We start from the raw sequence: 41945 nt of genomic DNA, 5'->3' as shown, positions 1-41945 counted from the left end.
TCGACTCGAATTACATGGAGAATCTCTGAGAAAAAAAGAGGGATAAACAAAGGGTAATATTTAGGTATATTTGAATACTAATTAACAGATGAAAAAGAGTAGTTTTTAATGAAAAATGGGGTGGTTATTTTGCTCCGGAATTGGGTGGTCATTTTGAATTGGAATCAGGTGCTCACTTTAAATTGGAATAGGGTGGTCAATATCACTGGAATTTGCAGTGGGGTTAACGGAAACCTGAATATAAAAAAAAACCATCAACGACTGTTGATGGTTTTGAAAATAAAAAAAAAATTTGTAACTCAACCTAGCTAAAACAATACTACTCGCCAGGACTATACGTACGTTCTGCATTTTTTTCCACATCCTCTTTGTAAAACAACACGTCTTTGAATTGCCCTTTTTGATATATTTCAACTTGATCCTTAAAATGCTTGGACTGTACATTCCCACTATTTCCCCCTGCTAGTAAAGATTTAGCTTTTACTTTTTTTCCAAATTCAACTACACATACAAAGCTATTTCCACTGGTTCCGTATCTTTTATTAGTGTCTTTTTGATACGTACTTTTAAAAGAAGGTAAACAACCCCACAAAGAAGATGCGTAATTTATAGGGTAACTTTTCATTTTGTCATTGTAAGCTAGATCTATATCGCCAGACAATCTTTGAAAACGATTTATTTCGCCCCATGGAATTTGCCATTTGCCAAATTTACTCTTTAATTCATTAATTACCAGTTGCAATTGGGGAAGCATTTGATCCGCTGTAGCATTTGAAGCAAAGAATTTTGCGTTCTCTACTTGGTCTCTTCCCTCATCTATGTATACTTTTTGCATAATAACATCCAGCTTCGAAGCCCATTCAACAGCAAGTGTCGTTGCAACCGAATTAGTGTTTGAATAATAATCCCACTTTTTCAACACAGCTACAGGCTCCGCCAAATCTGAATACGCAGAGTTATCTTGTTTAACATTTTTCTCAAATGATACAATCAAAGCTGGAATTAACACTTCAAAGAAAGATAAATAGGTATTATACCCATCACCAATAACCTTGTCTAAAGTATATTTCTCTCCTGTAGATAATAGTCTTACCGCATTTATAGCCCTGAAATTTTCTCCATCTGGAGCCATATATTTTGGGTAATCTTCTTCCTTTGGACTATTAGCGCCCGCAACTGTGTAAGGGGTTGAATTACAATTTTGTAACCAACCGTTTTTAGGATTATATGAATGAACACTTTCCGAAACAGGATGCAGTCCTTTCCATTGAGTTGTAGAAGTAGTCCCGTCAACGGCTTTAGCCCAGTTAAAATTCGTATCCCTCACCGGAATAAAATTTCCGTGCCAATAAGCGATATTACCTTCACTATCCGCATAAACAGTATTGTTTGACGTGTTAGCAGTTATATCCATTGCCTTTTTATAATCGTCAAATCCTTTGGACTTAGTTCTTACCCAACTTTGTTCTAAACTGTTCATCGAACGATTATTTGACTTTAAGCTAATCCATTTTCCATCTCTCTTAGCCATAATAGGACCGTGAATTGTAAAATAGGTATTAAATTTTTTAGCAATTAACTTTCCGTTGTCCAAATATTTTATTTCAATGACTTTTTCCTTTACAGGGAGCAATTTTTTATCGTATTCATAAAATAGTTTGTCGTTTTTCGTTACTATTTTCTCTGTATAAACATCAGCTACATCCACATTTGACGAGGTATGCATCCAGCCACAATGTTCATTAAAACCTTGATAAATAAAAAATTGTCCCCAAGTTACGGCTCCGTAAGCAGACAATCCTTCTTCGCTAGTGATTTGAATTTCGGGCCTGAAATAAAACGAAGTATGCGGATTAATATAAAGTATCGCATTTCCAGATGCTGTTTTTGAAGGAGCAAAAGCAAAACCATTGGAGCCAGTTTGCATATCTTTTACTTTGTTTATATAAGTGTATTTGTCCTTCCCTCCATAAAAAGCCTTAAGTTCCCCAACAGTGATATCAGCAGTACTAATAGCGCCAATACTTCCATCTGTCCAAAGCAAAGGATACCAAGGCTCAAAATGCTTTAACATTATTGGCTTTACTTCTGGGTGTTTGTAAAGATAATAGTTGATCCCATCTGCATAACTATCTAATAATTTTTTCAACCATGGTTTTGCCCTTTTATAATCGTATTTTGCCTCATTTTCATCTATCAAAAGCCGTATTTCAAGGTCATTATATAAAACAGACTGCCCTTTAACCTCTGACATACGACCTAGTTTTTCAATATAATTCATTTCAACACGCTTAAAGTCATCTTCACATTGAGCGTACAGCATTCCAAAAACGGCATCGGCATCGGTTTTTCCATAAACATGGGCGATCCCCCAATTGTCCCGTATGATGGTTACTTCTGCAGCTAATTTTTTGAGTCTGTTAATTTCTTTATTACCAGTGTTTTGAGACATAACATGGGAACTAACACAGAAAAAAAGCAGTGTAAATTTTAAGTAATGGGTATAATTCTTCATCTCTATTAAATTTAAAGATTAAATGTATAAATGTAACTGTAGAAAACTATCAACTCTAATCGATGGTTTTGATACCATAGAACAATAATTTAGAATTTATAACTTAATCTAGCATAGACTAAACGACCGCCAAACCCAAATTGAGATACTCGATCGGGATAAGCAAATTGATTTCCACTGGTTAGATCTATGGTAGTCGGAGTAGCATTATAATCAAGAGCTCCATTAACTAATCGTGGTCTAATTGCTGTTATTGGTCCAAGATTATCTTCTGGATAAGTGTCAAAAATATTGTTTGATCCAATTACCAATTTCATAGCTTCCGTAATTTTATACCCAATAGAGAAATCGGTTACGATTTTTGCTCCCCAAACAGGATGTTCAATTTCAACAGCTTTTCCGTTTATTACAGCACCCTCTATTCTTCCATCTCTATTTGCATCAACAGTATTTGGACTGGTAACTTCGCCAAAATAAACGTTCATTAAGAAGAAATCAAATTTGTTTATGATAAGACTATTGGTCAAGTTAGCTTTCACTCTCGGGATAGCTTCCTCCAAATAAACTCTACTGTTTTCAGCAAAATAACTGTTTAATTGACCATTAGCTTCCAATATTGGAGAAGCGTGAATCTCTCCGACTCTCTTAGTACCAGAAAACGTAACTGAAAAATCATTTTTTAATGTAGCAACACTTCCTAAATTAGCTTTTTGACTAATTACTATGTCAATCCCCTTTGATTGAGTATCAATGGCATTTGCGAAAAATGTAGCGGATGTTGCTCCCGCTGCATCAAATAATCTATTCAAAACGTCGGCTGGTGATCCTGATGCTGGTGATCCCCCAGGTCTTAAAAACGAACTTGTAAGAACAACTCTGTCCCTTACGTTTACAACATAAGCATCGGCAGTGAAGGTAAGATTGGCATCCGGAATTTTAGCGGTAAAACCAATACTACCACTTTTAGATACCTCTTGCTTTAATTGAGGAATTCCTAATAACTTTGCCATTTGCGAATCATTGCTGAATGTTCCTACTTCCGACGGTACGCCATTTGAAAATAATGTAGCAGTTGTACTAAAATAAATTTGATGTAAGGAGGGAGCTCTAAAACCATTGGATAATGCTCCACGTAAATTAATATTGTTAGTGAGTTTATAACGAGATGCCACTTTGAAATTCGTTGTATTTCCAAAATCGGAATAGTTTTCAAAACGGACAGCACCATTTACAAGCCATTTTTCGGTAATATCTAATTCCATATCCGTATAAAGAGCTACACTGTTGCGTCCTTTACTAACTACGTTTGCAGGTCTGAAACCCGAAAAGACTTGAGAACCACCAGGTCGAAGATTTCCGAAAAAATCAGTAACTCTAGTGTTACTTGCTACAGTTCCTGTTATTGTATTGCCATTGATGTCGTAAAGACTATACGACTCTGGCTGACCTCCACCAATGTTGTAATTTTCAATTCTGTATTCCGTACCAAAGGCAACGTTTAATCCCTTTAATACATCATATTTTTTATTCATGTCAAAGTTGGTAGTGTTTTGGTAAAAACCAAATCCACCTGCTTCAAATTCTTTTGGTGAATTCTCCCTCATTGAGGCGTTCAGTGTGTTCTGAATATGAAAACCAAATGTGTTCTTTCCATAAGTATTGCTTAAATCAAAATTCCAATTTTCAAATATTTTTCCTCTAATACCTGTAGCTATCGAAACGTCAGTTACCGTAGAACTAATTTCGGGTAAAAACCCATTTGAATACATTGTTGGGTAAGATGCAAAAGTATTAGGTAATCTATAAAATCCTGAAGACAATCCTTCTCTATAACTGGTTCCTCCAAAAGCATAGGCCTCTAGTTTGTCATTGATAGGATAGGCGGCATTCATAAAGAATTGGATACTTTGCAAAGCCGATTGTCCAATTCTCATGTTAAAATCTTTTCTCTCAAGTCCTCTATAGGCTAATTCTCCTGCAGTTGCATCAAAATTTAATGCCGTTTGCATTTGGGAAATTGTATTTGCGCTACTGATTGCTGTTTGTTGTGTTGGAGTAAAATAAAGTACCTGAGGAGCATATGTTTTTATTTCCGAAAGTATTTGAGCTGTATTGGGCGTGTTTGTAATGTTACCATACAGAGCGTTAATATTTGTTCCTGCAGCTGTTGCTCTTTGATCCACCGCATTATAGGCATTGAATATGTTACCCGTTCGATCATTCGCTCTACTATTGGCATCTCTAATTTGTAAGCTACCTGTTAAATTAATGAAACTTTTTTCTTTACCTAATCCCGTCCCATAATTCATATCTAACTGATAACGATTACCGTCATTTCCTCCGGTATTATTGTTTGACCCTTTAGAAAAATTACCTCCCCCAAAAAGCATTACGTCCAACTGTTTGTTTGTGTTTTTCTTCAAACCTAAATTGATCACCCCTGCAATGGCATCAGAACCATATTGTGCCGAGGCACCATCTCTTAGAACTTCTATTTTTTCGAGTGCAAACGCGGGAATGGCATTCAAATCAGTCCCTACGGACCCGCGCCCAACGGTTCCATTATTATTTACCAATGAAGACGTATGTCTTCTTTTTCCGTTTACCAAAACTAAAACTTGGTCGGGTCCCAAGCCCCTTAACTGAGCAGGATCAATATGGTCTGTTCCGTCTGCGGCCGTTTGTGTATTTGAGGTAAACGACGGTGCGACCATATTTAAAATTTGGTTCAAGTTGGTTTGTGATCCTTTAGAAACAATTTCTCTCATGCTGATCACATCGATAGGAACAGCAGATTCAGTTACTGTTCTAGTAGGGTTACGGGAACCGATGACGACTTCTTGCAGTGCTTCACCACTTTCGTTTAAAGTAATATTTAAAGTAGATTCAGAAACAGTTGCTTTTTTGGTTTCATACCCGATATACGAAAACTGTAAAATAGCACCTTTTTTTATTGTAATAATGTAAGTTCCATCAACGGCTGTCTGTGTTCCTGTTTTTGTTCCTGGTATTAAAATTGACACCCCCGCTAAAGGTGCTTTAGATTGATCGGTCACGGTTCCGGATATCTTGATTTCTTGTGCTGCGAGACTTATTGTAAAAAGAAAAGCAAAAAAAAGTAGTGTTTTTTTCATAGTGAATTTGTTTTGAGGCTGTTAATGTTTTTAAATTTTAAATATCTAAAAGCTAATGTAAAAAACTAAAATAATAAAAATCGATGAAAATCACTTTATAGGGACGAAATACACATATTGATTAAATTATTGTGGAAAAACGGTTTTATAGTTTGATCTTCTGTTCCAATAATCCTGAAAAATTTTAAAATGAGATCCTGAGTTTGAATTCTAGCCAACAGCAAAACAAAGGTTTTAAATTCGATTTTAAACAACATTACAGCTTTTACAGCTAAAAGTGGATTGGCTTCGGTGGTCAGTATAGTGTATGTGTTTTTTATTTCTCCGGTTTCTTAATCTACCCAATTGAAATACAATCCTGCAAGGCAAATAGTTCTTCGTTTGACAAGCCCAATTCGTATTTTTGTTTTGCAATCAAACATCTTTTATCGACTTAATTTTTGAAGGATCGTTTTTCGTTGACTATTTCTATATTCTTGCTAAAGGTATATTTTTGAATTTCTTAATTTTTGGCCCATGGATGGTACTGATCCCCAATTGTAATGGGTTATGATGTGCGGCAAATGCAATATCTTTTCGGCCCCATTTCTCTGACAATTCGATGATACGCATTAAAAATGTTTTTGGCTTGTAATCGTTTAACTATTTAAAAAAAAAGGGTTTAACTTTAATTAAGAAGTTAAACCCCTCAATTTTAAACTTACGCACCTTACGGGATAGTATCTTTTGAAAATATTGTTAGTATTATCTCCATCCACTACCCAAATCGAATTCTGCATTTATTTATACTGTCATTTAATAATTAACTTTATAATCTGCTTTATGTCATAATCCTCTTTTTGAATGATTTTGGAATTGATTTTTATTTAGAAAATTCTAAACCTTTCAATTTTTGCCAACCCCCACGAGTGAAATCAGGAATCTTAACTGGTGCAGAATTGTTATCCAAAGAAATTTCTGTCAGAGGAGCAAGACATGACCATTCAGCCAAGTCATACACGTCCATATCCAATGGAAGACCATTTTGTAAACAATAAATTAAACGGTAATCCATTATAAAATCCATTCCTCCGTGACCGCCTACTTTTTTAGCTTGCTCTTCAATCCCTTTTACGATAGGATGTTTGTATTTCTCCATTAAAGCCTTTTTAACTTCAGCAGAAACATAACTATGGGCATTCAATTTTTCATGATTTGGAGCAATATCAGCACCAATTGCTTTAGAATCTAGGGCATAACCTTCTAAAGGATATTTATTAGCAAAACCCTTTGTTCCACTAAGTTGATACATACGACTATAAGGACGTGGTGAAGTCACATCATGTTGAATTTGGATTGTTTTTCCTTTTTCGGTGCGAATCATAGTCATGGTGTGATCTCCATTCCTAAAGTCTGTTACTTCTATTCCTGATTTTTCTTTAATATAAGCAGGATTACCAACGGCTTTAGTATCCATAGAAACCAAATAATTCATTTTATCTCCACGGTGAATATTCAATGCTTGACACGCTGGTCCCATCCCGTGGGTTGCATAAATATCGCCACGGTGTTTTCTATTATAATCCATACGCCAGTTATTCCAATATTCTCCCCAATAAGGTTGTAAACCGTGAATATAAGCGCCTTCGGCATGAAGAATTTCTCCAAACAATCCTTGTTGAGCCATATTTAATGTCGTCAATTCGAAGAAATCGTACACGCAATTTTCAAGCTGCATGCAATGTTTACGTGTTTTTTCGGAAGTATTGATCAAGTCCCAAATTTCTTCCATTGTCATTGCCCCAGGAACTTCAATAGCCACATTTTTACCATCTTTCATGGCTTGAACGCCAATTTTCGCATGGTTTTTCCAATCTGTTGCTACATATACAAGATCTACATTAGGAAGAGCGGTTACTTTTCTCCAAGCATTTTCATCTCCGAAAAATTCTTTTGCTTTTGGAAGTCCTGCTTTAGTTAGAATTTCATTTGCCGATTTAGTGTTGGTTTCCAACATATCACACAGCGCAACAATTTCAACTCCAGCAATATGCGTCATTCGTTCTACTGCACCCGGACCACGCATCCCTAAACCGATGAATGCAATACGAACATTAGGTATGGGAGCTGTAGCAAGACGCAAAACATCAGTTTGTCCTTTAGCTCGTTTTGGAGTGGGAGTCTTTATCATTTGGGCGGATAAATTGGCCCATCCTAAAAAAAGAAAGGAGATAAGTAGCAATTTAAAAATACTAGTTTTCATAATTTAATTTATTTATTTATTTAAAAAAAGAAGATAATCAAGCTGTAGATTACCCATTCTGCAATATTTTACTATTTGTAGTGTTAGCTTAAACCGTGAGTAATCTTTAGGGTAATTTACTAAAATCAATGTCAGGTTTCTTCTGATTTAACGGTCTTGTAAAAACACTTTGAGCTTTAATGGAATTATTGAAAAAGCCCCCGTTTTTCAAATAGAATGATTCATTATTTAGCAAACCACCTGAATAATCCATACGGTACCCTTTAGTGCCAGTGTTGTCTGTTGTAAATTTTGCGGAGTTTATCTCTGTCCAATTTCCCTTATCGTCACAATACCATTGATTATTGAATAATACTTCGCGAGATTTATTCCCTTGTTCTGGAAAAAAATTTTCTAAAAATGAATGAAATCGTTTTAAATAAGTACTGGTTTCCGGACGGTTAAAGCTAGCGATTAATTGCCATTTATTTAATTCGGGTGTAAAAAAGTAAGCGGTATAAGTTGTTGAATTATCATTTTGAGGAACTCCACGAAGTAAAAATTTATACGTGTTTCCAGCAATCCAATTGTACTTTAAATAACTTTGCCCACCGGAACCTTCATTGCCAAATTCTCCTGTTGTCACACCTTCTCCTTTTTTAAGGAGTTTAATTTTTTTAGAATCTGGAATAGTTGCTGGATCATCAGTTACAAATGGACTCCAAACAGAGAATAATACTCTACGTTCTTTATCAGAATTCACTTGTATACCAAAATATCCTTCTGCAAAACCATTTGCCATATAATAAGAACCTATAATATCCTGACCAGCTGGCACTGTAACTTCATTGTAATACCATTCGATATTTTTATCTACTGGTATTTGATAATTTAAGTGTACAGATGGACCTCTTCTTCCCCAATGATAAAAATTACCTTCGTCATTTTGAACAAATGCAATTTTGTCTTTAGCAATCGAACTGTTAATTGTTAATCTTGAAATAGAAGGAAAATTGCTTTTATTCTTGCTGATTCCTTTTATTTTTAAAGCAACGTAACCAGGTTCAGTAATTTCCCAATGCCCTATTAGGTAAGAATCTTTTTTTGTATCGTTGAATTCAACTCTCTTGGATTCATTATTAATGATGAATTCTAAAGTTGATTTCCCAAGAACAACCAATGACTCCTTATCTAGTGAGAATTGGAATATTCCCGGTTCAGAAATTCGAAAGTAAGCAGTAAAATATTCATCAGAATTGGTCCAATACTCAATTCCATTTTTTGTAATGGTTTCAACTTCTCCTAGGGGAGTTGAACTATAAGCATTTCCACCAAGAGGTATAGAAAATTCAGTTATCATTTTAGAATCATCCCCACCAACATCACTACTTCTTTCTCTACCGCTACAAGAAGTTAGTGGAATCAATAATATGATTGCTAATAGTTTCGTACAGAATCTTTTTTTTATCTCTAATTTTTTCATCCAAATTTCTGTTCAGGAATTGACCTTTTATTCTTAACCAAATGGACGTTTTTATAACATCATTCTAATCTTTTTATTATTGATTTTGGGTTAGGGTTCCTGGATAAGCATTTATTTCTGATTGAGGAATGTACTGTATTACACGTAAACTTGATGCCGGAATATCTTCCATCGCACGGTGTGGTCCTGGATAATGACGCGTCATTGTTTGACCGTTTCTATATACATCGTAGCCTCTATGCGCTTCGAACGCTAATTCTAATTGACGTTCTTCATCGATAAGTTGAATAGCATTGGCACTAGTTAATGCCGTATATCCTCCACCTACAATGGCTCTTTCTCTAATTACATTTAAGTTGAGACGAGCAATTTGATAATCTCCTTTTTTAGCATAAGCTTCTGCCATATTCAAATACATTTCTGCTAATCTTGAAATGGTAGGAGAATGAAGATGTGAATCATTATCCTGTAAAGAACATTTAGTAATATAGTACATTGGATATACACGATTTAACAACATCATATAATCTTTTTCACCTACATACGTTTTACCTTTATAAACAATTGAATAACTATTCTCAGCAGCATTAACTTCTGTTAAATCATATTTATCAGTTCCAATATTAATATAAAATGTATCGTCAGCATTACGTTTCAGAGGTTGTTGCAGATAGTTATAACCCGTTTGTAAACCGCCTGTATTATAAGAATCATGTATAAAACGGAATGCTTCTGTTTTATTATTTGACGCATCCACTGAATATTGAGGATCAATAAATGCCCAACGAGCATCATTTTTCTTTCCTGACTTATGTAGTAAATCTAAATATTTAGCACTGGCATACATTTCGCCCCAACCTTGTCCTTGTATATTAGCATACATACCGCCAATACCACCATAATGATCGAATCCGGAAAACTCTGAAGCCACACGTTTAACAGCAAAAATTGTTTCAGTTTGTCCGGCAGCATCAGGAGCAAACGTGTTGTATTTCATAAAATCAGCTCTGCTAAGCAAACTGTAATTCCCGCTTGCAATTACTTTATTAGCATATTCTATAGCAAGAGAAGCGTATTCTTGATTTGGATTTTGGTATGTTCCACTCATATATAAGTATACTCTTGACAGCATTGCTTGTGCAGCTTCTCTTGTAGCATAAGTCGCACTACGTTTTACCGTCATAAGTGTTTCTGCTTTTTTCAAATCATTTATTGCTTGTTGGTAGCTTTCTTTTATTGTGGATCTGTCTGGAAGACGTAAATTATCTATATCTGCAGGCATTCCGTTTACAATTGGCACTCCTAAATTAGATTCCGGTGATTGTCCATAGGGTCTACCGTAAGTTTGTGATAAATAAAAGTAAATCATTCCTCTTAAATAATACGCTTCTCCCAGTTGTTGATCAATTTGCGCATTTTCGCCTTCTGAAATAATTTTTATTAAGTCACTTGATTGTGAAATAATTTTATAACTGTTGTTCCAAAAAACTGATAATCTTCCATTATTCGGGATGTGCTGGTACGAAATAAAGGAATAGAAAGAATCCGTAGAAGTTCCACGTATCATAATATTATCGCCTGGATATTCCCCTACCCTGTGCATAACGTCAGACCATCCTTTGAGTTGTGCATAACATCCATTTAAAAGTACTTCGACAGCCGCTTCCTTATCTGCAAGGATTTTATCCTCGGTGTACGAATTAAAAGGTTCTCTCTCTAGCTCACAAGAGTATAAGAAACTAATTGTAATAAATAATATAAATATCTTTTTCATGATTTGTTTTTTTAAAGAGTAAGATTAAGACCTAATACAAATTTGCGTGTCTGAGGATATACTGAATTTGCAACTCCTGTAATTTGACCATTACTAGGCGGTATTTCAGGATCAACTCCAGAGAAGTGTGAAATGGTAAATAAGTTTTCTGCAGATACAAATAATCTAAGATTAGAAATATTAAAACGCTCAACATTTAGATTATATCCTAAAGAAAGACTTCTCATTTTTAGATATGTTCCAGTTTCTAAAAAACGAGACGAAGCTTTGTTTGAGTTACTTTGATTATTATAACTCGCTTGAGGATGAGTAGCAATATCTCCCGGTTTTTCCCACCGGCTCCATCCACTGTGAAGATTCATTTGATTGCGATCAGTATACGCTCCATCTGAATCAAATTCTGCTCTGGCATAATTATAAATTTCACCTCCAACAGAATAGGTAAATATGGCCGATAAATCAAAATTCTTATAATTTAAATTTGTTGAAAATCCACCAAAAAACGAAGGAGTGTATGCTCCCATAGCAATCGGTGTTTTTGAAGCGGCACTATAACTAAATGTTTTTACGCGTTCCCCGTTTGCATTTGTTTCAAACCATTGTGGTTTTCCAGTTTCCGGATCTATACCTGCCCACTCCGTAAGATACCACGTATCTACATCTTTTCCTGGAGTCAATAATTTAGAAGCCGAACCAGCAATACCAGATCCATCTCCAACAATGATTTGTGTTCTTTCACCATAAAGACTGGTTACTTTGTTTTTATTCACGCCAATATTAGCATCTACAGCCCATCTCCAATCTTCGTTTTTAACGATTTCAACATTAAGTGCAGCTTCGAAACCTTTGTTGCTTACAGCTCCTACGTTTTTCCAGATGCTAGTCACTCCAATAACTCCAGGCAAAGGAACTTGGTACAATAAACCCGAAGTATCTTTGTCATAATAATCTAAAGTAAGGTTGAATCGTCTTAAAAAACTAATGTCTAATCCAACTCCGGCTGTATATGTTTTTTCCCAACTTAAATCAGGATTTGCAATTTGAGAAATTATGGCTCCTGGATTTTCATTGTACCCTGTCGTTAAAGAATATAAGGCATAATGTGGATAAAGACTGTTTGGTCTGTTTCCTACTGATCCATAACTGGCTCTAAGTTTTAAGTTCGTGATGTAATCTGCTTTAAAAAAGTCTTCTTTATGAATATTCCATCCACCGCTTACAGAGTAGAAATTTCCGTATCGTGAATTAACTCCAAAATTTGAAGCTCCATCACGTCTTAATGAAACTTGTGCTAAGTACTTATTATCATAGGTATAATTCACATTCGATAATAAAGATTGTACGGCCCATTGCTCTCTGCTTCCCCTCACTTTTTCAGGAATCGATGCCACATCACTTACTATAAATCCTGGAGCAAATCCAGTAGCAATTCCTACTGTGTTTTTTGAGTTAAACTCATTCCACTCATATCCTGCAATGGCATTAAAGTTATGCTTTCCGTATGATTTATTGAATTTGAATAATTGATTGGTGTACGTCCTATTATAAGAACTCATATAATCCTCAATTCTACCTTTTACGGCTAATCCGTTGGAAGAACGTGGATCTGAATAGGCCATCAAATTTGAATTTGAAAAGATATAACTGTTTACAGAGGCAAAAGTCAACCAATCCGTAAGTTTTATGTCAAAATCAAAATTACTTCTAACATCATAGGCTTCAGATTCACTGTAGTCCCATTGTAAATCATACAAATAGTTAGATCCAGTTGTATTTACCCAAGTAGGATTTGGTTGATTTCCTACCAAAGTTCCGTCTGCTAAATAAGGATTATCCCAAGGTATATTACGATACATCGCGTTTACAGAATGTTGTCTGTCTAATACATCTCTGCGTGTAGCATTAATTTGTGGGCGTATTGTTAACCAATTATTTACTTTATAACTAAATTTCAAAAGGGCATTATAACGCGTATAATCATATCCTCCTATTGCAGCAGTTTCATCATACACACCCAGAGAAACGTAGCTTTTGAAATCCTCGTTACCACCACTTATAGAGAGATTATGATCTGTTGCTAAACCTGTTCTTGTGGCATTTTCCCACCAATCAAAGTTTTTATTTCTCAGTTCCGGAGTCCACCACCACGCATTTGAAAAATCCTGTTTATTCGAAAAAGAATCATACAAGTCATATAATTCGGCTCCATTCATCAGATTGAAATTACCTGTATTCAAAGTGGTAGCAGCCATTTTAGTAGAGAAATTGATGGTTGCTTTACCCGATTTTCCACTTTTTGTTGTAACAACAATAACTCCGTTAGCACCTTGCGAACCATATACAGCAGTAGAAGCTGCGTCTTTAAGTATCGTCATGGTTTCAATATCCGAAGGATTAATGCTACCAGCACTACTTCCTACAATAACTCCATCAACTACCCATAAAGGATCTGTACTTCCGTTTACAGTTGTTTTTCCTCTAATAATGATTTTTCCGGCTTCACCTGGTTGACCAGATCCAGAATTCACATAAACTCCAGTCACTTTTCCTGCTAATAAATTTTCAACAGAAGGAGTTGTAGCATCTGTAAGCTTCTTATTATTAATTGTTTGTAATGAACCTGTAAGACTCTCTTTTTTAATCGTACTATACCCTACAATAACTACTTCATTTAATTTTTGACCTGTTTCTTTTAAAACAATTTTTAATGGCCCAACTCCAATAGCAACTTCTTGTTCTTCCATTCCAATAAACGAAACAACTAAAGTGTTGCTATTTCCCAATACTTCAATAGAAAAATTACCGTCAGCATCTGTCTGAACTCCTATCGTAGTTCCTTTGATAAGTACGTTAGCCCCAGGCAAAGGAGTGCCACTTTCATCTGTTACTTTTCCTTTTACAACTTTCTGCACTATTGATACGCTAGTATTGTATAATGTAATCGCTCTTATTGTCGAAGCAGTGGAAACTTGAAAAGTTAATGCTAACAAAGAAAGAATTGTTAGTTTGATTTCTTTGTGGGGCAGATTGTTAATCCCTAATTCCCTTGGTTTTTTTTGGTTTACTAATTTCATACTCTTGAATTGGTTTTAGTTAATAATTATTTGTTGGTTATTCTGTATTATGTGTTGTAAGCATTCTTTTTAATTGAGAAAGTTGAATTTGAAAAATTTTATTCATAGTTTCTTAGTTGAACTGATTTTTATCTAAATCCTCTCCCCCTTTTTTTTAATCCACATCTCTAAACTTATCCTCTTAAATATACTTCAAAAACATCCAATTTGACTTAATAAAAGAGCGATTATTTATTAATATGTGCCGAAACTATAGATTATATTTTTAATAAACAAGAAAAAATACAAAAAATGTGCTCGAGAACATAAATATTATGTGTTCGAGCACATATATATTGTTTAAAATGTTTTTTTAGTAATAAAATTCTAATTTTTTAATAATAGAGGTAGGCTGAATTCATTCTCCTTTTTTTTAAGTAAAATGGGCAGTATGGATTAAATAATAAGAAATTCGTAATTTTAATATCTAATTTTAAAAAAATAAACAGTAGTTACATCCTGTAGGAATTACATTCAGGACGAATTTATCACTGCTTAGCCTTGAATTTAATGCTAAACAGATACTTTTTGAGCCTAGCAATTAAGTTGGTAAAAAAGAAAAAAAATATAATGAGATTCTTTGAAATTTCTTTTAACTATATTTCGAAAAATTTACTCAAACACAATTTTATAGAAATATTAAATATAGCATAAAATGACTCCGGAAATAAAAGAATATGAAGTGAATTTAATCGAAAAAAAACAACTAAATATCTCCGGAAATGGAGACGATACATTATGGGATAGTGCCATGATTTTGACTGATTTTTGTTCTCCATGGGGTACTGAAAAAGGATTAGAAATTACATTTAAAGCGCTTTGGGATCGAGAAAAATTATTTTTTAATTTTACTGTTTTGGACACCGAAATCCACATTGAAAAACTGGATGAGAGTTTTGAGAGTATTGGAAACTCCGATAGAGTTGAACTCTTTTTTAGACCTGATGACACACTGAATCCCTATTATTGTTTAGAGATTGATACTTCTGGCCGAGTAATGGACTTTATTGCTTACCCAAATAAAAATTTTGATTTTAATTGGGATTGGCCCAAGAATAATTTAGTAGTTAAATCAACTGTAATTGCTAATTCTTTTACCGTAGAAGGATCAATTAGCATCGAATCTTTAAAAAGTTTTAATCTAATTAAAAACAATAAAGTAGAAATCGGTATTTTTCGAGCAAAATACATGAAGACACAAAATGAAGGTATTCAACCTAACTGGATCACTTGGGTAAACCCAAATACGGACACTCCTAATTTCCATATTGCTTCTTCCTTCGGGGTTTTTGTTTTAAAAGAACAGAATAATGCTTTTCTGTCAGGGAAAACGCATGTGTAGTTTTCACCTCTGATTCGCTGATTTTAATAAAAATTTATATCTGGAATTAACTGCTTTCCGCGGAATTACCACAAATTAGTTGCTCTAAAAACACAAAAGTCAACTTTTAAAAAAATAAATCTGCGACCCGAGCGATACCTAATTGACGAAGTAATCAGCGGTTATTTTGAAAACTCGTTTGTTTGCTGTACTTATTCAATATAATATTCTGCATTTTCAGAATTTACAATGTCAATAGGTAAAATAATTAATTGTGGAATTTCTTTTTGAAAGAGAAAATGTTCCACCAAAGATGTTACCCCTAAATATGCTTGTCTTTTCTGATTTTGATGAATCATAAAATCAATAACACCTTGAAATAAGTATGTAACATTTTCATCGATCAAATCATAACCGACAACTCCGATTTTTTTATGTTTAAATTCACTAATGATCTTAGCTATCTGATAAGCTTTAGAAGTGGTAATAAAGATGCCTGTTAAATCGGGGTTTTCGTAAAGGAAATTATTGAAATTAATTTCAACATTCGGATTTTTTAATTTTAAAGTGGTAATTGTGTATTCTGAATTTTCTTTTTCATCAAAATAATTTCTAAAACCTCGTTCCTTTTCCTGCATGTGAACTGCATTTTTGTAAGTTTCATCAATATGAACAATAGCAATTTGACCGTTACCAGTAATAGAATCTAATAATTTTGCTGCCACTCGACCATTCCTAAATAAATCTTGACCAACGAAACTTTTTACAAATCTGGATTCGACTTGGTTATTGAAAGTATTCACAATGATGTTTAATGAATGGTATTTTTCAATAACATCTACAGTTTCTTTATGGAATAAAGGCGCTAGCAATACAGCATCGGGAGATAATTCCAATACCGTTTCATTCGTTTTTAAAAAGGACTTCTTTTTTTCTGGATTAAAGTAAAGGGTTTCAATAACGAGATTATAAGCTTTGAATTCTTTCACAGCATCATCGATACCATTCAGGCAAGGAAGCCAATAGGGATCAATTTTTGGGTCAGGAAGTAGAATAATAATACGATAAATTTTATTGTTTTTTAAATTCCTGGCAATAAGATTTGGTTCGTAGTCTATTACTTTTAAAACTTCGTTGACTTTTTCCAGAGCGGCCGGTGACACTTTTCCTCTTTTATGCAAGACTCTGTCAACAGTCCCTTTCGAAACGCCAGCGAATTTAGCAATATCCTTTATTGTATATTTTTTATCCATAATGAGCAAATATATAAAAACTTTGGTTTGTTTGTTTTTGTAAGACTTAATTATCAAAAGAGAATTTAGTTAAGAAGTAGCATTCTTTTATTTTGAATCCCAATCTATTTACTAGAGTGTCTTTTTAGGTAATTTAAAAATGTGCTCGATAACATAAATATAATGTGTTCGAGCACATTTATTGTTTTTTACTTGTTTTATTAGAATTTAATCTATAGTTTCGTAAAATAAAACAAAATAAATAGTTAGCATTACAAATAAAATCCGCTGTAAAATTCAGCATTACAGCGTTTTAATATCTATAGAAAGTGAAAGAAATTATATCATTAGCTCCTGGACGAACGTGTCTCTTTGGAGATCATCAAGATTATTTAGGTTTACCGGTGATTGCATGTGCGATTAATAGAAATATAAAATTAACCGCAGTGCAAAATGAGACTGAAGTTTTTAGATTAAACATGGATGATATTAATGAAGTCAGGGTCATTGATATTCACGCTACCTTTTCGGAATTAGCGCCTCGTGATTATTTTGCGTCTTCCCTAAGAGTTTTGAGAAGACAGGGTTGCATTCCAAATGTAGGATATGATATCAACATAAAAGGAGATATTCCTATCAATTCAGGGACTTCAAGTTCATCTGCTTTACTATTGGCTTGGATTAATTTTTTGATCACCGCTTATGGAGTCGATACTGACGTTACCCCTGAATTTATTGCAAAAATGGGCTATGCTTCTGAAGTTTTAGAGCATGGAGAACCAGGCGGAATGATGGATCATTATAGTATCGGAGTGGGTAATATTGTACACATCAATACCAAAGATCCTTTTTCTTATACCATTATTGGAACAGAACTAAAAGGGTTAATAACCGGTGTTTCCGGAGTACCTAAAGAAACCATTGGTTTGATAGGAGAATTAAAAGGAAATGCCTTGATAGCAATTGACATTATAAAACAAAATTTTAAAGATTTTGATTTAAATACATCCGAAATAGAAGATTTAGATAAATATCACAATTATTTACCGGACCGATTGATTCCTTATTTTGAAGCTGCCATTAAGAATTACCATTATACAAAAGAGGCTTTAAAAGAATTTGAAAAACCAACTCCAAATTTAAAGAAGATTGGTGCTTTAATGAATCAACATCACGCTGTTTTAAGAGATTTATTAAAAATAACTGTGCCAAAAATTGATGCTATGATTAATGCTGCATTGAAAGCTGGGGCGTATGGGGCGAAAATAGTTGGTTCAGGTGGTGGCGGTAGTATTGTCGTACTGGCTGAACCGGGAAATGAAGCTCCGGTAGTGGCAGCAATACTGGCTGCAGGGGCAATAGAAGCCTATACGGTAACCGTTGATCCTGGCGCGAGAATACTAGAAAACATTAAATTTTAAAGAATTAATTATGCATGACAATCTAATTATTTTGGCTGGCGGCGCTTCTTCCAGAATGAAAAAACAAGTTACAGTTGATAATTTGAGTGAAGAAGAAATTGCGCAAGCGAATGAAAGAAGTAAAGGATTAATTGGTGTTGGCCCAAATGGAAGACCATTATTGGATTATCTTTTATTGAATGCTAAAAAAGCAGGGTATAAAAATATCTATATTATTATTGGTGAGCAGGGAGGTCTTTTTAAAGAATTTTACGGAAGTGAAAACAAATACAATGATTTTCATGGTTTAACTATAACTTTTGCTATTCAAAATATTCCAGAAGGAAGAGCCAAACCATTAGGTACTGCAGATGCATTATTTCAAGCTGTAGAACAATATCCGGAACTGAATTCACTAGATTACTCGGTTTGCAACAGCGACAACTTGTATTCAGTCGATGCACTTTATGCACTTAGAGAAACAGATAGTCCTAATGCTTTTATAAGTTACAATAGAGATGCGATGGAATTCCCATCGGAACGAATTTCTCGATTTGCCATTGCCAAACTCGACCAAGACAATCAATTATTTGACATTCTTGAAAAACCAACCGCAGCTAATTTAGAGAGTTACAAAGATGCCGAAGGAAAGTTAAGAGTGAGCATGAATGCTTTCAAATTTAAAGGAGATCTTATCTATCCTTATCTAAAAAACTGCCCCGTTCATCCTGAAAGAGACGAAAAGGAATTACCTACCGTACTTTTAAATGCATTAAAAGAACACCCAAATACCACATTTGGCATCCCTTTTTCTGAACACGTACCTGATTTAACGGCAAAAGAAGACATAGCCGAAGTAAAGGCCTATCTAAAAAAACAGTATCCTGTATTAAATTGGAATGACTAATAATTCTGAAAGGATATCTCCTAATAGTTAAAAAAAATGAAGAAGTATATTATAACAGGTGGCGCAGGATTTATAGGAAGTCATATTGCTGAATATTTATCAGCTAAAGGACATCATGTAATTATTTTGGACAGTTTAAGAACCGGATTCGAAAAAAATATTAATGGGCTGAATGTTCAATTTGAAAAAGGAGATATCAGGGATAAAAATCTTGTGGAAGAACTAGTGCAAGGTGCTAATGGTATATTTCACTTAGCGGCTTTGGTAAGTGTCCCGGAATCCCTTTTAAATATAAACGAATGTATTGAAATCAATACATTGGGGACAATAAATATTTTGGAGGCCGCAAAGAAGAATGTAAATTGCAAAGTAGTACTTTCTTCATCTGCGGCTAATTATGGAGACAATCCCATATTGCCTAAAATAGAAACGATGACTCCGGAACCGATGACTCCGTATGCTGTTACAAAATTAGATGGTGAGTTTTATTTGAAAATGTATCAAGATCAATGGGGGCTTCCTACTGCTTCATTACGTTATTTCAATGTTTTTGGTCCTAGACAAAATCCAAAATCAGCTTATGCAGCAGCGGTACCAATTTTCATAAATAATGCACTTCAAAACAAACCGATAACCATTTTTGGAGATGGCTTACAAACTAGAGATTTTATTTATGTAAAAGATGTGGTAAGAGCAAATATTTTGGCATCTCAAAAAGGGAATGAAACCTATAATGTGGCTCTAGGCCATAGCACGTCAATATTAGAATTAGCAGAAAAAATCATTGAAATAACCAACTCCAAATCAAAAATAAAATTTCTGGATGAAAGATCAGGAGATATTAAACATTCAAAAGCAAATCCTTCAAAATTCACTCACATAGGATTTAAACCACAGTATTCTATAGATCATGCCTTGAAAGAGACTATTGAATTTTACCATAAAGCATTGTTAATTAACTAATAGAATTAAAAACCCGCAGATATGAATAATAGTATTAAATCAAAAAACAATTTAGTCCCAGTAATAATTATAGCAGGCTTATTTTTCATATTTGGTTTTGTAACCTGGATTAATGGTGCACTTATTCCATTTATGAAAACTATCAATGAATTAACCGATGCTCAATCCTATTTGGTAGCATCGGCATCATATATTTCATTTGTAATAATGGCTTTACCAGCTTCCTATATTTTGAATAAGATAGGGTACAGAAAAGGAATGTCTTTAGGATTAATAATAATGGCGATTGGAGCTTTAGTATTTATTCCAGCGGCTGAGGCAAGAACTTACTGGGTGTTTTTAACAGGTATTTTTATTCAAGGTGTCGGGATGACTTTGTTACAAACAGCTGCGAACCCGTATATTACAATCTTAGGACCTATCGATAGTGGTGCGAAACGTATTGCCATTATGGGAATTGCCAATAAAACAGCCGGTGCAATAGGATCGTTGATTTTTGGTACATTATTATTATCAGGAATAGATGAAGTCAAAGAAAAATTAGGAAGCGCGTCGATCGAAGAAAAAGCAGTGTTATTAGATACTATGGCAGACAGTGTTTTTATGCCTTACTTGATAATGGCTACAGTATTATTAATTTTAGGATTATTAATTAGAAAAGCACCTCTGCCTCACGTTGAAGCAGCTGAAGTGAATGAGATAAAAGAAGGATCTGAAACAAAAAAAAGTATCTTCCAATTTCCACATTTATGGTTGGGTGTTTTAACATTATTTGTCTATGTAGGGGCAGAAGTTATAGCTGGAGATACCATTATAGCTTATGGTATTTCGTTAGGTTTCCCAGCTGCAGACGCCAAGTTCTTTACAACCTTAACCTTATTAGCAATGGTGTGTACCTATGCTCTAGGAGTTTTTTTAATACCCAAATATTTAAAACAAGGAACTGCACTTAAAATTAGTGCTGCATTAGGCATCATTTTCAGTGTTTGTATATTATTAACCACGGGCTTTACGTCTATTTTATTTGTGGCATCATTAGGCATTGCCAATGCACTGGTTTGGCCAGCAATATGGCCTTTAACTTTAGAAGGATTAGGAAAATTCACTAAGACAGCCTCAGCCTTATTAATTATGGCGATTTCAGGTGGAGCAATTATTCCACCATTATATGGTAGAATGGTTGATGCCAATAAACATGACCTTATTTCTAAAGGAATAAATGAATCAGATGCTTTGGCAACAGCAGCAACAAGTAGTTATTGGATTTTAATACCATGTTATTCCATGATTCTGTTTTTTGCTATCTGGGGTCATAATTATAAAAGCTGGTCAAGAAATAATAAATAAAAAATCAATAACAAAAAAACATTTTGATGAAGCTATATATTTTGAATAAATATTGAGAATATTAGGATAACAGTTTATCAATAAGTTTGAGCAAAAAGTATAAATGGGGGATTATTGGATGCGGAAATGTAACAGAACTTAAAAGCGGTCCTGCCTATCAAAAAGTAGAAGGTTTTGAGTTACATGCAGTCATGCGGCGCGATATTTCAAAAGCCGAAGATTATGCAATTAGGCACAGTGTTCCTAAGTTTTATGGAGAAGCGGATGATTTAATAAATGATCCTGAAGTCGACGCCGTATATATAGCAACTCCCCCAGATTCTCATTGTTATTATGCCCTAAAAGTTGCAGCATCAGGTAAGATTTGTTGCATTGAAAAACCAATGGCACCAACTTATGAAGAATGTTTACTTATAAATAATGCATTTGAAGAAAAGAAAATACCATTATTTGTGACTTATTATAGACGATCACTTCCTAGGTTTGAACAAGTCAAGCGTTGGATTGAACAAAACAAAATAGGAGCAATAAGGTACCTAAATTGGCATCTTAGTAAGCCCGTAAATTTTCATGATTTGTCTAAAACTTACAACTGGCGTACCGATATTATAATAGCCTATGGTGGCTATTTTGATGATTTAGCTTCCCATGGAATAGATTTATTCATTTATTTATTGGGAGCAATAGAAAAAGCCAACGGTATTGCCGTAAATCAGCAAGTTTGTATACTTCTATGAACTCGGTTACAGGAAATTGGATTCATAAATCTGGAGTTACAGGATCGGGTAGTTGGAATTTTGGATCTGAAAAAAGAGAAGATATTGCAGAGATTTACGGAAATAAAGGAAAAATAAGTTTCTCAGTTTTTGACGAAGTCCCAATTAAGTTGGAACAAGGTTCTTTTAAAGAAAGCCTGATAATAAAACAACCTGAAAACATTCAATTTTTTCATGTTCAAAATATAAAAAATCATTTGGTTAAGAATTCTATACATCCGTCAACGGGAAGTACTGCACTACATACTTCCTGGGTGTTGGATAATATTTTGGGAAATACCAATAAAATTAGAAATAAATTATAAAAATTAAGCCATGTTAAATAGTAATATTGATAAAGCCACAGGTTTCGAAAAACGGTTTGAGAATATAGGAACCGTAGTTTATGAAAATTCAGTAGCGGCCTCTAAAGCTGTAGCTAAAGAAATATCAGATTTGATAAAAGTTAAACAAGCCCAAAAACAGCCTTGTATATTGGGGTTGGCCACAGGTTCTTCTCCGAAAGGATTGTATTCAGAATTAGTGCGCTTACACAAAGAAGAAGGATTAAGTTTTAAAAATGTAGTGTCATTCAATTTAGATGAATATTACCCTATGGAGCGAGATTCCATAAATAGCTATGTGCGATTTATGAAAGAATTGTTATTTAATCAAGTTGATATTTTACCGGAAAACATCCATGTTCCGGATGGAACATTGTCAAAAGAAGAAATAGCGAATTATTGCGCCACTTATGAAGCCAAAATTGAAGCTCTGGGAGGAATAGATTTGCAAATTTTAGGAATTGGAGGAAACGGTCATATAGGATTTAATGAATCAGGATCTTTGCAAAATTCTAAAACACGATTAGTAGCTTTAGATCATATTACAAGAGTAGCTGCAAGTAGTGACTTTTCTGGCTTAGATCATACTCCTAGAACAGCTATTACATTAGGAGTTAAAAAGATTATGGAAGCCAATAGAGTAATTCTTATGGCTTGGGGGGAAGGGAAAGCGAATATTATAAAAGCATCGGTAGAAGGTACAGTTACAAATTTAGTACCGGCTTCCTTTTTGCAAGAACATACAAATGCCACCTTTGTCTTAGATAGAGAAGCCTCATCAAAATTAACCCGAATTAATACGCCTTGGTTAGTCGAAAAAATAGTTTGGACAGATAAACTTATAAGAAAAGCGACATTGGGTTTAGCCCTTCATTTGAAAAAACCTATTTTAATGCTTACAGATGCTGATTATATTGAAAATGGCATGAGTGATTTATTAGCCGATTCAGGACCAGCTTACGACATTAATATAAAAATGTTCAACAAGCTTCAAAATACTATAACAGGATGGCCAGGAGGTAAACCCAGTGCCGATGACAGCAAACGACCAGAACGTGCAGAGCCTGCCAAAAAGCGTGTGCTTATTTTTAGTCCACATCCAGATGATGATATTATTAGTATGGGTGGCACATTCAAGAGATTGCATGAACAAGGACATGAAGTACATATTGGTTATCAAACCTCAGGTAATATAGCAGTAGCTGATGATGAAGCGCTACGATTTGCAAGCTTTGTTTGCGATTATAATGATAAGTTTGGTATCAAAAGCCCTGAGGCAGAAAATATTTATAAAAAAGCAATAACATTACTAAAGAACAAAAAAGCGAGTGAGGTTGATATCGCCGAAGTAAGATACATCAAAGGTTTAATTCGAAAAGGTGAGGCTCGATCAACCAGTTTTTATGTTGGTATTCCAGAAGAGCAGATTCATTTCATGGAACTTCCGTTTTATGAAACAGGAACTATTGAGAAAAATCCAATAGGAGAATCAGATATTCAAATCACAATGAATCTCATCGAGAAAATTAAACCACATCAAATTTACGCAGCAGGTGATTTGGCAGACCCACACGGAACCCACAAAGTATGTTTAGATGCTATTTTTGAAGCTATAAAACGTTTAAAACCTAAAAAGTACATGAATGATTGTTGGGTTTGGTTATACAGAGGGGCTTGGCAAGAATGGGGAATTGACGAGATCGAAATGGCTGTGCCGATGGGGCCAGACCAAGTGTTGGAAAAACGAAAAGGGATATTTAAGCATCAATCCCAAAAAGATGGTGTTGTGTTTCAAGGAGCAGACAGCAGAGAGTTTTGGCAAAGAGCCGAGGATAGAAATAAAGAAACTGCCGATTTGTATGATGAATTAGGATTGTCCCATTATGCAGCAATGGAAGCATTTGTTAGATGGGAATTTTAAGTAAATGATAAAATGGCATTAATAAAATCGATTTCAGGAATTAGAGGAACTATTGGAGGCATAGTTAATGATAATTTGACTCCAATAAATGCTATAAAATTTGCAGCAACGTTTGGTATCTGGTTAAATCAGCAAAATATTAAAAAAATTCTTTCACTAATTATTGGAGGAGAGGCCAGAATTTCTGGAGATACGATTAGTACAGAACCTATTATTCGAATTTATACCGAAAGTATTTCCGAAGATAGGGCAGACGAACTGGCAATAAGATTTATCAACGAAATTAAAAAATGTATTTAAAAAATGAATATTTCTTTTGAAGCACCATTTCATACTTTTACCAGATGTGAAAAGGTAGAAAAAACTGAATTTTACGATCAATTTATCAATTGGTTAAAAGGGGAATTCGATCTGTATTTAATGGAAGAATCGGATGGCTTGAGAGTATATTATCCAAATGGAATGTTTTCAGTTAAGCTTGTTTCGAAAAGAGAAAATGATTTTTCTATGGAAATAAAAATTAAAAGCAAAAATTTAAATACGGCTAATCAAATCAGCGGAAAAATTGAAACTATTCATAGTCATCTAAAAATAGTACTAAATAAAACAATTTATGATAAATAATTAAAATGAATCAAGCCTTTTTAGGTTGCGTTCTAGCGTGGTGAATTTTGTAACTTTTCAAAATAAATAAGTGAATTTATTATTCAAATTTGATTCAAGGAAACAATAAATTTGCCTCCTAATTATAAACTATTTTAGATAAAAATATGGATTACAACAGATGCGGAAAAAGTGGTTTATTATTACCGCAAATATCTTTAGGATTATGGCATAATTTTGGGTCGGTAGATAGTTTCGAAAATGCAGAAGGCATTGCTAAGGCTGCTTTTGATAAAGGAATTACTCATTTTGATTTGGCCAATAATTACGGTCCGGATCCGGGCTCTGCTGAGATTAATTTTGGTAAAATTTTAAAGAATAATTTTCATGGAAATCTTCGTGACGAAATTGTAGTTTCGACCAAAGCCGGTTATACTATGTGGAAGGGTCCTTATGGTGATTGGGTTTCCCGTAAGTATTTATTGTCCAGTTTGGATCAGAGTTTGAAGCGGATGAATTTGGAGTATTTAGATATTTTCTATTCTCATCGTTATGATCCTGAAACACCATTGGAAGAAACCATGATGGCTTTGGATTATGCTGTTCGAAGCGGAAAAGCTATGTATGCTGGAATATCTAATTATAATCCGGAACAGACCAGAGAAGCTGTCGATATCCTCAAGCAATTGGGAACACCTGGTCTGATTCATCAAGTCAAATATTCAATGTTTGAGCGAAATCCGGAAATCGGATTATTAAACATTTTGGAAGAAAAAGGAGTTGGTTGTATTGCTTTTTCACCTTTAGCCCAAGGACTTTTAACTGATAAATATCTAAAAGGGATTCCGAAAAACTCTCGTGCCTCTAATCCTAGTGGTCATTTAAAAACTGAAGAGGTTTCGGAGGAAAAAATTCTGAAAATTATTCAATTGACTTTAATTGCCCAACAAAGAAACCAATCTTTAGCACAAATGGCTTTGGCTTGGTTGTTAAAAGATAATCGTATTACCACAGTATTAATAGGAGCTAGTTCAATTGCACAACTCAATTACAATATTGACAGTCTTCAGAATCTTACTTTCTCCAAAGATGAATTAGACGAGATTGATAAGATTTTACAATAGTAAAAGAAGAGCAAATATTAAACAGACAATCAAAAAACATCAGTTATTTTGACTTAAAGTCGATTTTTGATCTGTTTATGACTGAGTGATATCGCTAGAATTTTTCGAGTCAATACCGTGGAAAAGCTATGAAATTTGGTAGAGATGACGAATGACGTGGCAGTTCAGCAACTCCTTTCGAAAATATCATAATAAGAAATTGCCAGTTCAAAGGACTGCATGCGATTGTAATAGGAAGTGAAATTTCGGCCGGAGTTCGAAATATGTATGTTGATAACTGTTAAGCGAGTGGATATTTAAAAAGAGATAATTTAAATTAAAACAAATTCGGATCGAGCGAGCTATATTAAATATATATTTTTGTCCAATATTGCCTTTAGGACATGGAAGACCGCATTTACATCACTGCCAATAACATGGAGCAGGAAGCGGATTATTTCCGCCTAAATTCTGATATTTCTCTAATATCAGTTGCACTGAAGCCACCAATACGGGAATTGTAATAGAAGGATATCCCGATAAAAAGTAGAAAACGTTAATTTGGACCGTTTTATAATACATTGAGCTAAAAGCGGATTAACCCTTACTAATACTAAAAATGTAACTTTATAATGAAGTCGTAATTGGTGAGAGAGGTACAATTCCTATTGCTGTAAAGTAATATATTAAAAAAAAATAATTTTTATGAAACCTATTTTTATTTTGACGTTGTTAATTTCCTTAAACAGACTGGCTCAAAAAACTACAATTTATACTATTGGTGATTCTACAATGGCTGATAAAATAAAACCGGAAGAAAACCCAGAAACCGGTTGGGGACAGGTATTGCCTCTGTTTTTTAATTCCAATGTAATTATAAAGAATCGAGCGGTAAATGGCAGAAGCACACGCAGTTTTATTGATGAGAAAAAATGGGAAGCAGTTTTTAAGGTTTTAAAACCGAGAGATTATGTTTTTATACAATTTGGGCATAATGATGAAAAAATAGCCGATTCTACTCGGTATACAAATCCACATACAACGTATCGACATAACTTAATTCGGTTTGTAAGTGAAAGCAGGCAAAAAGGGGCAATTCCTGTCCTGTTTTCATCAATTGCCAGAAGAAATTTTAATGAGAGTGGAGTGTTAATAGGTACGCATGATGACTATCCTCTGGAAACTCGTTTGGTAGCCCTTGAATACAAAGTGCCTTTTGTGGATTTAGAATATTATTCGGAATTATTGGAAACCTCTTTTGGTCCTGAAAAATCGAAAGCGCTGCATTTGCATTTTAAACCCGGTGAGAATTCCTATTATCCAGAGGGAAAGTCTGATAACACACATTTAAGTAGAAAAGGAGCTTTGGCTATAGCACGTTTGGCTGTTGATCAAATAAAGCTAATTAGTAATCCTGTGTTTAAAAAATTAAAAAAACAATTATTGTAAAAATGAACAGTTAAATAAGGCAGGATTCAAGTTATAAATGCAACTTTTTGATTAAACATAACCCGTTGGGTGTAATTAAATTATTTGTGTTTTAATATTATTAATTGGTCTATCAAAAATAAATTTATAACTTGAATTGTACAAAAGTTAACGCTGCTATTTTAGCCAAAATTCTTGTTTTAAAACCTTTAAAAGATTTCGCATAATTTCTTCTAATCATAAATTGGTCGCACAATTGAGAAAATAAAGTTTCAATCCTTTTTCTTGATTTTCTAAAAACATATGGTTGTTTTTTATACCCTTTGTGATTTTTTCTCATTGGTGTTTCCAATTTGATATTTGCACTTTCAAATAAGTCTAATTGTTGTGTTGCAGACAAATAACCTCTGTCTCCAGGTAGCACATAATCAGATAATTGATGTTTTAAATCTTTTAACAAATGTACATCGTGAACACTTGCTTTTGTAATATCTATTGATTGAAAAACTCCTGAAATACTACAAACTCCATGAAGTTTATAACCATAAAACCAAGTGTTTTGTGATGCACAAAAACCTTTGTCAGGCGCAATGTGAAAGTCATCTTTACATATTTTTATTCTGTTACGTCTAGCCATTTTACAAATCTCAAGTGGCATACTGTCTACTATAAAATAGTTTTCAAATTCAATAAACTTTGAATACAAATGTTGTCTGATTTCTTCAGTAAAATGGAATAACTTTTTTCTCCTTTTATTGTATTGACTTCGCTCAATTAAATTAGGAATTTCTCCTTTTTGTAATTGATTAAAAAATGAATTTTCACTATCAATAGACATATATTCAGAAGTTAAGCTCAATGCAACTATTTCTAAATCAGACATTTTTAGTCTTCTTCCAGCTCGAATTCCTGTATTTAAAACAATATTAAAAGAAGTAATAACTTCTAAAACTCTAAAATAATTTTTTACTATATTTGACATAGATATTGGGTTGTTTGGCGACATCAAGATACTGAAATTCAGCGTCTTGACCAATATCTAATCCCTTTATTTTACTTCAAAATAATTGCCCCCAACGGGTTAAACATATAATTTTGAAACATCAAATTATATGTTTAATCAAAAAGTTGCATTTGTAACTTGAATCTAGCTATTTAATACATAGCATTAAAATAGAAGGGGAGAAAGAGGAATTTGTTTCCTTTTTTTTTGTCAGTGTTTATGCTTTCTGGTAAACTATTTTCGAATTAAAATATCGATTTTACTCCTACCATTTATAGGTAAAAAATCATGTAATCTTATCGATTTACATATATTAATAAGTAAGAATTTATCCAAATAAAAAAAATCTTTCATGGTTTGAAATTTGAACTAATTAACTACAATTATTGAACTGGTATTGATTCAAAATTTAGTTTCCTAAAACATAATTTCTATTCAATAATAAAATTCGACCTGTTACATTTTTAAACAGGTGTATTGCCAGAACTCCTCTATGCTTGCAAACCCATTGTCGCTCTTGTTCCGTTCTATACTGATAGTTTACAACAATAAAATGATTTGTCGATAGCCGTTTGTATTTCTATCGTTTCGAGGTCTAAGTTCTTAGCTACTTATAAGAGTTAGTGATTTTATCAAAATATGTTTTTTCTAAACGAGCATGTATTTCCACTCTAAATCGACTATTAACGATTCATTAACAATATCGTGTTGATTTGATGGTATTGAAAACTAGGGGTATTTCTCTTATTTTGACTCCTATAAGTAAAGGGAAATATTTATGCTGAATGTTAGTCAGAAGGAAAAAAAATGTGTGCGGTATCTTGCCAATGAAATGTCAAAAGCAGAGCGATCCGTATTTGAAATTGAATTGTCTTTAGATGATGATCTCCTTTCTATTTTTGAAAATTTTCAAACCATTTGGATTAGTTATCCTAATAGTGAATTGCCAAAACAAACGATTTCCTTTGAAGAAATACTGAATCAATATAATAAACCAGAAAAACATAAATCCGTAAATATTTCCACAAAAAATAAGGTAGTCCTCTCGATGGCTTTTCTTTTGGTTTTTTGTCTGGGCTTTTATTTCATTGGAATGACAAAATCTGAATATACCAATCATAGAATCGCACCGAAAGGTCAGCGGCTTACTTTTATTTTACCAGATAGCAGTACTGTTATTTTAAATTCGGGCAGTGAAGTAAAATATTTCAACGATTTTAGGGAACAAAGAGCTATTTGGTTAAAAGGAGAAGCTTTTTTTAAAGTGACAAAAAATAGTGATTCCCCTTTCATTGTCCATACTAATGATTTTAATGTGAAAGTTTTAGGAACCGAGTTTAATATTAACAGCAATACCATTGATCAAACGGTTTCTTTAGCAAAAGGAAAGGTAAATATAGTTCTCAAAGAAAGTAAGGATGAAATTAACCTTTTACCAAATGAAGAATTGGTTTGGAATGCCAAAACCAAAGCCGTTATCAAAAGGAACTTTGACGTTAATAAGGTTGCTGCATGGAAAGATAATATACTCTTTCTGAACGATGATAAATTTGAAGATGCACTCCCAAAAATCAATCAATTTTATGGAGTAAATTTTATTATCAAGGACGCTTTCATTGCAAATAAGCGTATAAAAGGTGCTTTTAAAAACCAGACCATTGATGAATTTATAACTTCTCTAGAGTTTATTTCAGATGTGAGTATTAAAAAAACCATTAAAAATAACATTGAGATAAGTAAGAGCCATGAAAATTAATCAAACAAAAATGGGCAGTAGTGAATGCTTTTCCGACGATTATTTATTTCAGCAAATTCAGAATGGACAATATGAGGCGATGCAACTTTTCTTTAATAGGTATTATACTCCTTTGTGTCGTTTTGGATCTAATTATGAATCGAACCCTTGTCTTGTCGAAGAAAAAGTCGCTGATATTTTTATTCAGTTGTGGACCAACAGAAATATTCTTGATAAAATTAAAAACCCTAAATCTTATATCTATGTAATAGTAAAAAACAGTTTAAAAACAGTACGGAAATCAGAAAAGTTTTACCAACAAATTGACGAAGAAAAAACTATAAATTTTATGTTTTCGCCTAGTAGGGAACAAGAGATTATTGAAAATGAACAAAAAGAAATGAACACCAATTTGATACGTGAAATATTAGATGTTATTCCTAAAAAATCACGTCAGGCTTTTGAACTCAGCAGAATTGATGGTTTAAAATACAAAGAAATTGCGGAAATTTTAAACGTCACTCCTAAAACGGTTGAAAATCATATAGCTATTGCGCTTAAATACATTAGCAAAGCTTTGGAATCCTATAAAAAGAGAGGCTTGTTAAACTCTATCTAATAATTAGTTGAAAAAACTGATTTTTTTAAGACCAGTTTTAGTTTGTTAAAAACAATAATAAATAATTATACATAAAATGAAACAAAAAATTATACTAACCTTATCCTTATTACTACTATTTGGTGTTGGGGTCACTTATTCAAAAACTTCGAAAACAAGTATTGTCGAAGAAAATAGAGCTAAAAAAGAAAAGATCAATTTAAACTTAAAAGACGCTTCTGTAAAGCAAATTTTCACTCTTATAGAACAGCAGATAAACAATAAGTTTATATATATGTCAGACCAAAATTTTCTTCAAAAGAAAATTTCTATTTCCATATATAATCAAGATTTAAATCAAGTATTAGCGGTTTTAAAAACCAAAGTGAGTCTTGATTTTAAGATCACTAAAAACGGTGTTTTGGTAAAAGAATTGATTGAGATTACTCCAAAAAGCACTGCAAAAAAGAATCAGGAAAACCGAAAAATCACTGGTGTGGTTTTAGATGAATCTAATTTGCCTATTCCCGGAGCTTCTGTATTTGTAGCAGGAACAACTATAGCGACAAGCACTGATTTTGATGGGAAATTCACGATTAATATTCCTGCAAATATAACGATTTTGTCGGTTAGTTATATCGGATTTGAGACTAAAGAAATCAATATTGAAAACCAGACAGAAATAAAAGTCATGCTTTTTGAATCGGCTTCTCAATTAGACGAAGTTGTAGTAGTGGGTTACGGTACAGAACAACGAAGAAATGTGACCGGCTCAGTCTCTTCGGTAAAAATGAAAGAGATTGTATCACAGCCTAAAGCGAATGTAACTGAAATGCTGGAAGGTCGTTTGCCCGGAGTTCAAATCATGAGTGACAATAGCCCTGGAGGAGGTTCGTCTATACGGGTACGCGGGTTTAGCACCATTAACAATAATGATCCTTTAGTAATTATTGATGGGGTTCCTGCTTCCAATGGTTTAAATGGGATCAATCCAGCCGATATAGCAACGCTTCAAGTATTAAAGGATGCTGCTTCGTCTTCAATTTATGGTTCTCGTGCCGCTAATGGAGTTGTCGTTATAACCACTAAAAAAGGAGGAAAAAGTGGTAAAACTGAAATACAATTTGATGGGTATTCCGGTGTTCAATCAGCCTTTAATTTACCTACGATGTTGAATGCGCAACAGTATGGAGATTTACTTTGGCAAGCAACTAAAAATGATAATAAAATACCAGCTAGTGGTGTTTATGGTAGTAATCCCAACTCACCAACAATTCCAGCTTTTCTTAACGCTGCCAATACGATTCCCAGTGGTGATGTAAAATGGATTGATGAAATCATGCGACCTGCAGCGGTTCATTCCTATAATTTATCGCTGTCAAAAGGAGATGAAAAAAGTCAACATGCTTTTACACTTGGATATTTTAATCAGGAAGGAATTATAAAGCACACTGGATTTGAGCGTTTTTCTGCGCGATTTAATTCTAGTTATAAAGTAAAAGATTTTCTGACTATTGGCGAAAACTTTACGGCTTCTTATTCCGAGCAAGTTGCAACAGGAACTAATAGCTCTTTGGGAAGTATTGTTTACAATGCTCTACAGTTTCCTTCGATTGTTCCGGTGTATGATATAAACGGAAATTTTGCGGGTAACCCAATCAATGATATTTCGAATCCATTAGGAAGTTTAACGCGGGCCAAAGACAATAACCAAAAGCGAATTCAGGCTTTAGGGAATGTATTTGCCAGTGTAAAAATTAGTGATTTTACTTTTAAAACTTCTTTGGGACTGGACTTTCAAAGTTTTAATTACAGAGATTTTTCACCTGTTTTTAATGAGATTCTTTCGCAAAATGTAAAAAATGCGTTAACGACAAGCAACAATTTTAATTATCAACTTACGATATCCAATACTTTAAATTATCAAAAACAATTTGGTCAACACAATCTGGATGTTCTTTTAGGGCAAGAAGCGATAAAATATTATTATGAAGGTTTTGGTGCTTCTCGCCAAAATTTCCTGTATGAAGATCCAAATTTCAGATACTTAAGTTACGGAACTGAAAATCAGTTAAACACGGGAACTGCAAATGAATGGGCTTTGAACTCCTATTTTGGTCGGGTAAATTACAATTTCAATCAAAAATATATTGTAAGTGCTACCGTTAGAAGGGATGGAACTTCAAGATTAGCCAATAACAACTGGGGCACTTTTCCGGCAGTCTCTGGGGGATGGAGATTAGATAAGGAAGAATTTTTTGATTTTGGAGATACGTTTACTTCATTTTTACTTCGTGCCAGTTGGGGACAAACCGGGAATCAACAATTGCCTTCCTATTCTACGGTTGATAGTTATTCCAATAACAATAATTATTCTGATTATGCAATTGGAGGTCAAAATGTGATTTCAACAGGATTAACACAAACGCGAGTTTCAAATGCTAATTTATCTTGGGAAACTACTACTCAAAAAACAATTGGGTTGGATCTTGGTTTTTTTGATAATAAATTAAATGTTACGGCAGAATATTACAACAAAGAGACCAATGATATTTTGGTCTATAATGTAATTCCATTAACTTATGGAGGTACAAATGACGGACAATGGATTAATGACGGGCAAATGAAAAACCGCGGTTTTGAATTGGATTTAAACTATGCCGATAAAATTAGTGATTTCTCCTATGATCTTGCTTTAAATTTGACGGGATACAAAAATGAATTGACCACTTTGAATAGTGTTGCCTATTTAGGAATTCCTAGTTCTTCCTTGCATACAGTAAATTTTGGTCAGGAAATATCCAGAAGTGCCGTTGGACAACCTATTGGGTCTTTTTATGGATTTGTTTCCGAAGGCTTATTTCGCAGTCAACAAGAAGTTGCCGATTATGGTATGCAGCCCAATGCGCAAGCAGGAGATCTTAAATTTAAAGATGTAAATGGTGATGGAGTAATTAACAATAATGACAGAGCTTTTATCGGTTCTCCTCATCCGGATATCATGTTGGGTTTTAATATCAATTTGAAATACAAACAGTTTGATTTAGGAATGTTTTTTAACGGAAGTTTTGGAAACGATATTTATAATCTAACAAAATACAAAACTAATTTCTTTAATCAGGCTGCTTACAATAAAGATAGTGAATTATTAGGCGCCTGGACGATTGACAATCCTAATTCTTCTATTCCAAGATTGTCTTTAGATGACAGAAACAACAACATTCGACCTTCTTCGTATTATGTAGAAGATGGTTCGTATTTTAAACTAAACAATTTACAAATGGGTTATACTTTTGCTCCAGAAGTTCTAGCCGGAATGAAATTACGTTTGTATGGACAGGCGAGTAATGTATTTACGATTACCAAATATAGCGGTTTGACACCACAAATTGGGCTGCAAAGTTATTCTTCAAGCAACCGAAATCTTGATATAGGTATCGATAGAGGAATTTATCCCACTTCACGAACATTTACTTTTGGCTGTAATTTAAACTTTTAAATTTAAAAATGATGCGAATAAAAAACACAATAAAAATAGTAGCTTTTCTGGCTTTGGGACTTCAAATGAGTTCTTGTTCTGATACATTTTTAGAAGAAGTTACATACGGCGAAGTTGATCCTTCCGAAATGACGAAGCCGGCTAATGTAGAACGCGCCATTATATCAGCATACAGCGTTTTAAACGGACAAATTGACGGAGCCTCAAATGCCCTTAATTCACCAAGTTCGAATTGGAGTTTTGGAGATGTTACTTCGGATGACAGTTACAAAGGCGGCGGTGGAACTGGAGATCAGAACAATATTCACCAAATGGAGATTTACAACGAAAATTCAACCACGCTGGATATAGAACGTAAATGGGTGGCACTTTACGAAGGGGTGAAACGGGCAAATGAAGCCATGCGTTTATTACATGCATCGTCTGAATTTGAAGCCAGTTTGAAAGTCAAACGAATGGCAGAATTGCGATTCTTAAGAGGTCATTTTTATTTTGAGTTAAAAAAAATATACAACCGTATCCCGTATATTGATGAAACGGCGGTTACAGTGGCTGATTACGCCAAATCTAATACGACTTTTAGCTCAGATGAATTATGGACTAAAATTGAAACCGATTTTCAATTGGCGTATGCCGATCTGCCCGTTACACAAACAGAGTTGGGACGGCCAACCAAGATCGCCGCTAAATCTTATTTAGCTAAATGTTATGTTTTCCAAAACAAATGGCAATTGGCTTACGACGCTACTACTGAAATAATGACTAGTAATTATGGCTTATTAGCTGATTTTCAGCAAATATTTTTACCGGAAAATGATAATAATAAGGAAGTAATTTTTGCTATACAACATTCTGTTAAAGATGGTCAACCTAGTTCGTACAACGGAAGTATAGGAGATCGTTTATCAGCGCCAGGAGGTCCATTTTATTCTCAATATGGTTTTCATCGTCCTACACAGAATCTGGTGAATGCCTTTAAAACGGATGCTACCGGTTTGCCATTGGAAAACAACATCAACGTTGTATCAAGTGATAATGTAGATCCACGTATTGATGTTACAATAGGACGTCCGGGAATCCCTTACAAGGATTTAGGCATTTTATACCAAGATAGCTGGGCAAGAGATTTGGCAACGTATGGCGCCTTTGCCCCTAAAAAGCGAATTGTTTCTGCTAAATCTGCCTTTCATGTTACTGTTTGGCCTTATGTAAATGCTTTGAATTATTATATTATTCGATATGCTGAAGTTGTTTTATGGAGAGCAGAGGCCGCTGTAGAAATTGGAAAAATTGATGATGCGCGAATTTTAGTGAATCAAATTCGGAATCGTGCCGCTAACTCTACCTATGTAAAAACTTTAAATGGAAGCGCAAATGCTGCGAATTACAATATTAAACCGTATGACATCATTTGGACCGATAAAATTGCCGCAAGAGCAGCGGTACATTTAGAAACCCGTTTAGAATTGGCTATGGAAGGCCACCGTTTCTTTAATTTGGTTCGATGGGGAGAAGCAGATGCTGTTCTAAATGCCTATTTGAAAGTTGAAAAAACTAGAAGAACGCATTTGACAAATGCTGTATTTACCAAAGGGAAAAATGAATATTTTCCAATACCACAGCGGTATATTGATGCATTGCCAATAGGTACAGTAACCCAAAATAAAGGCTTTTAAAAAATTAAAATAAATTGGGCAATCAAATAGATTGCTCAATTTTTTATTAAAAAAAGATGAAAAAAATAATTTACCTGTTACTTGCGCTTATTTATATTTCAGGTTACAGCCAAAAAGAAAAAGGATTTGAACTGGATTATTCCTCTTCTAAATCGGGTTCATTGATTCAGGACAAGAATTTTTATTTGTTGACTGCTATTCAAAACGATAGAGCCGTTAGTCAACTTCTGGAAAAGAATAGTGTTTTCAAAACAATTTTTAAGAATAAGCAGCAAGAGATTGGTTCCAAACTAACGTCCTGCAAAGACAGTATTTCCTGCTTGATTAGTGGGTATCAATTTGAAGAAAAAGAACTTAAAAATATTGATGAGGAACTTCAAATTTTGATGAAAGACGAAAAGGTACTTCAAGATTTTGTGAAAAATAATTTGCGTACTTCTGGGAAATACGAGAATTTTAAAAACAGTGCCAATACGGAATTATTACTAAAAGCGTGGCAACTTTGTGCTCAAGGGATGAACCGTATCATGAAGGTATATGGTCTTGGGGAAGCCCCTCAATATGCTAAAATGGATTCGGTTTCTTATGACGTAAAGTCTAAATTTTATAAAGGATCTGTTTTTATGTGGTCTGATTTTCTTCACAATAAGAAGCCGAAAGGAAATACGCTGTTTTTTCAGGAAAGTCTAGAATTCAGTTTATCACTTTTGTATATGAACCATCGAGATGAAGTGGCTCGCTACGAACCTTTGGAGGAAAAAGAGAATAAGAAGGCAATTGCCCATATAAAACAAATTAATTTTGATGCTTCTGATTACGCGTCTGTTTTAATTTTGGGTAACGGGCCGGAAAATTATCAAGACCGATTGTCCGCCATTGGAAAACTAAATCTGCAATTGGGTGTGCTGGAATATGAAGCCAAGAAAGCCCCTTTAATTATTGTTTCCGGAGGTCATGCCCATCCATTTAGGGCTACTTTTTGTGAAGCGATTGAAATGAAAAAAGAATTGATGAACGTGCATCATATTCCCGAAGAAAATATTCTTATTGATCCTTTTGCCCGCCATACCACAACTAATTTGCGTAATGCAACCAGGTTGATGATTGCATATCATATGCCGCTTGACAAAAAAAGTATCGTCGTTACAAATAGTAGTCATAGTAATTATGTCGGAAATGCAAATTTTAATGCGCGTTGTACGGAAGAATTGGGTTATTTGCCTGCAGTTATTTTAAAAAGACTAAATTCGACTGCTTTAGAATTTCTACCTAATGTGGAATCCTTGCATCAAAATCCAATTGATCCATTGGACCCATAAATATATATTATGAAAAAAATACTCGTTCTAGGATTAGCAATCGTTACAGTAGCTTGCCAGTCTTTAAAAAATAATAGCGCTAATTTGGCATCATCGCCAGTAGAAAAAGTAAATGTCTTTTTAGGGACGTCTGGCGATCACGGACAAATGTCTCCATCTGCTTCTTCTCCCTTCAATATGATGAGTATAGGGCCGCAAACTTATCCACATATTCATTCTGGTTACGAGCATCTGGCCAAAGAATTTTTGGGATTTACCCATAGCCGTATCGAAGGAGTGGGTTGTTTGGGAAGTGGAGGCAATTTATTAATCAAACCAATTTTGGATAATGATTCCAATACTTTATTACTAAAAAAACAAGAATCAGCTTCACCGGGTTTTTATCAGGTAGCATTCGAAAATGGAATTCGGGCTCAAATGAGTGTGAAACATAATTTTGGAATGCATCATTATGAATTTCCGCGGAAGGGAGCGGGGCTGCATATTGATTTATCGCACGCTTTTGTAAATCGATTTGTTGCCGAAGAGCATAAAATTGGAACAAAAAGCATCAGTGGCTGGATCGATACCCAAACCACTTGTGATAAGGGAATATATCGCATTTATTATGTGCTGGAATTCTCCAATTTGGGAACAATAACAAAAACTGCCGATCATCAGTATCGTGTTGAAGCTAATGCAGATGATAAAGAAATGGTCGTTCGTGTCGGTTTTTCCTCTGTGAGTACGGCTTTCGCCAAAGCAAAAATAGAAACGATGCCCATACAGGATTTAGCTGTGCAAACAACTGCAGAGTGGAAAGAGCATTTAAACAGAATAGAAGTTGATGGTGAAAAAAATCGGGAAGAATTGTTTTATTCACTTTTGTACCGAGGATTACAAGCGCCGTTTTTAGTTTCAGAAACGGACGGTACTTATAAGGCCATTGACGGTTCCATTCAAAAATCCAACAGCCCTATATACAATGGCTGGGCTATTTGGGATAATTATCGCGAGCAATTGCCCATGATTTCGCTGGCTTATCCGGAACGTTTTGGACCCATAGTAAAATCTATTGCTAATTTGTATCCGTATGGGAAAAATAATTGGGCAACAAAGCACGAATCTTCACCCACAGTGCGCACAGAACATGCTATTGTGGTTTTATTAGACGGGTATAAAAAAGGATATCCGGTAGATTTTAACACCATAAAAGATTCCCTGATCGCAGAAGTGGATCGATTGCAATACAATACACCGGATAAGGCTTTGGAATCTTCTTACGACAGTTGGGCGCTTTCGGAAATCCTGAAGATTACCAAAGACTCCTTATTGAGTGCCAAGTATTTGAATAAAGCGTTAGGCTATAAACGCTATTGGGAAAAAGATTTCGCTGATCTATCCCTGAAAGATATCGATAAAATGCCTGCGCGTGGCATGTATCAAGGTACGGTATGGCAGTATCGCTGGTTTGTTCCTTTTGATGTATCAGGTCTAAAAAAATTAACAGGCGGAGAAGTTTCTTTTTTAAAGCAATTGGACCAGTTTTTTGCCGAGGACAATTACAACCATGCGAATCAGCCGGATTTACAAGTTCCGGGACTGTATAATGCGAGTTCCCAACCTTGGAAATCACAAAAACTGTTTCGGAATATTATGTTGGATACGGTCGTTCAGGCTTATTTTAATGAAAACAGTAAAGGCGTTGATTCCTACATTGGAAGGATCTATAAGAACGAACCTCAAGCCTATGTACGCACTATGGATGATGATGCCGGTACGATGTCCTCCTGGTTTGTTATGCGAAGTATAGGTTTGTCTCCGGCAAATATTGGAAGCCCGATATACTACTTGACCGCTCCGATCTTTAAGACTGTAAAATTAAATTGGGAAAACGGAAAATCATTTTACATTAAAATTAGTAATTACAATAAAGATCACTTTTATATTCAATCGGTTCGTTTAAATGGTCAGCCATTATTTAGGAATTGGTTGACGCAGGAAGAGATCACCAATGGAGGAACCCTGATTATCGAAACAGGAGCATTACCTAATAAAAATTGGGGAATTGAGGATCAGTGGATTTCAAAATAGGGGATTCAGATGATTAGTTGATAGCGAGTAAGCATTGATTATTTTTTATTTACAATTTTCAATCCTATAAAACGAGAAGCCTGATTTAAAACTCAGAATTATTGATTTTGCATTTTAAGGTATAATTCTTTACAAGTGGTTAAATTTTAACATCTTAAACTTTGATTGCGTATTTTTATGCAGGTACCATTGGTCGCGTTGGAAAAAAGGTGTACTAGTAGAATTGATCGATGCTTGCGAAAATATTTCGGTGTTAGATATCATGTTCTAAACGATAAGGATTTTCTCTGGTTAGTGGTTCTATTATAATTTTTATGACTACAGTCTCGTCTTTATCAGTGTCTTTTAATGCTTGTATTTTAAAAATAATTTTATCTTTATTTAAGTTCTATTTTTTTTAAAAAAAAAGTCTTGGTTTTGGCTATTTATATTAAGATAGATATTTTTAATTAAGGTCTTTTTTACTAGATGAATATAGTTAAGCAGTTATGAAAATATATTCCTTCTCATCCAACTATCCTCCTGACCCGTGCAGACTGTCGACGCGTATTGTCGTATTAAAAATCGAAAAAGCATTCTCTGTTCTGTATCTTTTGATACTATATCCCTTGCAATGAAAAGGCCGAATTATCAGTTACGGCATTAAATTAATTTGGGATTTTAATGGTGTTATCTTGTAAACTTGGCGTAATTTTTTTTGACCTCGTAGTCAAATTTTGGTATTCGGATTGCCTCAGTATTTGTAAAATTATCCTTTAGGACCGGTTCCAGATTGTATTATGCTTTCTCTTGCCCACTCAAAAAAGCAGTTTCTAATTGTTTGCTCGTTGCAGTTTTTATTATGTGGCATGAAATTACATTTTAAAGGTTAAAAAAAGAATTGGATTAGAAAGGAAAGTTGTAGAAGGATTGTTTTTTTGAGCTTCGCTGTTTGCGGAACTTTACTGTTTTACGAATGTACTTTTCTGTTAGTAAAATTCACTGTCTTACGACTTATGGTGTGAATGATTAGGCCGCTCAAAAACGTGTATTTGTTATTATTGTAAATATACATATTTCCATTCAAAAGAATATTCACACGAGTTTACTTTTTCGTAAGTCCACTTTTTTAATTGAGAAGGCAAGAATAATCGATTGAAATTGCGATTTACTTTACCTAAATACTGTTTTTAAGTATAATGCATAGTTGATGTATATATTAAAAACGAACATCTGTACATAATTAGTCAATTTATGAAAGTGACATATGTTTGTAATCCGTCCTTAAACAATAGGCTTTCAGTTTTCAACGCCCCGCAATTGTTCTGACGACAGGAAGAACTATTGCGGGGCGGCCCGCGGTACAATCTTTCATTACACGTTTACCAATTCTTTTTTTGATTCTTGTCAAGCTTTGAAAAAGCTTTGTCATTGTGCTATTAGTGTTCTAAACTGCCTGCGAGTGCCAATGCCTCTCGTAAGTTCCTGACTGCATTTTCTTGGTAGTTCTTATTTTTTTAAAACAGTTTTATAACTAATTTTTAAAAGGCCAGACAGCATATACTGCCTGGCCTAATGGTTTAATTCAAGAGTAGCGCATCCACTCCTTTGGCTGCAAAATCGGTACAAAGGTTAAAAGCCGACTGTGACCGGAGCTGTCCTGTACCACCCATTAAAAGTGAACACAATTTGGCTTCTTCATCCTTATAAGAGCGTACATTTTGAAAATATCCTGTTATGGCATTGTATGCCCCGAAAAAGGTTCCTTTGGTAGTATTCATTAATTGAGTAGGGTCGCTCATAGCATAAGAAAAAGCACTATCGACCATGTTGGTAAAGCAGGAAGACAGTTCGTCCTCATTGCCTTCGTTCAGGTTTTTGAGCACCTCTTTGCTAGGTGCAAGGGTAGACTGGATAAGTTTTTTAATCTCGTTGTCTGAAATGGGCAGTTTTGTCCAATAATTGAAAATAGCCTGCATTTGTTCCGACAAGATATCGGAAATGCCCATGACCTTGTGTGCTTGTTCCAAACGTTGTTTGGCATTGGAGGTGTGGCGAATGCGAACGGTATTGCTTTGGGGTGCAAATGGATTTTAAGGAAGCTGACAGTGCCGGCAATTTCAAACTGAATCAGTATCATCAAAATTATGGTTACGATCTTGAGGCAGCACTGTCCAAACATCCAATCAAGGAACTGAATACTCCTAAATTTAAAGAAAATTTTATGGATTCCCTAAAAAAAGGAAACTTACAATCGGCCACTTTCGTGAAAGACGGTAAAGAAGTCAAGCATTATATTGAAGCTAATCCACAGTTTAAAACCATCAATGCATATGATGGAAATCTAAAACGGATTGACAACCGTCAGACGAAAGAGGATAAGCAATCAGAAGGACAAAATACCTCACAGAAGCAGGACAATAAAAAACAGAGTCAAAATACTGATGACGATGGACCTGCCGCTCCCCAAGAAGTCAAAAAGAGAAAAAAAAAGCAGTC

General features: G+C 34.3%; 26 protein-coding genes and 3 pseudogenes. 19 read left to right on the top strand and 10 right to left on the bottom strand.

Annotated elements, in window-relative coordinates:
- Nucleotides 1–319: 319 nt before the first annotated feature.
- From ACP7AV_RS16660 to ACP7AV_RS16630, 7 genes are all read right to left on the bottom strand, one after another.
- Nucleotides 320–2515 (bottom strand): penicillin acylase family protein, encoded by a 2196-nt coding sequence (locus tag ACP7AV_RS16660; RefSeq protein WP_426092924.1) that lies wholly within the window; start codon nucleotides 2513–2515, stop codon nucleotides 320–322.
- Between the two features lie 89 nt (nucleotides 2516–2604).
- The gene (locus ACP7AV_RS16655; RefSeq protein WP_426092923.1) at nucleotides 2605–5649 is read right to left on the bottom strand and encodes a TonB-dependent receptor; all 3045 of its coding nucleotides are present in this window, start codon (nucleotides 5647–5649) and stop codon (nucleotides 2605–2607) included.
- Nucleotides 5650–6117: 468 nt separating this feature from the next.
- Nucleotides 6118–6261 (bottom strand): hypothetical protein, encoded by a 144-nt coding sequence (locus ACP7AV_RS16650; protein WP_426092922.1) that lies wholly within the window; start codon nucleotides 6259–6261, stop codon nucleotides 6118–6120.
- Nucleotides 6262–6511: 250 nt separating this feature from the next.
- On the bottom strand, nucleotides 6512–7891 hold the full coding sequence (locus ACP7AV_RS16645) for a Gfo/Idh/MocA family protein (protein WP_426092921.1): 1380 nt from the start codon (nucleotides 7889–7891) through the stop codon (nucleotides 6512–6514).
- A 106-nt stretch (nucleotides 7892–7997) separates the two neighbouring features.
- A complete protein-coding gene (locus ACP7AV_RS16640) occupies nucleotides 7998–9353 on the bottom strand; it encodes a DUF3472 domain-containing protein (protein ID WP_426092920.1) in 1356 nt (451 codons plus the stop codon).
- A 76-nt stretch (nucleotides 9354–9429) separates the two neighbouring features.
- On the bottom strand, nucleotides 9430–11127 hold the full coding sequence (locus tag ACP7AV_RS16635; RefSeq protein ID WP_426092919.1) for a RagB/SusD family nutrient uptake outer membrane protein: 1698 nt from the start codon (nucleotides 11125–11127) through the stop codon (nucleotides 9430–9432).
- An 11-nt stretch (nucleotides 11128–11138) separates the two neighbouring features.
- Nucleotides 11139–14201, bottom strand: coding sequence for a SusC/RagA family TonB-linked outer membrane protein (locus ACP7AV_RS16630; RefSeq protein WP_426092918.1), 3063 nt, complete (start codon nucleotides 14199–14201; stop codon nucleotides 11139–11141).
- Between the two features lie 694 nt (nucleotides 14202–14895).
- Here ACP7AV_RS16630 and ACP7AV_RS16625 point away from each other — a divergent pair.
- Nucleotides 14896–15582 carry a sugar-binding protein gene (locus ACP7AV_RS16625; protein WP_426092917.1) on the top strand — a complete coding sequence of 229 codons (687 nt, stop codon included), beginning with the start codon at nucleotides 14896–14898 and terminating at the stop codon, nucleotides 15580–15582.
- 191 nt (nucleotides 15583–15773) lie between these two features.
- Here ACP7AV_RS16625 and ACP7AV_RS16620 read toward each other — a convergent pair whose 3' ends face one another.
- Nucleotides 15774–16814 (bottom strand): substrate-binding domain-containing protein, encoded by a 1041-nt coding sequence (locus tag ACP7AV_RS16620; protein ID WP_426092916.1) that lies wholly within the window; start codon nucleotides 16812–16814, stop codon nucleotides 15774–15776.
- 308 nt (nucleotides 16815–17122) lie between these two features.
- Here ACP7AV_RS16620 and ACP7AV_RS16615 point away from each other — a divergent pair, with 308 nt between their 5' ends.
- From ACP7AV_RS16615 to ACP7AV_RS16565, 11 genes and pseudogenes are all read left to right on the top strand, one after another.
- Nucleotides 17123–18214 (top strand): mevalonate kinase family protein, encoded by a 1092-nt coding sequence (locus ACP7AV_RS16615; RefSeq protein WP_426092915.1) that lies wholly within the window; start codon nucleotides 17123–17125, stop codon nucleotides 18212–18214.
- 10 nt (nucleotides 18215–18224) lie between these two features.
- The gene (locus ACP7AV_RS16610; protein ID WP_426092914.1) at nucleotides 18225–19100 is read left to right on the top strand and encodes a sugar phosphate nucleotidyltransferase; all 876 of its coding nucleotides are present in this window, start codon (nucleotides 18225–18227) and stop codon (nucleotides 19098–19100) included.
- A gap of 36 nt (nucleotides 19101–19136) precedes the next feature.
- Complete coding sequence (locus ACP7AV_RS16605; RefSeq protein ID WP_426092913.1) at nucleotides 19137–20063, top strand: NAD-dependent epimerase/dehydratase family protein; 927 nt, start codon at nucleotides 19137–19139, stop codon at nucleotides 20061–20063.
- 21 nt (nucleotides 20064–20084) lie between these two features.
- Entirely contained in the window at nucleotides 20085–21410 is a 1326-nt protein-coding gene (locus ACP7AV_RS16600) for a sugar MFS transporter (RefSeq protein ID WP_426092912.1), read from the top strand.
- Between the two features lie 86 nt (nucleotides 21411–21496).
- A complete protein-coding gene (locus ACP7AV_RS16595) occupies nucleotides 21497–22147 on the top strand; it encodes a Gfo/Idh/MocA family protein (protein ID WP_426092911.1) in 651 nt (216 codons plus the stop codon).
- Nucleotides 22144–22491: a hypothetical protein gene (locus ACP7AV_RS16590; RefSeq protein ID WP_426092910.1), complete on the top strand. Its 348-nt coding sequence runs from the start codon at nucleotides 22144–22146 to the stop codon at nucleotides 22489–22491. The genes ACP7AV_RS16595 and ACP7AV_RS16590 overlap by 4 nt, the downstream gene beginning before the upstream one ends.
- Nucleotides 22492–22501: 10 nt before the next feature.
- The gene (gene nagB / locus ACP7AV_RS16585) at nucleotides 22502–24430 is read left to right on the top strand and encodes a glucosamine-6-phosphate deaminase (RefSeq protein WP_426092909.1); all 1929 of its coding nucleotides are present in this window, start codon (nucleotides 22502–22504) and stop codon (nucleotides 24428–24430) included.
- A gap of 12 nt (nucleotides 24431–24442) precedes the next feature.
- Nucleotides 24443–24628 (top strand): annotated as a pseudogene (locus ACP7AV_RS16580) (phosphoglucosamine mutase); the annotation flags it as partial.
- 105 nt (nucleotides 24629–24733) lie between these two features.
- Nucleotides 24734–25054, top strand: a complete 321-nt coding sequence (locus ACP7AV_RS16575; RefSeq protein WP_426092908.1) for a hypothetical protein — start codon at nucleotides 24734–24736, stop codon at nucleotides 25052–25054.
- 146 nt (nucleotides 25055–25200) lie between these two features.
- A complete protein-coding gene (locus ACP7AV_RS16570; RefSeq protein ID WP_426092907.1) occupies nucleotides 25201–26157 on the top strand; it encodes an aldo/keto reductase in 957 nt (318 codons plus the stop codon).
- 684 nt (nucleotides 26158–26841) lie between these two features.
- Complete coding sequence (locus ACP7AV_RS16565) at nucleotides 26842–27585, top strand: rhamnogalacturonan acetylesterase (RefSeq protein WP_426092906.1); 744 nt, start codon at nucleotides 26842–26844, stop codon at nucleotides 27583–27585.
- Between the two features lie 75 nt (nucleotides 27586–27660).
- Here ACP7AV_RS16565 and ACP7AV_RS16560 read toward each other — a convergent pair.
- Nucleotides 27661–28546: pseudogene (locus ACP7AV_RS16560) on the bottom strand (IS982 family transposase).
- A gap of 799 nt (nucleotides 28547–29345) precedes the next feature.
- Here ACP7AV_RS16560 and ACP7AV_RS16555 point away from each other — a divergent pair.
- The 6 genes from ACP7AV_RS16555 to ACP7AV_RS16530 all read left to right on the top strand — a co-directional run bounded on the left by ACP7AV_RS16555 (nucleotide 29346) and on the right by ACP7AV_RS16530 (nucleotide 39467).
- Nucleotides 29346–30323 (top strand): FecR family protein, encoded by a 978-nt coding sequence (locus tag ACP7AV_RS16555; RefSeq protein WP_426092905.1) that lies wholly within the window; start codon nucleotides 29346–29348, stop codon nucleotides 30321–30323.
- The gene (locus tag ACP7AV_RS16550) at nucleotides 30313–30921 is read left to right on the top strand and encodes an RNA polymerase sigma factor (protein ID WP_426092904.1); all 609 of its coding nucleotides are present in this window, start codon (nucleotides 30313–30315) and stop codon (nucleotides 30919–30921) included. The genes ACP7AV_RS16555 and ACP7AV_RS16550 overlap by 11 nt, the downstream gene beginning before the upstream one ends.
- A gap of 76 nt (nucleotides 30922–30997) precedes the next feature.
- Nucleotides 30998–34399 carry a SusC/RagA family TonB-linked outer membrane protein gene (locus tag ACP7AV_RS16545; protein WP_426092903.1) on the top strand — a complete coding sequence of 1134 codons (3402 nt, stop codon included), beginning with the start codon at nucleotides 30998–31000 and terminating at the stop codon, nucleotides 34397–34399.
- 11 nt (nucleotides 34400–34410) lie between these two features.
- Nucleotides 34411–36075: a RagB/SusD family nutrient uptake outer membrane protein gene (locus ACP7AV_RS16540; RefSeq protein WP_426092925.1), complete on the top strand. Its 1665-nt coding sequence runs from the start codon at nucleotides 34411–34413 to the stop codon at nucleotides 36073–36075.
- A gap of 56 nt (nucleotides 36076–36131) precedes the next feature.
- Nucleotides 36132–37394, top strand: a complete 1263-nt coding sequence (locus tag ACP7AV_RS16535) for a YdcF family protein (RefSeq protein ID WP_426092902.1) — start codon at nucleotides 36132–36134, stop codon at nucleotides 37392–37394.
- Nucleotides 37395–37403: 9 nt separating this feature from the next.
- The gene (locus ACP7AV_RS16530; RefSeq protein ID WP_426092901.1) at nucleotides 37404–39467 is read left to right on the top strand and encodes a glycoside hydrolase domain-containing protein; all 2064 of its coding nucleotides are present in this window, start codon (nucleotides 37404–37406) and stop codon (nucleotides 39465–39467) included.
- Nucleotides 39468–41026: 1559 nt separating this feature from the next.
- On the opposite strand, the gene ACP7AV_RS16525 is transcribed toward ACP7AV_RS16530, so the two are convergent.
- Nucleotides 41027–41476, bottom strand: a complete 450-nt coding sequence (locus ACP7AV_RS16525; protein WP_426092900.1) for a DUF932 domain-containing protein — start codon at nucleotides 41474–41476, stop codon at nucleotides 41027–41029.
- 56 nt (nucleotides 41477–41532) lie between these two features.
- Between ACP7AV_RS16525 and ACP7AV_RS16520 the strand changes: the two are divergent.
- Nucleotides 41533–41945: pseudogene (locus ACP7AV_RS16520) on the top strand (hypothetical protein); the annotation flags it as partial.

The organism is Flavobacterium sp. DSR3-2, assembly GCF_049896525.1.
Lineage (GTDB): Bacteria > Bacteroidota > Bacteroidia > Flavobacteriales > Flavobacteriaceae > Flavobacterium.
Note: the sequence above shows the minus strand (reverse complement) of the source record. Positions and strands in the feature narration are given on the sequence as shown.

Excerpts from the sequence above, each read along its gene's own strand:
- nagB (WP_426092909.1), top strand. The coding sequence starts at position 22,502 with ATGTTAAATAGTAATATTGATAAAGCCACAGGTTTCGAAAAACGGTTT.
- ACP7AV_RS16620 (WP_426092916.1), bottom strand. The coding sequence starts at position 16,814 with ATGGATAAAAAATATACAATAAAGGATATTGCTAAATTCGCTGGCGTT.
- ACP7AV_RS16575 (WP_426092908.1), top strand. The coding sequence starts at position 24,734 with ATGAATATTTCTTTTGAAGCACCATTTCATACTTTTACCAGATGTGAA.
- ACP7AV_RS16590 (WP_426092910.1), top strand. The coding sequence starts at position 22,144 with ATGAACTCGGTTACAGGAAATTGGATTCATAAATCTGGAGTTACAGGA.
- ACP7AV_RS16630 (WP_426092918.1), bottom strand. The coding sequence starts at position 14,201 with ATGAAATTAGTAAACCAAAAAAAACCAAGGGAATTAGGGATTAACAAT.
- ACP7AV_RS16540 (WP_426092925.1), top strand. The coding sequence starts at position 34,411 with ATGCGAATAAAAAACACAATAAAAATAGTAGCTTTTCTGGCTTTGGGA.
- ACP7AV_RS16555 (WP_426092905.1), top strand. The coding sequence starts at position 29,346 with ATGCTGAATGTTAGTCAGAAGGAAAAAAAATGTGTGCGGTATCTTGCC.
- ACP7AV_RS16625 (WP_426092917.1), top strand. The coding sequence starts at position 14,896 with ATGACTCCGGAAATAAAAGAATATGAAGTGAATTTAATCGAAAAAAAA.
- ACP7AV_RS16660 (WP_426092924.1), bottom strand. The coding sequence starts at position 2,515 with ATGAAGAATTATACCCATTACTTAAAATTTACACTGCTTTTTTTCTGT.
- ACP7AV_RS16655 (WP_426092923.1), bottom strand. The coding sequence starts at position 5,649 with ATGAAAAAAACACTACTTTTTTTTGCTTTTCTTTTTACAATAAGTCTC.
- ACP7AV_RS16640 (WP_426092920.1), bottom strand. The coding sequence starts at position 9,353 with ATGAAAAAATTAGAGATAAAAAAAAGATTCTGTACGAAACTATTAGCA.
- ACP7AV_RS16550 (WP_426092904.1), top strand. The coding sequence starts at position 30,313 with ATGAAAATTAATCAAACAAAAATGGGCAGTAGTGAATGCTTTTCCGAC.
- ACP7AV_RS16605 (WP_426092913.1), top strand. The coding sequence starts at position 19,137 with ATGAAGAAGTATATTATAACAGGTGGCGCAGGATTTATAGGAAGTCAT.
- ACP7AV_RS16650 (WP_426092922.1), bottom strand. The coding sequence starts at position 6,261 with ATGCGTATCATCGAATTGTCAGAGAAATGGGGCCGAAAAGATATTGCA.
- ACP7AV_RS16645 (WP_426092921.1), bottom strand. The coding sequence starts at position 7,891 with ATGAAAACTAGTATTTTTAAATTGCTACTTATCTCCTTTCTTTTTTTA.
- ACP7AV_RS16530 (WP_426092901.1), top strand. The coding sequence starts at position 37,404 with ATGAAAAAAATACTCGTTCTAGGATTAGCAATCGTTACAGTAGCTTGC.
- ACP7AV_RS16570 (WP_426092907.1), top strand. The coding sequence starts at position 25,201 with ATGGATTACAACAGATGCGGAAAAAGTGGTTTATTATTACCGCAAATA.
- ACP7AV_RS16610 (WP_426092914.1), top strand. The coding sequence starts at position 18,225 with ATGCATGACAATCTAATTATTTTGGCTGGCGGCGCTTCTTCCAGAATG.
- ACP7AV_RS16600 (WP_426092912.1), top strand. The coding sequence starts at position 20,085 with ATGAATAATAGTATTAAATCAAAAAACAATTTAGTCCCAGTAATAATT.
- ACP7AV_RS16565 (WP_426092906.1), top strand. The coding sequence starts at position 26,842 with ATGAAACCTATTTTTATTTTGACGTTGTTAATTTCCTTAAACAGACTG.
- ACP7AV_RS16545 (WP_426092903.1), top strand. The coding sequence starts at position 30,998 with ATGAAACAAAAAATTATACTAACCTTATCCTTATTACTACTATTTGGT.
- ACP7AV_RS16635 (WP_426092919.1), bottom strand. The coding sequence starts at position 11,127 with ATGAAAAAGATATTTATATTATTTATTACAATTAGTTTCTTATACTCT.
- ACP7AV_RS16535 (WP_426092902.1), top strand. The coding sequence starts at position 36,132 with ATGAAAAAAATAATTTACCTGTTACTTGCGCTTATTTATATTTCAGGT.